This window comes from Oceanobacillus sp. FSL K6-3682 (assembly GCF_037976165.1).
Taxonomy (GTDB): Bacteria; Bacillota; Bacilli; order Bacillales; family Amphibacillaceae; genus Oceanobacillus; species Oceanobacillus sojae.
On sequence record NZ_CP150263.1, the window covers coordinates 4,265,225 to 4,322,895 of the forward strand.

Consider the following 57,671-nt stretch of genomic DNA (forward strand, 5'->3'; position numbering starts at 1 on the left):
GAGATATAATGTTCCAAACCGGACAGATGCTTCGTCCTGAATAAACAATCTCACACCATATTCAGCAAAAACGGCGACGATAATGCCGATCAGCAGCATAATAATAAAATTATAGATAACGCCGTATTTAGCAACATCCCTGACTCTGCCCCAATTCTGAGCACCGATATTTTGACCAGCCATACTCGAAATTGCGATGCTTAAAGCATGTGCAGGCAGCATCAACAAGCTGTCTAAACGCTGTGCCGCACTATACCCTGAGACAACCGCCTCTCCCTGCGCAGCTACAACCCCAATAATTGCCGCTGCTCCGGCAGAAATAACAGCCATTTGCAGGCTGGAAGGAATACCGATATGCAAAATTAATTTAATCTCTTTCCAGCTTGGCATACTCGGGATGGTAAATGGAGCTAGATCCTTCTTCACAATATAAAAGAAACCAAGCAAAAAAGAAAATCCCTGTGATACTACTGTAGCATATCCTGCACCAGTAATACCCCATCCAAACGTATCAATAAATAATGGGTCCAGTACCGCATTTAATATCACCGCTGCTGTCACAAAATAAAGCGGCGTTTTACTGTCTCCTATGGATCGCAGCACTGTGCTTATAAAGTTATAGCCGAATAATAATAGGATTCCAATAAAATTTATCCGCAAATAAATTGCTGCATCTGTCAGCATAGCCTCTGGTGTGCCCAGTAAATTCAGCAGTACCTCTGCAAAAATAAATCCTGAAACACCAAGTAATAAAGCAATACATGTCATAAGGACAACAAATGCGTTTAAATAACGCTTTAGACCTTCCTCATTCTGTTTTCCTTTTTGCTGAGACAGGATAGTTAACGCAGCATTATTTAAACCAATAATAAGCGAGAGCACAACGAATAGAATGCTCCCGGAAATAGCAACAGCACCTAAAGCATTCGCACCAAGCAGATTCCCAACCCACAGACTATCAATAAATTGATACGATGTCTGCAGCAGGTTTGCCAAAAGAATTGGACCTGAAAAATAAAATAGACTTTTTCCAATACTGCCTTTTGTAAAATCATATTTCTTAGCCATTTAACTGCACTCCTGATTCATTCTTACCTTACGCCTTTTATTATAAAGGGAAATTGATAAAAAAAGAAAGAAACGCCCATTATTATATAACATAATAAGCGCTTCTTCTGAAAAGATTTAACTAGCTGGCTTGCATTCTGTTGTTCCTGTCCATTTTATCCCTCGACATGTACTGAATCACAAACATAACAACAAATATAATAAAGCCTATCGTATCAGAATACCCTTCTGGATAGATTAATAAAAGTCCGGCAATGATTGCTATAATCCGTTCATACCATTTCACATTGCGATACCAATAACCGATCATTCCTGCGCCAATTGCAATCATTCCCAGCATGGCGGTAATTAATGACATAATTACTTCAAAAACAGTCGTATCAATCATTAGCAATGTCGGATTCAACACAAACATATATGGAATAATAAATGCTGCAATTGCGAGTCTAGTTGCATTTGCTCCTGTACGAATTGGCTCTCCCCCAGATATACCGCTTGCTGCAAAAGCGGCCAAGGCAACAGGAGGCGTAATATCAGCTACAATACCAAAGTAGAATACAAACATATGTGCAGCTAATATTGGAATAGCAACCTCCAGCTGACCATTCAGTGCCACAATAGCCGGTAAGGCAATCGTAGATGTAATAATATAGTTAGCTGTTGTAGGAGACCCCATTCCAAGAATAATCGATGTAACCATGGTAAATACGAGTGTCAGCATTAACTGAATCTCTGGTGAACTCGCAATTGAACCAGCAATAGAAACCAAACTGTTACCAAGCGTCAAGCCAAGCCCTGTTTTAGTAACTACACCTACAATGATCCCGGCACATGCAGTTGCTGCTGCTACACCAAGTGCAGTTCGGGCACCCTGCTCCAACGCCACAAGAAATTTTGTCGGTGTAATCCTTGTATCCTTTCGAAACAGGCTGACAAGAACGATTGATAAAATACCATAAACAGCCGCACGTTCGACACTCATACCTGTAAATAAGAAATAAACGATTGCTAAAATTGGTATTAATAAATGTATTTTTTTCAAAACGGCACGTTTACTCGGTATTTCCTCATCCGGCAATCCAACCAAGCCTGTTCGTTTTGCCTCAAAATGTGTCATAATCCAAATACCTGCAAAATAAAGTATCGCCGGAATAATAGCTGCTTTAGCAATATTCCAGTAGCTTTCCCCGGCAAACTCGATCATTAAAAAGGCGGCAGCCCCCATAATTGGCGGCATGATTTGTCCACCTGTTGAGGCTGCTGCCTCAACAGCACCGGCAAAGTTCTTCCGATAACCGAGCTTTTTCATCATAGGAATCGTATATGATCCAGTTGTTACTGTATTCGCAACTGAGCTTCCTGAAATTGTTCCATTTAAAGCACTGGAGAAGATAGCTACCTTTGCGGGCCCGCCGACTCTTTTTCCTGCAATAGATATGGCCAAATCATTAAAATAATTTCCAATACCTGTCTGTACTAAGAAAGCTCCAAATAAAAGGAACAAGAATATAATAGTCGAGGATACCTGTAAAGGTGTACCCAGTATTCCTTCTGTTGTAAAGAACATCGATTGAATCAATTGTTCAAGCGACAGTCCTCTGTGCGCAAAAGCCCCCGGCATATAGGGACCAAACAGTGCATAACAGAGGAACAGCAGCGCAATAATGATAATTGGAAGTCCAACTGCCCGTCTGGCTGCTTCAAGTACAAGTAAAATAGCTAAGCCGCCAATAATCATTTGCATAAGTGAAATCCCGCCAAATTGCTGCACAAGTGTATCATAAAATACCGGCCAATAGCTGCAGACAGCAATTGCTAGAACCATTAATACATAGTCATACCATGGAACTGTATCTTTCTTTGCTCCGCGGACAGCCGGAAACAATAAGAAAATAAGTACAAGCGCAAAGCCTAAATGAACAGTCCGCTGGATGTAGGCTGTAAACTGCCCGAAAATACCGGTGTACAACTGAAATATCGAAAATGCAATTAGCAGGAGAAAGACAACACTGGCAATAATTCCTTTTAAATTTCTTGTTTTTGATTCTGTATCATATTTTTCCAATAATTCCTGCTGCTCTTTTTCTGAGAGATTTTCATTATTTTTCTCACTCATGAATCCTCTCTCCTTCCCAATAATCTAATAACGTAATCCAATCTACTTTTACTTTATACCAGTCACCAGGTTCAAAGTAATCGTTAAAAGGAACTTCACAGCATGCCTCGTCATTACTGTTCTTCTCCCCCCAGGCTAAGCGGTGATTGGACACAACCTTCCCATTACGGATATTTAACGATTCAAACTGGTGCTTCATATTTCTGATATGATATTTTCCATCCTCATAGATAAATTCTTCATTCTCTCCGGCATTACTGGGCATTCCGATACCAAATTCTTCGTATATAATTTCGTATTGCTCAATTTGTAAATCATCTGTTACTTTATATTTTTCAACCACATCCGTTAAGTGAATCGAATGCGTAAAGGTAATTGAGAAAGAATCATTTTCATGTAAAGGTAAAAAAGCCGTCAATTCTCCGGATTCCCCATCATGAAAAATCAAAGCTGTCTGAATCGGATAATTCACGCCAATACTAATTCCAATAATGATAATGATTACAAGCAAAACAAGTCTTTTTTTCCTTTGCATACCAGCATCACCTAATTAACATCCAAATAAAAAATGCGGCCTTTTCTATAACAAGCCTTCTATGAATTATAATTTTTTTCTAAAAAAACCGGCAGCCTTTCCCTATCCATCAGGGTGGTGCCGGCTTATTCAGGTTAATTATCCAATTCAATTCCCTCTTCATCAAAATATTTCTGTGCACCTGGATGTAAATCAATGCCAATTCCATCTAAAGCGTTATCCAGCGTGATAAAGGAAGATTTTTCATGTGCCATTCCTTCTGCATTTTCATAAAGAGCCTTTGTTATATCATAAACAAGGTCTTCGGACAAGGAATCGCTGACTGCCAGCATCGCCAGGACCGCTACTGTTTCTACATCTTCTTCCAGTCCATAAGTTCCTGCTTCAACAGTGTCTGGAGCGTAATAAGGATACGCATCCACCAGTTCATCAATTTTATCTTGAGTAAATGGTACAATAGCAACATCTACGGTTGCGGATAATCCTTCTACAGCACCTGTCGGCGTCCCAGCTGTAATAAATGCCGCATCAATATTACCATCTTGAATACCGCCTGTAGATTCACCGAAATCCAGATTTTGTGCATCAATATCATCCATTGTTAAACCATGGACTTCTAAAATCTGCTCAGCATTAATATATGTTCCTGAACCTGGTGCGCCTACTGATACTGTTCGTCCTTCGAGATCTTCTACAGACTCGATTCCAGAATCACCAGTCGTTACAATCTGCACTGTTTCAGGGTATAGAGAACCCAGTGCTAATACATGCTCTACAGGCTCATCAAAAGCATTAATTCCTTCCACAGCATGTGCTACAACGTCAGTTTGTACAAAAGCAATATCTACATCACCATTTTCAATCGATATCACGTTTTCTGCGGAAGCATTGGAAGAAATAGCGTTTGCTGATACATCTGTATTTTTAGATATAATGTTCGCCATTTCTCCTCCCAGTGGATAGTAAGTTCCGCTTGTACCACCAGTAGCAAGCTGAAGCATGTCAGGATCAGTGCTGCTGTCTCCGCCATCACCATCTCCCTCGCTGCTATCGTTATTATCCCCGCCACAGGCTGCTAAAAATAAAAATAATGCAAAGATAAGTGCGAGCGGGCTTAACCATTTCTTTTTCATCAAAAGTCCCCCCTTTTTATTAGAAAACTTGGTTGTCACTAAACCTTTAATTGACAACCTTAGTTGCGCTTATGCAGTAAGAAAGTTTAAACTTTCTTACCTGCCAAAAAGGTATAGCTCCTGCAATAAGTTTACAATATTATTAACATAAACGTCAAATTATTCTTATAATAGAAATCGATTACATTTTAAATATAATTAATTTTCGGTATTTTAAACTCTATTTTTATTTTATGTTACAACCCCTAAGAAAATACTCTATATTCTATTATCATTACAATGCTTATCTCAAGTAATTCTTGACTATTTTTTGAATATTCCATACGATTATGATAGTCCACTTTAAAACGAGGTGATGAAGCTTGTCATTAAAACTGTTAAAACATGCAATCTATTCTATAAAGCCATTACCACCAGTAAAAATTTGTTACCTTATTAAATCTGAAGGAAATCAGATCGCTTTCAATGAAATGAAGCAGCTCCGTGCGGCCAGCATTATTAAATTGTTTATCCTTGCCGCTGCCTATTATGAAGAAGAGAGAGGGAATATTGAACTGTCAAAGCAGGTGAATCTTCCCGATTCAGATATGGCAGGCGGTGCCGGTGTCATTTCTTATTTATCAGATAAACAAACTTATACGTACCAGCAGCTGCTTGAACTGATGATTATTGTTTCTGATAATACAGCAACAAATGCACTCATTGATTTCATCGGTCTGGATTATATCCAAGCCTTTATTAAAAAGATTCATTGTAATAATACGAAATTAGAGAGAAAGCTGATGGATGAAAAGGCCATACAGCTTGGATTAGAAAATGTAACAACCTGCTATGATGTCATGCTTCTTCTCGACTTATTTACAGAACCTAATCACATTATGCCAAAGCACCGCCAGCAGCAGATTTTAACTATCTTAGAAAATCAGCAGTTTAACAGTAAACTAACTGCTTTTTCTTCCTATGATTCAGACATCAAGACTTTTCATAAAACAGGGGAACTTACTGGAGCTGAGCATGATGCCGCTATATTCCAAACAGCAGATAAGCTTCTTAAAGCTGTCGTGCTTACCGAGGGCTGGGCAAATAATGGAGAAGGGCAGCAATTCCATCAAGCTTCAGGAGCACATATATACCATTATTTAAAGGGGTGAACGGAAAAACATATTTCCTTTCCCCATTAAGAATACAGGGGTCTATACAAGGGGGAAATAAATGAATATAAAATTAGGAATTCTGGGAGAAAAAAACATCGTTCAAAGGGTACAGGAAATCACAAAACAGTTCGCGTCCATGGAGGTTCTTCCTTTTATATTCTCTGATCCATGTGATGCTGCGGCCCAGGCAGAGAGAGCTGTTATGTGTGATGCATTGCTCTTTACAGATTATTGTTCTTATCATGAAGCTGTAAAACAAAAGCATAAGCAAATGATGTTTTATATTGATTATGATGAGTATAGTATCCTATCGTCTATCTTATATACAGGAAAACTTTCTCCTAAAAAATGCTTGTCTATTGATTATCCAGATCATATAAAGCTGGTTGATTCCGCTCATGACACCATGCTGACAGAATATGAGCTATTTTCAATCGATTACCATAAGCAGGATGTCGAAAACATACAAAAATTAATTGATTTTCATAAGGAGTTATTTTCTCAGCAAAAAACAGATTTGATTCTAACCTCCAGAAAAGATGTCTATATCGGACTCTTGCAGGAAGGCTTCCCAGTTCATTTTATTCAAATTGCTGAAAAGTGTATTATCCAGGCATTAGAAAAAACAGTGCAGATATTGGAAATAGAGAGTTATTCTACAAATCTCGTCATGACAGGTATTTTATCCTTGAAAGAAAGCCTTCCTATTCATCTGCATCATCAAATACATACAGAAATCAGAAAATATTTGAGTGAATTCTGCAAAAAATATGATGCTATGCTTCTGCCAACGAAGGATAGCCACTATTTTATCATTGGTACTAGTAAGCTGATTAAGGTTATTAAGGAAAATTATCGCGCCTTTCCGCTTATGGATGATGTAGAAAAAATTGCCGGAAGCCCGATTGCGCTGGCATTCGGGCTCGGTCTGAACCCTCTTTCTTCTCAAAAACATGCTTATCTGGCCTTAGAAGCTTGTCAAAGAGACAAAGGCAGTATCAGTTATCTGATTAATGAATGCCAGGAAAAGATCGGACCAATCGGCCAACGCAGGAATATTGACACAAATAAATTATTTTATGCACTTGTCCATCAAGCCCGTTTAAACAATGAATTATCTTATCTTTTTATCCAATTTATCGTAGAACGGAATAATGAGCCTTTCTCATCAAATGATATTGCAGATTTTTACCAGGTCACCAAGCGCAGTGCCGAGCGGACTGTCAAAAAACTGCTTTCCGGCGAGATTATTAAGATATCCGGCAAAGAAAGCCCGTATACAAAAGGCAGGCCAAGGAAGCTGTTTATTTTAAAGCAATAAAATGAAAAAGAAAAAAGACGGTTGTAGGCCGTCTTTTTCTAAACTTAAAGCAAAGCTCCTTCTAAGATCTACAAGCTTAAAAGCTCTTTAATATCTTCCTCGCTTAATGAAGAAAGCATTGTCTCCCCAGGGTGAATAACCTGATCAATTAATTCTCTCTTTTTCTGCTGAAGCTCATATATTTTTTCTTCAATTGTACCTTCTGTTACTAGGCGGATGACCTGCACAACATTTTTTTGACCAAAACGATGTGCTCTCCCTGCCGCCTGATCTTCTACTGCCGGATTCCACCATAAATCATATAAAACGACGGTATCTGCGCCAGTAAGATTTAAGCCGGTGCCTCCAGCTTTCAGAGAAATAAGGAATATACTTTTGTCTCCCTGATTAAACCGTTCACTCATTTCAACACGATTTTTGGAAGGTGTTTCACCATGCAGATAAAAATATTCATAACCAGACGTCTCTAATCGCTCGCGAATAATTTCTAACATGCTGGTGAATTGGGAGAAAATCAGTAATCTCTTCCCGTTATTAATTGCCGTTTCGACAGTTTCCATCAGCTGTTCAAGCTTGCCTGATTTTCCTTCATAATTCTCCACAAATGTAGATGGATGACAGCAGATCTGTCGCAATCTGGTCAAGCCTGCCAAGATTTTCATTCTATTCTGCTGGAATACATGTTCTTTCATAGACGTAGCGGCTTCCTGCTGCAGCTTTCTCAAATAGCCAACATACAGGTCCTTTTGATCACTTGTTAATTCAGAAATATGAACGGATTCAATTTTATCCGGAAGCTCTTTTAACACATCCCGTTTCAAGCGCCTTAAAATAAATGGTTTTGTAATGGCCGATACCTTCCCTGCATCAAGCTGTTTAAATGTTTTCTGATCCGGCATCAGCCCAGGCAGGACTACTTGAAAAATAGACCACAGCTCTTCAATAGAATTTTCAATAGGGGTGCCGCTTAGCGCAAATCTCCGTGTTGCACTCAGCGTACGGATGGCTTTAGATGTTTTCGTCTGATAGTTCTTAATATACTGCGCCTCATCTAATAATAATGTTTGAAATGTGATTTCCTGATAATACGCAATGTCCTGACGCAAAGTCGCATAAGAAGTAATCCAGACATCCTTCCCCATCGAGTCGTTCATACGCTCATGTCTCTCTGCTGGCTGACCCGTCAAAATCACAGAAGTTAAATGCGGTGCAAATTTCTCCAGCTCATTTTTCCAGTTATAAACAACGGAGGATGGAACTACAATCAAATGCGGACCAACAGGTGTTCCTTCTGATTCAGAGGTAATATACGCTATTGCCTGCAGTGTTTTCCCAAGTCCCATATCATCTGCCAAAATTCCGCCAAGCTGATACTGGCTTAGTGATTTAAACCATTGATAACCGACCTTCTGATACGTACGTAAGGATGCCTGTAATTTTTCAGGAAGTTCATACACTTGTTCTTCCGGTGACTTCAAATGGCTTAATAATTCTCTGAAATTCGAGTCATACTGTTTTTTTGTATCAAGCAGCTCATCCAGCTGGGCACCACGATATACAGGCATCTGTACTTGCCCATCCTGAACAGCATTCTTATCCATTCCCAATCCATCAAAAAACCTTTGAATAGAAGTAAATTCCTCCGTATCCAGATTCATCATCTGACCGGAATCCAACCGGAAATAACGTTTCTTCTCAATCACAGCCTGGAGTACACGATTAATTTCGTTATCATCTACACCTTCAATGGAGAAACCAATTTCCAATAAATTATTTTGCCCTTCCATATGAACACTTGTGCTTGGCTGGGGATCATAATCAAAGAATAGCATTTTAAACTCACTGGATAAAAATAATTCCACATCCTTATCCAAGGACGGTAAAATCTTATATAAGAAATAATATAAATCTTCTTCATCCACAGACATATAAAGCTCTCTGCCATTATATCTGAAGTTTGCTTCTTCAATATGCTGCATAATTTGGCGTTCTTTATCAACATCTCGAATCAGCATCACATCAGAATCTTTTTTCCCCTGAAATGGATCAATCACATAGGCTCCATAATGGTATTCCAGGCGCCCGACGACCATATCTTCTTTTAATTCCAAATAGCATCTTGCTTTTAGCGGCTCTTTAACCACTTCATCAGCAATGCGTTCATCTAATTGAACTTCGCCGACAGTTTCCAGTGCCGGCATAATCTCAGAGAGGAATGTGTCCGTCTGTTCCACTGGGACATCAAAATAGATATTTTCTAAACGAAACATTTCTAATTCCTTCAAAACTGGGACTTGTTCCCTTTCAGGAAAGTAGAAAATACCATCTAAAAACAGCAAATCATAGTTCGGGAAAAACGTCATTGCACTGCCATTCTGCAGATTGAGCGAAATATGCTGATCATTTTTCATGACGTCAAATTGAAAAGGAAGCTCTCCCTCCACAATTTGCAGCTCTTTATATTCTTCTCGTTCTGTTTTAACACTGGTTTCACGTTCCATTAATTGATACAATAATTTTTTTGCAAGTACTGGCGGAATAAGTAGGTATCTTTCACTGCTTCTTCCCGAATAGTTATATGAATCATATAGTTCCGCGCTTTTGCACACTTGATACAACAGCTCAAAAATTTCCTGATCTGCTTCATTTACGACATGCTTATCTGCCTGAAATGTAAATTTCTTGGAGAAATAATTATCTCTTTTTCTAAAATAATTTTCTAAGAACTCTGCTATATTCTTCACAACATAGCGATGCTTCTCACCAATCTTCATTTCAATCTGCAAATGCTTCAGATAAGACCAGCTTAAGATGTACTCTACATTCACAGGCTGTTGGTAAGAAGAGTTTTCAGTTATATTTCTCGTACCCCGGATAGCTTCCATAAAACGATTCAGGCGATAATGATTTACTTTAGGCTGCACATCATTTTTTTCATAGCTTTGAACCGCTAATAATGTTGCCACAATGTGTTTGCAGTACCCATATACCTCAAACGCCGGACAATCGCAATGCATATCAATGGAACCCTGCTGCAAATCATTTGTATTCACTTCTACTAAGTAATCCTCTGTTCCTTGTACTGTTGCTGACCAGGTTAAATTATTATAATCATACATTAGGTCATGTACTTTATTATTTTTAAAATAAACTAGGCCGCGACGATAAAAATTATCAGGAAACGCATTTTTGATATTCATATCCTTTATTTGTTTCAAATCTGTTAACCCACCTTTACGTTGTCAGATGATTTTCCAAGGACAGTAAATACATAAATCAGTATAGAAATAACGATAGAGGCTGCTGCTGTTAAATAGATAGATGTATAGTTAAGTATTGCTGCAATTTGCCCGAATAAGATTGCTCCTATCCCTACTCCCAGATCAAAACAGGAAAAGAAAGTAGCATTTGCCATTCCTTTTCGGTCAGCAGGCGCCCGATTAACTGCCCAGGCTTGCAATGCCGGTTGAACAGCTCCAAATCCGAGACCAAACAAAGCGGCTGCTGTTAACAAAACTGTCGTATTTGGCAACCATGCCAGGAGAAGCATGGATATTAATATAAGCGATACCGCAGGAAGGAAAATCAATTTATGACCTTTTCTATCATATAGTCTGCCCGAAAACAGCCGGGAAATCATGATAAATACAGCGAAAATAAAGAAATAAAGCTGAATGCCCTCCACACCTCTTTGTATCGCATGCAGAGGCAGGAATGTAGCTATTCCTCCAAAAGCAAATGTAATAAAAAATAATAATATCGATGGCTGTAATGCACTTTTTTCCAATACATCAAAACGCGCTACTCTTGTTTGATGTGCCGGATCTACTTTTTTATAACGTATGCGCATCGCAAAAAGAAATGCAAACACACCACATAATGCACATAATAAGAAAAGCTGCTGGTAAGAAATAAGGACAACTAAGGTTAAACCCAGACTTGGGCCAAAAGACAAAGCAATGTTTCCAGATAAACCAAAATAGCCCATCCCTTCTCCTCTTCTTTTGGGCGGAATCAAATCTGTTGCAACCGTTCCTCCGGCTGTAGTCGAGAATCCCCAGCCGACACCTTGAATAATTCGAATAATAATTAAAAATAACATACTCGCCGTAAATGCAAATGCCCCCACAGAGAGGACAAAAATAGCTAACCCGATTAAGTAAACATACCCTCTCCCCTTACTTTCTAAAGCATGACCGGCATAAGGTCGTATCAGCAAAGCGGAAAAAGTAAAAATCCCCACAATCATTCCCACCATTTGATCGCTGCCGCCGAGGTCTTTCACAAATAGTGGTATCGTAGGAATAGTCATTTGAAAACCTAGGAAAATAAAAAAGTTCGCAATCCAGATATATAGAAAATCCCGCGAAAATATCTTATCGTTCTGCGAGACTGTTTGCGCTTGAGCTGACATAATAAACATCCTTCTTTCATTTTGTCATTCCTAAGCTATTATACAGGAGTTTCCTGACAAATAACATGAAAAGAATTCAGAACGAATTTTAAATATAACAAAGAATACTTTTTAAACACATTCTTATTTAGACGATATTCAAAAAATAAAAAGTGAACAGGGCAATAGATCTGCTGAATTTTATTTAATCCAGCAGAGACACTTTAAAAGAGAATATTACTGTCAAAAGGCGATGATAATGTCATAGAGCTCATTAAATAGAAATAGTACAGGAGAGCGGAATATCCTGCTCTCCTGTACTATTTCATTTGCATAATATTATCTGCTGTTGCTAGGCAACCATTGATTCTTTTGGTTTTTCTTTTCTTACACGCTGCTTCCAAGTTTCTTTAAGGTAAGGCATTACCCAACGGTCCAGACCATATCTGCCAGCATTTGCACCAGCGATAGCAATGAAGATTCCCAAAATAGCCATTTGCGGATTTGTAGATAATGTTCCGCTTAGCAGGAAAGAGAAGTTCATAACAACACCCATAAGTGCTGCAAGATTTGTGAAAATACCTAAGATTAGTCCAAGTCCGATAAATACTTCTCCCCACATAACAGCGATTGAAAATAGTCCAGAGCCTGGAATTGCTACATTTTCAAGGAACGTGGCCCACCAGCCTGGTACATCCGGATTGCCTAGAGCACCTTGCAAATAACCACCTGCGTCAAATTCTCCACCTGCTATCTTACCCCAGCCAGATGTTAACCATGTATATCCAAGATAAAGTCGAATAACTACCCAAAGCCCTGCAATATATTTGTTTGTTCTCAGAAAATTCATCATGTCAATCTCTCCCTTTATTTAATATATTATTTGTTCAATATTTCACATTTAATTATTTAGGATATCCTTTATTACACTTTTATAATAACATGTGATTTATAATTCGTAAATAGTTTTTTGTGAATTTATTCACATAGTTTGAACGAAATGTGAAGGTAATTTATGGATATTTATAGTTGTATCAAATTGTGATATAACTATAGACTTCTATATCACTTTATGATATATTTCCATTGTATCGTTTTATGATATATCTTAAAGTGATACTGGAGGTGATTGGTTGAAAAAGTCGGAGCAATTAACAGATTCCATGTTTTATATTATGGCTGCTTTAACGAAACCGAGGCATGGCTACGCTATTATGAGCCTTATTGAAGAAACAACAGGTGGCGTCATTACAATAGGTCCTGCTTCCATGTACACCATTATTAAAAAGCTGTTAACACAGGAATGGATTTATTTGCATGATGGATCAGATTCAAGACGTAAAACATACCTGCTTACCGAAAATGGCAGAAAAGTATTGGCTGAGGATTTAAAACTTAGAAAACAAATGATTCAATTAGCAGAAACAGGACTGAAGGAGGCTGAAGAATGAGACAGACAAAATATATGATGTCAGGCGGGCTGGCTTTTTCTGAGGAGAAGGATATGGAAAAATTGCGCCGATTATCTTTGAAGGGCTGGCATGTCTGTGACTTTAAATTTATGGGATATATTCTGGAAAAAGGAGAAAGCTCGGATTATATCTACTGTATTGATTATCGTTCATTAGAAGATGGAGAGGAAGAAGAATACTTTGACCTTTTTTCATCGTCTGGATGGTCGCATGTTGCTTCGGAAGGAGATATGCACTTATTTCGAGCGAATCCAGGTACAAAACCGATTTACAGTGACCTTGATACAATAGCAGAAAAATATATAAGCTCCAGTAATACCATGATAAAATTTGCGATTCCGTTATTTTTTATAACTGTACTGTTATGGGTAGGAGCATTGATGAGCTCCGGTGTCTTACAATCTATTCTTTTTACAGCAGCTGTTATTTTCAGTGTGATTTTCATTCTTATAGCCTGGACTTCTATTTCAGAGTACTCGAATAAATGGAAGACAGAAGGTAAACATCGATTGGCCTCTCTAGGGAAAATGACACTGCCCCTGCTCTTATTGATCGCTGTTATTATTATGTTCTTTGTTATTGAGACAGATTATGCTATTCAAATCTTAACATCTATGATTATTGGAGGGATTGCACTCCCAACTATTATTCGGGGTATCATATCGCTTCATCATATAATCAGCAGAAAAACAAATGAAAATAAACGTTAAACAATTCTTGCCCTTACCATACTGCCTTTTACAAAAGATAAATTACCAGGACCAATCAAACTTTTTGAAACCATATGAATAGTAGTTTCGTATAATAAAACAAGAAGAAATTTCGTTTTTAACCGGACTTTTACATCTTTAATCATTTTTTATCAGGAAATAAATATTAGTCACTTATTATTCTGTTTTATCCAAATTTTTTGGTTTATTTACGAAAAATATCCGCAGCCTCATTCTAAGAACTAAAGAGCGAACACTTTGAACGAAGTCTTATTTTATCTAGTAATAAGAAAGGAGTTATCGATTATGAATACCTTATTAACAGTTGCAAACCTTAAAAAATCTTTTAAAGATAAAGAAGCTCTAAAAGGAATCTCTTTTGAAGTATACCGCGGAGAAATCATGGCTATACTGGGCCCGAATGGCGCCGGAAAATCCACTACTATCCGCAATATTATGGGAATTATGTACCCTGACAGCGGAGAGATTCATTTCCATCAACAATCAGGGAAAGGGATTCCCAAATCAAAAATTGGTTATCTGCCTGAAGAAAGGGGTCTCTATAAGGATGTAAAGGTCATGGATATCCTCTTATACCTCGCAGATTTAAAAGATTATCCATTAGATAAAGCGAAAGAACGCATCTTCATGTATTTGAAGAAATTCGATTTGGAAGGAAAGGAAAATACTTCTGTAGAAGAGCTTTCCAAAGGGATGAGCCAAAAGGTCCAATTCATCGGTTCTATTCTTCACGAACCGGAGTTGCTTATTCTTGACGAGCCTTTTTCTGGCTTAGACCCTGTCAGTCAAGAGGTTTTTAAAGAGGAAATCGCTTCTCTTGCAGCAAATGGAACGGCAATTTTACTTTCATCCCATCAAATGAACCTGGTAGAGCAGATGTGTGACCGTCTCTTTATGATACAGCACGGAGAAAAAGTAATTTATGGAACATTAGATGATGTGAAAAAGCAATATGCTAATTTCAAGTGCGTCTTACATGGAGAGAACCCGCCCGCTCTGTTAGAAAAAATTCCTGAAGTCGACCGCATTGAATACAGCGGTAACCGCTCGATTCTTCATCTGCCAAAAGGGATAATCCCACATCAATGGTTAAAACAATTACCCAATGAATTAGATGTACAGGAACTACATATTAACCGGATTTCTCTCCATGAAATTTTTATTGATATTGCCACTGATAAGCATCTTGTTTCTCAGGAAGGAGGTTCATAGAATGCAAAATTCCTTAAAAGTAGCAAAATGGGAGCTAAAAAGAAATCTAAAAAATAAAACATTTGTGATTGGATTATTTATTACACCAGCTATATTTATCTTATTTTTCTTTTTAGGTTCTTTATTCTCAGATTCTGATGATACGGACACTGCTGAAAATATGACCGTATATATTAATGAAGATATTGGATTTTTTGATGAAATAGAATCAGTAAATAAAGAGCAGGATTTTGGATGGGACTTGCAGACTACAGATACACCCCAATCTGAAATAACAGAGGTTGATGAACCTTATACAGCTTATTTATTTATTAATGAACATTCCTTGGAGGAAAATCGGATTGCTACATACACCAGTGAAGAAGCTGATCCATTATTTCCTGGGCAATTACAGGCATTAACAGTTCCTTTACAGGTAATCAAGGCAGAAGCATCCGGTCTCAGCCAACAGGAGATAAATCAGCTGATGGAGCCTATCTCCTTTGTAGAAGGTACAAACCAAGGAGAGGGAGGATCCCCTTCCAGTATTGAAGAAAATTCCCTGTTTGATTTAGATAATCCCTGGGAAACAATGATACCCGGTGTTTTTGCTGGTATTATTATGCTTTCTATTACATTTACAGGAATGGCTATTTTTCAGAGTGCATCTCAGGAGAAAAAAGATAAGATTGCAGAAATTATTTTATCTTCTTTAACCCCTTCAGAGCTGATGCAAGGGAAAATTATTGGATACTTTATGTTAGGTCTTATTCAGGTGGCAGTCTTTATTGGTATTTTACTTCCATTTGCTATTTGGCAGACAGATATTCCAATTTTAGAGAATTTGTTTGTACCAAGAACTATTTTCTTTGTGTTGATTGCTCTCTTAAGTTATCTGATGTTTGCATCTATTTTTGTTGGTGTTGGCGCAACCATGTCTGATGTTTCCAGCGCAGGTAACCTGCAGGGCCTTGTCATGATGCTGCCATTCTTACAATTTGTTGTTATCGGGCCAGTTATCAGTAATCCAGATGGGATTGTCGCTACTGTGAGCACCTATATTCCGTTTACTGCCCCTTTAACATTACTCATCCGGCTGACCTTGTTAGACAGCTGGCCATGGATAGAGGTTATCATTTCTGTTGCAGTCATTATTTTAAGCATTTATGTTTTTATGAAACTGGCAGGAAAGATTTTCAAAGTCGGAATTCTTTTATATGGCAAGAACGCAACTCCAAAAGAAATTTGGAAATGGATTCGTATGTAGTAAAAAGTTGAAAGTGCTTATGCAGGCTGTTCTTTAGCTGAATGAGCATAATTGAATGGCAATTCTATAAAAACAGAGACTGGAGCAGTGAAAGCTCCAGTCTCTGTTTTTCATGTTCATGCATACACTGACAGAAGCATACATATCCTGTATCATATTGCTTTTTAATTAAGAACAGGGTTTAGACAGACTAATATTGATTAGTGTAAGCTGCTATCTTTATTTCCTCTAAATGCGTTTCTTTCAATATAAAAGGAGGATGTTTATGAGCATTATCGTTTTCCATGGATCTACACGCAAGAACAGCAATACAGAACTTCTTACTTATGAGGCAGTACCTAAGAATCAGGGTACACATGTCTATTTACGCGATTACACAATCCATCCAATTATCGACCAAAGGCATGACATAAGCGGATTCACACCTGTGAACGACCATCATACTAAGCTTATTGATCAGCTGTTAGAGCATGATACGGTCGTTTTTGCGACACCTATTTACTGGTACAGCATGTCAGTGCTTATGAAGCTGTTTATTGATCGCTGGTCACAAATCTTAAGAGATTCTGATTACTCTGATTTCAAAGAGAAGTTATCACAAAAAAATGTATATGTGATTATCGTCGGCGGTGATAATCCATTTATTAAAGGGCTGCCGCTTATCCAGCAATTTCAATATATATGTGACTTCTATAAAATGCATTTTGCCGGCTACATTATTGGAAAAGCCAGTAAACCTGGTGATATATTAAATGATACAAGAGCTTTTAAAGCTGCCTCCACACTAATTCCTTTTGCAGATAATTAATTTACCAACAGGAATTTCTGCTAATAGCTTCAAAATTCAAAGCAATTTCAGAAATCAGGAATGGGGTATGGATACCCTGTTAAGAATTGTATTTATTTTCTAAAAGTAACTATTTAATCCTAAAAGAACATATAAATGCTAGTCTTATTGAATTATTTTTTGCTTTTCATGTTTAAACTCCTCTGTATTTAGGCTATTCTATTAATATCCAACCATGAACTTAATCTTAATCATCCAGAGGAGGATTTAATGGAAAAGAAAACGAAAAAGCTTTATCTATTATTAACAGCAATTTTTTTTATTATTAGTTTTTCTTTGCCGGCTTTAAGCTTGGCAGATAATAATAGTTATGAGGTCAGCTCTCCTGTCTTAAATATTCGGAGTGAGCCTTCTAATAATGCTTCCGTTGTCGGACAGCTTTCCAAAGGAGATCAAATTAACGTTTTTGATGAACAACATGGTTGGGTGCAAACCTATTATGGCGGTGAACCAGTGTGGATTGCCAAACATCATCTTATTCCAACCGGTAATTCCAATCAGGAGGAAGCGTCATCTGAAGAAGCTTCTCCAAGCGCATCCGGGACAGTTACTGTTTCTGCAGAAAGTATCTATGTCCGTTCTGGTCCAAGTACATCAGACGGAATCATCTCCTATGCATATAAGGGAGAATCATATGACGTTATCTCGACTTCAGGGGATTGGATTGAAATTTCTTTATCTCAAGGAGGGACAGGATGGATTGCAGCTTGGCTGACAACTGATGGAAATGGCAGTACGGAAGAAGCAGACACCAGTACCGATTCTGCTCCAACCGTGAAAGCAGCTCAGACACAATCCAGCAGTTCCGGTTCACTATCTGGATATAACATTGTAATAGACCCTGGTCACGGCGGCAAGGATCCGGGAGCTATCGGATTAAATAATGTCTATGAAAAAGATATTGTAAGTTCAACAGCTGATTATGTTATCCAGCAGCTGGAAGAAGCCGGAGCAAATGTCACTGTGACTAGAAGCGGCGATTATTTTGTTTCGTTGGATGAAAGAGTACAAATCAGTAACAGCTCTAATACTGATGCTTTCGTCAGCTTACATTATGATACTTTTTCTGCTGTTCCAGTGAGCGGTGTAACTACTTATTACAACTCAGATTCGGATGCTGCATTGGCAAGATCGCTTGACAGCACATTAGCTTCTACTGTTTCTCTGCCTTCAAGAGGCACACAGCAGGCCGGATATAAAGTGCTTCGGGAAACAAATGCTCCTTCTGTACTGATTGAACTTGGATTTATTACAAATCCAAATGATTTAACTGTTGTACAGACGTCGGACTATCAATCTAGTGTGGCCCGCGCAATTACCAACGGACTGATTAACCACTTAAATAATTAATACTATATTTCTCAGTTGTGATAAAACGGCTTCGATAATGCTTCGAGGCCGTTTTTCGTTACGAAGCTTAAACATATATGATTAAGCTGGTAGATTCCTTTAGAAACGCTATATAGCATGTTATACTTTAATCATTCTATTAGTCAAAAGTGAGGTATAGATATGCATTCTGCTATCGAAGAAATAATTGAAAAAACTCGTGAACAATTTCAAATGAATGATTTTTACTTAGAAAGCTATGATTTACTGAAATATAATGATAACCAAATTGTTTTAAGTATGAGCTGGCTTCCAAATGGACTCAGTAAAGAGGAGGAAGATTCAAATCCTGCAGGAACTGTGGAAATATCTGTGGATATCGATACAAAACAGGTAACAGAAATTGTTTTTGTGGATGAAAAAAATTTATTGCCCGAGGAACTATTTCCACAAGTGGATAACATAGAAGATATTATTGAATGGATTGAAGAACAGACACAATTAGAATATGGCAGACAATTCAAGCTTATGAAAGAAACAAAAGAAAATATTGAATTTCACGCAGCTGTGGATAATATAAAGCTTTTCCCCGGCGGCTCCTTAGATATTCACTTTAATAAAGAAGGAAGGTTATCCAGCTTTTTTGTACGCGGTTTGTTTGCAGATGAATCACAAATTCATTGGGAGCCTTTTAATTTAATTGATGAGACAGTTAAGCCTTTAGTGAAGCAGCACTGCAAAGTTATTGAGGTCCCGGATGAAGCTACTGCTGCCTGGAAGCCTTATTATGTTATATCCAGTTTTCTTATCCCGAATCAAGCTCCCGGCTCTATTATTTATTTTAGTGAAATAGAAAATAACCTTTCTTACAAGCCGCTTGATATTATCTTAACCTGGATAGAGCCTTCCACAGAGAAGTTTGAAAAAAAAGATATAGATTTAAAAAATATATTTACAGAGGACGAAGTTTTTCAAAACCGAGAGAGTCAGGATAACGACAAACCCATTCCCGATGATGCTATCGATCAAATGGTAATAGAGATAACGAATTTGCTCCGGATGGAGTTTCCAGACGAAAGCGGTCAATGGCGCTTAACCTCTGTAAAACGTGAGCAGGGCTATCTATTGGCAAGATTAGACCCCGCAGAAGAAACGCCAAGGGTCCTTTATCCATCCTTAATGCTGTGGATTAATCCAGTTACATTAAAGGTTGATAATTATATGGATCCGACACCCTTACTGGATGCTTTTGACTTCTTTGAAAAAGCTGAAGCAGTAAGAGTAAACAAAGAGACTGCCGCCGAACGCTTATACGAGCACATTGATTTAGAACCTGTATATGTTCGCGATCAGCAAACGAATATGTACCATCTATGCGGAAAGGTCACTAGTGATTTTTATGGTCTAGATGCTGTTTCAGGAGAGTTATCCACATTCGATGAATGAACTTGTGTATAAACCATAACTTTACCGGCATATATAAGAATATGACCTGTAAAACGTATACAAGCATATATATTAAGCATTTGTTTTTTTACTCCTATAAATTATAAAAGGCAGCGCTTATGTGTGCTGCCTTTTATAATTAAAATATTTATTATCTAAGATTTTCTCCGTTACTCTCTATAACAGCTTTATACCAATAAAAGCTTTTTTTCTTCATTCGCCGGAGATCATATTCCCCTTCTTCATGCTGGTTAACATAAACAAAACCATAACGTTTCTTGTATCCATTCAACCAGCTTAAAAGATCCGTAAATGACCATACACAATAGCCCATTACTTCTACCCCGTCTGTTATAGCCTTCTGTATAGATTTCACATGCGATTCAATGTACTCTATACGATAATCATCATTTATGGAGCCGTCTTCATCTACTTCATCGTATTCCCCAAGACCATTTTCACTTATTAGCACGGGAAGTTTATAGCGATTTGTAATTCTTCTCAAACCGATACGTAAACCCTCGGGGTCAATATTCCAATCCCAGTTCGTTCTGTTTAGATGCTCATTCATAACCGTTTTGTACAAACCCGGAATACCAGTATCCTCTGACGTCCCTTTTTCTCCGGAAGTATTAAAATGTCCTTCCGATGTAATACCATCTAAAGAATTTTTTTCAAAGGTTGTTGTCTGATAATAATTGACTCCCATAAAATCAGGCTTGCCTTCTTTTAACAGCTCAAAGTCCCTTTCCTCCACTTTTGGAGCTATCCCTTTACGTTCTAAATAATTCCATGCTGCTTGAGGATATGTGCCCCAGGTATATACATCCATCCACCAGTGACTTGTAAGCTCCTCGGCATTTTCAGCAGCAAGAACGTCCTCAGGCTTTGCTGTTGCAGCATACGCTGGTGAATAAGCAAAGCTCGGACCAATTTTCCCCTTTGGTACATAGCTGCGAAATGCTTTAATTGCAGCGGCATTCGCCAGACTGGCATGATGATTCACTTGATAAAATAACTTATCATCTTTGACTCCAGGAGGATGCATGGCAGTCTGATAACCTAATCTTGTAAAAACATTTTGTTCATTTAATGAAACCCAATATCTTACCCGGTCTCCAAATGCCTGATATAATGTAATACAATAGTTTGTAAAATCTTTTATGATTTGTCTTGATTCCCAACCGCCATACTCATCCTGCAATGCCTGCGGTAAATCCCAATGATAAATAGTCAAAATCGGCTCGATGCGATGCTTTATTAACTCATTGATTAAATCATTATAAAAATCAAGTCCTTTTTGATTTATTTCTCCTTTTCCATTTGGAAAAATACGAGCCCAGGATACAGAAAAACGATATGTTTTCATTCCCATTTCAGCCATCAGCTGAACATCCTCTTTATAACGATGGTAATGATCCACAGCTAGATCACCATTTGTTCCTTTATACGTTTTCCCTGGTATACGAACAAATTTATCCCAGTTTGAAATACCCTTTCCATCCTCATCCCATGCACCTTCTACTTGATATGCTGCCGAAGCAGCTCCCCATAGAAAATCCTTGGGGAAGGCCTTTAGATTCTCATATAACATGCCACATATCTCCTTCCACAACAGCTTAATATCAAAAAGTCTCAAACTCTAGTTTCCCGCGTTTATGCTTCTTCAAAATTTTTCACTTCACCATATCTCTCTGAGTGAGGAAATGCTTCAATGCACCTAGCATACCTGCATCGTTTTTATGCTTACATGTCTCAATTGGAACTTTTATAAATTCCCATTCCTTCTGCCGTTCCAAATGATTCTTTATTCTTTGGGCAAATCCTTCACGGGCGCTTACGCCTCCACCAATTAAAATTTTTTCCGGATTCAGTGTCCCTGCAATGTTAAAAATACCGAAGCTGATTCGTTCCATCCATTCTTCAACAAGCTGATTCGTTTCCGTATCACTTTCTGCTTCCTGAAATATGTCTATCCCTTCTATGACTTTATTTTCACCTAATCCTTTTTGCTTTTTATAGCTTTTAATTAAACTGGAAGTAGCCCCATTGTCGCTCCATGTTTCACTTCCAGGCTGACTTCCCGGTGTGAGCATATAGCCGATTTCTCCAGCTTTGAACTGATGACCATGAAATATCCTGTTATTTAAAAATATACCGCCGCCCACTCCTGTTCCAATTGTGATACAAATGAAATCCTGACAGTTTACTGCATTGCCGTTAAATTTTTCAGCCAACGCTACACAATTGCTGTCATTCTCCATCTCTATAATATAGGGAAGTCTCGCTTCTAATAGTGTCTTCAAATTTTTGCCGTTCAAAATAGTGATAGCACCGGCATCTTCTGTATAGCCCGTTTTTATATTTACAAATCCCGGCATACTGATGGCGACCCCTGCTATATCAAAACGATTCTGATAAGCTTGCACAGTCAGCATGATATCCGTTAAAAATTGATCCAGATTGGACTTCCTTGTAGAGTACGCTCCCTTTTCTATAAAAGTCCCATCTTCAAGTAAAACAGCGTGTTTGACTTTTGTGCCCCCTATATCAAAAGCAATATACTTATTCATGAATATCTCTTCCTTCCTAGAAAAGTTAGTATTTACTTTGTCAATTTGACTGAATCCGCTTTAAAAATTTAAAGCATTTATTGATTGCTTAAGAAAGAGGAATGTTAAAATTATGAATGAAATATTATTTATATTTTCGTTTAAGCTCCACCATTATTTTTAAAACGAATTGATTTCGAATATCATGTGCTAACGAACCTGTAATTTCGGATCCGGACACGATATATTCTCTGCCATCCTTATAAACAATGACATAACGAACGGGCACAACACCAGCTTCTCCAAAGCTATCCTGACGAGTTTCATTACGATAGATTACTTCTATACAGCTGAAAAGTGTGAATGAAAGAGTGCCATCCTCTTTAAAGAGCCAGCCTGGCAATACAGGCTGCAAACGAAAATGTAGTAAATCATTTTCCCAGTCATACGTAAAGGGTTGTTTACCTATAAACATTAAAACCCACATATTTAGAAGCTCCACTGTCGAACCGCTTAACCGGGCAGCAAACCCCTTGCCCTGGATAGAGGTATCAGGATTTACGCTGCTCGCTATAAAGGATGAATTCTCTAAAATGCTTCTGCCGTACTTTACAGGGTCCATAAATGGTACCAGAGCAGATCGGATATCATTATAAAATGCCTTAAATAATCCCTTGCTTAACAGTTCTAACAGATATTTATATTCCATATGCATAAATACGGATTCATTTTCTAACCAGCCCGGTGTAAAAAACTTAATTCTTCCAAGTTCAACCGGTTCCTCATTAATAGACATACTCGTTTTATACATTCCGAGCTTCGCATCAAAAATATCAGATTGACGTACAGCGTTGTAAATTCTTTCCGCTTCAGCTATGGAATCACTTAATTTCAGCTTTTTAACGACCCCCTCTAAAAATGGAGTCACTGCATGCGGCTTACATTCACTTATTACCCCTGGATTTTCATCATCTTCTTCTGCTTCAAAATAAAAGTATGTTGGTATAAGATTTTGTTGTTTATACTTTTCCACGCTTTTCAATGCATCTTCTACCCGCTGATAATAGATTTCTAACAGCTTCATCGCAGCTGCCAATGACAATTCCAGATTATCTCCGTGAATACCCTTTTTTATTAAAGATCGGTAGGATTCTCTTAATAGACTTACATCATTCCAATATGACAATTGATCTTCCTTACTTTTTTGATTGGATTGACGAATTTGCGTTGCCAAACCATATATAAATTCCCGTGCCTCTTCCGGAAGAATGATCTTTTCTTCTGATGTAACAGAAATATTCTGTAATTGCTGCAGGAGCCTTTTTAATTCAAACAGCTCCGACGTACTCGCACCAAGCATGCCGGGTAAACCATTTAAGGCATCATTCCATCCTGGCTTTCCGGCTTCCATCTCGATGCCCAACCCAAACGGTGCAATCGTAGAGGTTTTGATGGCGGCAAGTAAAAACAGCTTCGAGAATAAGTTGGTTTCATAAATTTCCCCTTCTCCAAAATTACCTCGAACCCATTGTTCACTATTTTCTTCCTGCTTCCTTTGTTTTCTCTCATCAACTTGAACAGCATCGTATTGACGAAGTCTTCCTTCATTTTGTATATATTTTTTTGTTCTTGGATGTACATATGCCGGACTGTCATAAAAACGATAGGATGTATCAAAAAATACGCTTTGTACTCTATCTGGATACATTGCTAAGTAACTATCTAGAAGATCTAAGTTATATGTCCAATGATCTATCCAAAATCCCTCTCCATGCTCTGCTTCTAATGCTTCTTCACTAATTGCAAGAATTTCCGTTAAAAAATTTTCAAAAGAGATAATTAGGTGAACAGAATTATCTTGTACAAACTTCAAAACATCACCTGGCGCAAATGAATTACTTAACAGCTCGTATATTTTGTTATCCTGCACCTCCGACAGGCCATATTTACAGAAACTTATTTTTCTACTCTTCAGCTTATACCGCACTTCTTTAATAGAAAGTGGATTATACCCGTCAAGCTGAAGCAGGTTAACAAAATGCCTCAGATTATAATCTCTTAATTTCGGATTAAATATCACATCAAGGCGGCGGTTCTGATTAATATCACGATAATTCCCATTACCTTGCGAATAAAAAGTCGGACTGATGGAGAAAAAATTATAATCACGTTCTAAATCTCCGTGCTTCCGGGAATAAAGATAAAATGGATGATCCTTTTTTGCACTCTGAAAAATCATCGGAAAACCGCCGCGCAGGCCATTGTCCAAATGACTTTGCTTTACATAAGCATCAAATAATGGTTCCCCCGTTTTCGTTTCGACGACACTGGTAAGTTCATCGGTTATTGTTTTTGCTGTCTTTTTATATTCCGTTATTTTCTCATATCGAAAATTTTCACGTATAAATTTTTTTATCTTACTGCGATTTTCTCCATATCCAATCAGAGACACAATACGAAGCTTCTCCCCCGGTGCAAGCTTGTCAGCTAAGGCTGTAAATCCTCCCGATACTTTATTTACAGGAATTTGTTCCTTCTCTATAAGTGATGATATAGATTCCGAATGAAATGCATCAGGAGCTTGCAGCGTAAGATTCTTTCCAAAAACCAGCTCACGGTCATAGAGAGGTTTCACTATGTTTTCTTTCCCATTTAAAACAGCTAAACTGCTATAGAAATTCCCATCATATATTTGTGAAACGTTCGCATTATCTGCTATACTCCCACGTAAATGATAAAAATTAAACTGGTTATCGATTGTTTCCACATCAAACCAGCTTTTCAACGTATTACCTATCTCTTTATAGGAAGCATTCGGTAACCCCCCGGGTAAAATCGTTGCCAGACCGTCTATGATTTCAATATCTTTCTCTTCTTCATCATTATTCTCTAAAGACACTTCTCTGACAAGACCCGCTAATGGAGCTTTAGGAAGGGTGAAATATTCAACCGTTAAGATCAATCCGTACTTTTCATTATAATATTTAAGTATTAAATGATTTTCATTTATTTTTAACTGTTCACGCACAGTTTTATTATCACTAGTAAAGGAAAACGGTTCAAAAACAATCTGTTCTTCTTTCTTCCGCAATTTAATGAAGGTTCGGAATCCTTGAAGCGGAACCATTTGATAAGCTTTATCTGCCGGGAAAAATTCTGTCATAGCAGCATCCTTATCCCGTATACCAAATCCAGCCATTGCCTGCCCTCGATTAACATAAAATGCCCAGAGCGGTATTCCGTCTTTCCCCGCAATACCTGGCAAAAAGCTAGAAAAAGGAGATAGGCTTTGAAAATCCTCTATAATAAATTCATTGTTATCTGTTAATTGATACATTAGCACACCGCCTTATTCAAGCAATCATACGTTATATGCGTTTCTGATAGCGTTTAAGATTCCCTTATAATTAACTCAGAATCAATTAAAATAGGCGCTATCTGTTTTTCATTTGATATCAGATCATGTAAAATATTTGCGGCCAGCTTTCCAAGCCTTCCTTTATACTGTTTGACAGTGGATAATTTCGGACTGCTGTAGCGGCAGGCATTTATATCATCACAGCCGATTATTCTAATATCCCGTGGTACCTGCAGACCCTTTTCTTCGATTGCTCTCAAAGCACCAAATGCCATCAAATCAGATATAGCGAAAACAGCTTTAGGGTACGGTTTTTTATCCAAAATCTTTCTCATAGCCAAATAACCGCTTTCCTCATAATAATCTCCATACTGCATCCAATCACGTTTTATTTCCATGCCCAACTGCTCCATTGCATTTTCAAAGCCTATTTTTCTATCTCTGGCTACTGCCGACTCACGTAACCCTCCAATATATCCAACATCCCTTATACCATCCAGATACAATTGATGAACAACATTGGTGGAAAGCTGAATATTATCCGTCATAACATAGCTGACACCAGGTCCGCTTAATTCAATATCAATCCCGACACAGGGTATCCCGCTTTGGACTAATTCCTGCGTACTTTCTTCAATTTCATCCCCGGCAATAATCACGCAGCCCTCAACATGATAATACCTGCACCTGGCCAAATAGCTCCCATTATCATGTCCAAAACTTTCGTCGGAAAACATGATAATATCATATCCCATCATTCCAATAGTCTTCTTAAAAGCACTAACCACTTCACTGAAAAACGGATGGTTAAAATCGACATTAATTTTACCTGCATAGATTAAAGCAATCAGCTTAGACTTTTTCGTTGAAAGTGTTCTTGCCGTATAAGTAGGCTGATATTTATTCTCTTTAATTGCATCCATTACCCTTTTTTTGGTTTCTTCGCTGACGCCGCTATAATTATTCATTACTTTTGAGACTGTTGATGGCGAAACACCAGCTATCTCAGCTATATTTCTGATTGTAAGTTTCATGGAATCTCCTCAATATTCATAAAGTTTATCTCTGGTTATTTTAAGATTTTACAGCTCCCTCTGTGATACTCGCTATAAATAATTTGTTAAATAAGAGGAAGATGATAACCAATGGAATCGTCGCCCAAAATACACCTGACATTAACATACCATAATCGACTTTAAATGTGTTATTGAGTGAGGCTAATGCAACCTGTATCGTGTACATCTCCGGATCACGCAGAACTGTAAACTGCCATAGGAATTCTCCCCATACGGAGGTAAATACAATAATTCCTAATGTTGCAAAAGCCGGAAGAATGATTGGGAGCACTATTTTCCAGTAAATCTTAAAATTAGAGGCACCATCTAATTTTGCTGCTTCAATCAATTCATCTGAAATCGATCCGCTGATATACTGTCTCATTAAAAATATCCCTAATGGATTAAGAAAGGACAAAATCATAACCCCTTGTAAAGTATCCAGCAACCCTGCTTTTGCGATTAAGAAATACTGAGGAATCAATCCCAGCTGAGGCGGGATAATCATTGTCAACAGAATCGCAATGAAAAGGATATTCTTACCGGGGAATTTAAATTTTGCAAACGCGAAACCGGCTAAAGAGCTAATCAGCAGCACCACTATCGTAACAACTACACAAAGTATCAGTGAATTCCACATTGCTCCAAAAAAATCAATTTGCTGTAATACCTTCTGGAAATTCTCAACCAGCATATTTCCAGGCGTAAGCGTAGGAGGTATAGAATTATAAGCTGCACTTGGACGTGTCGCCATTACAAACATCCAGTAGAACGGGAAAAGAGATAAAAGAGATGCCAACGTCAGGAAGCCATACATTAAGATCTTGCTGAATGAGAATTTCTTGGAACCTACTTCTTTCATTTACCGGCACCTCTTTTCTTTTTTCTCCCTATACCTGAAGTCAGATATAAATTAATTGCCGCCAGAACTGCAATAAAGATTACTAAGATAACTGCTGTTGCAGATGCTGTTCCAAATGACTGGAGTCTGAAAGCATCACGATATAAGTACATAACAATGGTCATTGCTTCGCTTCTAGTAAAAGCACTCTGTCCAAGAAATACAGTTGGCTCGGAAAACAGCTGTAAAGCTCCAACAGTAGAGAAAAAAACAGTTAATAGAATAAAAGGTTTTAGAAGCGGCATGGTAATATATCTTAATTGTTGAAATTTACTTGCCCCGTCTATCGTTGCAGCTTCATATAAATCACGGGGAATACTTTGTAATCCTGCCAGATAAATAATCGTATTGTATCCGATCCATCTCCAGAAAACCATTAAAGAAATTGCAATTTTAGTACCCCATTCTGAAGTAGCCCAATTTATAGGATCAAGCCCAAACAACCCTAATATATAATTTGCCATGGATGAATCCTGATTACTGAATAAAACACTAAATACCAGTGCAACTGCCACCATAGATGTAATATAGGGCATAAAAATTGTTACCCTGTAAAATTGTTTAAACCGCAAAAATACCTGATTTAATAAAAACGCTAAAATAATCCCCACAATTAACTGCGGGGCAGTTCCCAATAAGCCCATAATGATTGTATTATAGACAGATTTCCAAAAAAGAGAGTCTGTCAAAACAATTTTAAAGTTATCCAGCCCTACAAATTCCATAGGCGAAAGCCCATTCCATTGCTGAAAGGCTAAATATAGACTAAACAGGATTGGAAACAAACCCACACAAAAGAAAATAATAAAAAACGGTGACACATATAGATACCCCGAAATCATATCTTTTTTCTCTTCCGACAGATACCTTTTCTTCGTTTTTTGTTTCTTTTTTAAGGAGACCATGCGTTCACCCCGTTTCTAGTAAGCACATGGATACGGCGAGACGCCGCCATATCCATGTTAAATGTTCTTTTTGAGCGTCTTTTTTAACGACTGACTAAGTCCTCAGCGCGCTGTACTGCTGCATCCCATTCTTCCTCTGGATCAGCACCTTCCTGTACATTGGTTAAAGCTGTTAAAATTTCATTGTTCACAGAAACATATTTCTCCCCTTTATAAACAGCATCCGTAATATCATTCGCTGCTTCACCAAATACCACTGAGGTTACTTGGCCGCCGAAAAATTCATCTTCATTCGTTTTAAAATCATCCATTTCATATACTGCCGGCGCTGAAGGGAACAGCCCATGGCTCTTGAAGGATTCTAATTGATTTTCAGGAGACGTTAGCCACTTTATAAAATCATAAGCTTCCTCTGCATGTTCTGTTTCTGCCGGAATTGCAAGAAATGATCCGCCCCAGTTTGCAGAAAACTCTGTTGGCAACGTTGCAACCCGGAATAATCCTGAAGCATCAGGCGCATTTCCTTCCATCCAGCCTTTTAACCAGCCTGGTCCTAACTCAGCAGCAAAATCCCCATTATTCACTGCATTTGCCCATTCAGGAGTCCACATTTCAAAATTCCCTACAAGTCCTGCTTCATTTAACTCTACTGCATAATCATATGCCTGTTTAACGGGGCTTCCTTCTTGATTAACAATTAACTCCCCTTCTGGATTCAGATGTGTTTCTGGTGCTGCATCCAGATAAGCCCGATAGGCCATTTCCATACTATCCAGAAACGGCTTATCCGTTTCTTCTTTTACCTGTATAGCTGCTTCCTTCAAAGCTTCTGGAGAATCAATCAAATTCGCCACTTCCTCAGGGTCAGTTGGCAATCCTGCATCTTCAAATACATCTGTACGATAATATAAAGCTTTTGGCCCTATATCAGTTGGCAATCCAAACATAAAATCTCCATCTATATTTTGTCCTGTATTCCAGGACCAATCCTGATACTGACCCTGCACTTCTTCCGCACCCTGATCAAATAAGTTAACAAAGCGATCCTGAGCCTGTTTAAAACGGTCTAACTGATCAACTTCTACCATAGCGATATCTGGAGCCCCAGTTCCAGCTGATATAGCTGTAAATAGAGCATCATGATGATCTGCATTCTCTGAGGTTTTGAACTTAATTTTCACATTGGGATTTTCTTTTTCATATTCTTTTAATAATTCATCATAGCCTGTTGCTCCAAATGTCCAAAAATTTAATGTAACCGTTCCATCCGAGTCCTTGCCATCTGAACCCGATGCATCGTTATTGCTATTACAAGCAGTAAGTATAGATACTAGACCTAAAATGATTAATAAAGAGAGCGCTCGTTTCATTTTTCTACCTCCACATTTATTATTTATTATCTTCATGACCAGCCCTTGCATCTGCATAGTAAATATAAAATATAGCCCCCCCTTTGCGTGTTTCATATACTTTGTGAATATAAAATATAAATATTACGGAAACCGGTTTCTAAATTATATATAGAAAGCGGTTTCATATGATGATTATATTCTCTAATCAGCAAAAATACAACTACTTTTTTATAATTGTTTCAAATTATACAGAAACCGGTTTCCAAAACAAACATCGCTTCTTATATATCCGGAGATGAATTATGACAAGTTTTTTCTCCAATTATGTCGTTCTTTACGGATTTATAGGGCATTCTTTATTTAGAACCCAATAAGTCACGAAGGCGTCCAGTTCCACTTCCATTGCCTAATTAAGCTCATGGAATACTTTAATGCTAATTGCTGTCTGCGTAAAAGCAACAGGGATAATCCCGAAAATCAGTACCAAGCCTGGTAATTTGAAAATAATAACAAAGATAATTACAGCAGATACCAGCTGAAAGATGATGCCTTTCAGAGACGAAAAACCGGCTTTTAAAACGACTAAAGATAATTCATAGATTGATAATTTATAGTGAACTATAGCTGGAAATAGATAAGCCCAGACAATCAGCAAAATAATTGCCATGAATATAACAGCAGCATACATTATTATCTGGATTTGTTCCGGATAGTAAGCGGTATAAATAAAGTTCATAATGACAATAAATGTAATGCTTGAAAAAAACCAGCCCAATATATTCGCTGTTTTAAAGTTTTCTTTATAATATTGCTTAAAAATATAAGAAAGTGACTCCACTTCTCTTTTCAACAGCCAGTGTCTGACCACTGCAAAAACCGCTGCTATGGAGGGGAAGATTCCCAGAACAATAAAACCTTTGAATATATGGATAATCCATAATATTTGCAGGCTGAATATTTCAAAGATCCAATCTGTAAGCTTAACTGTTTTTGACATAGCATCCTCTCCTCCTTTTTAATTCAACCATATTATTTTATGTAAACGGTTTCCAAAATTGATTATAATTATAAAAATTTATTTCGTCAATATTATTTACTTAACTTTCGCACCTAAGAATAAACATATAAACCTTGCTGTTCCAGGATGTACATGGTCTCAATTATCATGCTTGCTTTTAGTTAACTCATCTTTTTATTTTTTGAACAGGTTATTGTGTATAGCTTCCGCTCCGGCCAACCACTCCGCTTTCCATGGGGACGGCTTCAGCTAACTTGAAAAGAAACCCGCTTTTCAAGTGGATCTTCAGCTCGCCCTGTTCCCATAGGAGTCTACGTGGTTGGCCTGCGCTCTAATAGGATTCTACAGCGCATGGAAGAAATAATATCCTGATGAAGTTAGATGAAATCATCGTTTTTTAGCCTAAATAAACAATCATGCTGGTGTTTTAAACGGTTTTTAGCAGTTCAAATCATGACAACATGAATAAATCATATCGAGAATAGCTTTCATGCACCAAAAATAAGGATTACTGAGCATCTTTACCATAAAACACGAAAAATTTGTTCCGTCAGATCCGCCTTTTATTTGTTCAGTTATTTCAGTATAGAATACCCTGTTAGCGGAGGCGGACCGTTTTAACTCCTGAGGGATTAAGCACCATCTGAAGATCCACTTTTGCCAAGTGATCTTCTTGGCAAAAGTTAGCTGAAGAGCGTGCCCCTAGGAAAGCAAAACGGTCCGCCGTAGCGATCGCTGTACACTTTACCTTCTATATTTGTCAACAGATATATGGAGGAAATGATCAACCCCCTGTTCCTATGGATAGGAAGTTACTTTTTAAGGTGTGAAAGTTGAGTTATTTAAAATAACGCATAAGGAATTGAGCCTTAGACAATATGCTTGGTAAAGGCTGCATCTGGAATTATCAAATTTAATTTATGCATAAAAAAAGCGCAAAATGCGCTTTTTTTTAAAGGTCATCAAAACCATTTAAATCACTTGTTTTTGTATATTGACGTGATTTCTGTTCAAAGAAATCTGTCTTCGTTCCATCGACATTATCTACATAAGCACGAATCCATTTCATTGGATTCTCCACATGTTCTGGATAAAGTTCTTCTAATCCCATCATACGCAGCATTTTATTTGCCCGGTATTTGATATAGCCGTCAAGCTCATCCATATCGATTCCTTCAATACCTGCAAGTACATAATGCGACCACTCTAATTCCAGTTCAACAGAGCTTTGGAAATGATCATAAATCCACTGGATGAATTCTTTATTATTGTACTCTGGATTTTCAGCCAGTGTAGCCCGGAACAGCTCTGTAATAAAACGGCCATGCTCCAGCTCATCACGGTTAATATAGCTGATCATCGTGGATGTCCCTACCATTTTATTTTGTCTGGCCAAATGGTAAAAGAACGCAAACCCTGAATAGAAAAACATTCCTTCTAATAGAGAAGTATATACTAATGTCTTAAGGATATTTTCCAAAGTCGGATTTTCGACAAATGCATTATACTGTTCTGTAAGCAGTTCATTCCGCTTCATCAATAATTCATCTGTTCTGCCTAATTGAAACGATTCATTCTGCTCGTTCCAGGAAACAACAGAAGATAGCACATAAGAATAACTTTCATTATGCACAGCCTCCTGCTGGGCAATAACCGCCATAATAGATTGGACAGAAGGATCTGTTGCATACAGTGAGATTAACAATGCTGTCCTTGTTTGCGGCGCATCCAATGTGGATAACAGTCCAATTATCTTCAAATAAGCATCCTGCTCCTCGTTACTTAGTGAAGAGAATTGTTTTACATCACTGGACATGTTTATTTCATCCGCCTGCCAGTAGTTTCCGACAAGTCTTTTATACATTTTATGCCAATGTGGATAAGCAATATCATTCCAGTTCAAAATCCCACTTGATTTGCCTCCGAATAAGCCCGTTGATTTATTTGGAAAACGCGGTTCAAGCGTTTTAGCCCGTTCAAGCATAACTTTTTGCATTATCTAGCACTCCTTCCAGCCACTGTTCGATCTTATTCTCCTGCGAACCGCGCGGTGACTGTTCAACTTTAAGAACCGGAAAACTGCTTTCATAAAAACGAGCTAATTTATCTGCAGCCCTGCAGAATAAATCATCCCCGCCAAATTGTGTATCTCCAGTTCCGAAAATAACCATATTTCCAGGTTTATACCCTACTTCCAAAACAAAGTCCTTTACTTCATCTGGTGTGGACCCTCTATCCCAAGTGAAGGTCCCTAAAAATACAAGATCATAATAAGCGGGGTCTTTGAGGACATCGATACCGATACGATGCCACTCAACAGTTACCCCTTCTTTATTTAAAAACTCCCCAATATACGAAGCGACCTCTTCTGTATTACCGCTGTAGCTTAAATACGCGATGAGTATCCTCAACTTTGACACCACTCACACTCTTCGACATCATTGGATGTTGAACGAACATAGTAAGTTGTTTTAAGTCCTTCCTTCCATGCCTGTAAGTGTAAATCCAGTAATACAGACGCACGAATCGTATTTGGAACATAAAAATTAAATGATAAGCTCTGGTCAATATGACGCTGGCGTTTTGCGTTCTGGCTGACAGAATAACGCTGGTCGACAATATACGCAGAACGGCGGTATATATTATACGTGTTATGATCCAATGCCGGAGCAGTTACAGGTATTTTAAAGTCTTTCTTCTCTTCATGATAAAATACTTGGAAAATCGGATCAATACTTGCTGTAGACCCGGCAATCATTGCTGTTGTAGAGTTTGGTGCAACAGCCATCAGGTAACCGTTACGGATACCATTCTCTTTGACTTCTTCTTTTAACGAAGTCCATTTAGAGTCCGTGTAGCCTTTTTGGTCGAAATAAGCTCCTGTACTCCATTTACTGCCTTCATAAACCGGATAAGACCCTTTTTCCTTACTTAACTCCATACTGCTTTTAATCGTTAAATAAGCAATATTCTCATAAAGCTCATCAGCATACTGAACTGCTTCTTCTGTTTCCCAGCTGATTCCCTTTAATGCTAAAAGATGATGCCATCCAAATGTTCCGAGACCAATCGCCCGGTATTTTTGATTAGTAATTGTCGCTTGCAAAATTGGCAATGTATTAATGTCAATAACATTATCCAGCATTCTCACCTGAATAGAAATTAAACGCTCCAACACGTCATCGGAAACAGCTCTTCCCAGGTTAATAGAGCTCAGGTTACAAACCACATAGTCCCCAGATTGATATTTTCTTACAATTGTATTTTCATTTTCTAAAAACTCTTCTACAAAAGATGTCGGTGATTGATTTTGTGTGATTTCTGTACATAAGTTGGAACAATAAATAAGACCTTCATGTGAATTGGCATTTTGACGGTTTACTTCGTCACGGTAGAACATGAATGGTGTTCCTGATTCTAATTGAGAGCGCATCAGACGCTTCATTATTTCAATAGCCGGTACTTTTTCTTTTGATAAATCTTCATTGGCAACACATTCTTCATACTTCTTACGCCATGTGCCGTCACCTTTTTCTTCATCATAAAAGTCCTCTAAAGAAAAGCCCATTACCTGACGTACTTCATGTGGGTCAAATAGATACCAGTCACCACGCTGGTCAACCTTTTCCATAAAGTAATCCGGCAAGCATACTCCGGTAAAGATATCATGAGCACGCATGCGGTCATCCCCATTATTCAGCTTTAAATCCAGGAATGATTCTATATCTCGATGCCATACATCTAAATAGATTGCTATTGCACCTTTACGTGTGCCAAGCTGATCAACGCTGACTGCTGTATTATTCAATTGTTTAATCCATGGCACAACACCGCTGGACATCCCTTTAAATCCTTTAATAGAACTGCCTCTTGCACGGATTTTCCCCATGTAAACGCCGATTCCTCCACCGTTTTTGGAAAGCTTGGCAATATCAGTATTACTATCATAGATTGCCTGCAGGCTGTCATCCACCGTGTCAATAAAGCAGCTGGAGAGCTGACCATGCGTTTTTCCGGCATTCGTTAATGTAGGCGTAGCTACAGTCATATATAAATTACTCAAAGCCCAATATGCTTCTTGAATGTATTCAATCCGCTTATTTTTCGGCTCATCCTGCATTAAATGCATAGCAATAACTAACCAACGTTCCTGAGGAAGCTCAAATACACGCTTCTGATGATCTGTTGCTAAATAGCGTGTTGCAACTGTATAAATACCTAAATAGTTAAATAACATATCTCTGTCCGGCACAATAAGGCTGCCAATTTGATCTATTTCTTCTTTTGAATATTTTTCTAAAAATGAGGCTGTATAGATACCTTCATCTGTCAACATTTTGATTAAGTGATAAAAGGAACCATATTTCTCACTTTCATCATAACCGCGATTGGCAGCAGCTTCTTTATATAAATTTCCTACATAAATACGTGCAGCTGCATAAGTCCAATCTGGATTTGCTTCATCTATATTTTCAAGAGCTGTCTGAATCAGTGTATCATTCACTTTTTTACTCGAGGTAACACCTTGTGTTTGTTTTTCTGCTTTTTGAAACCAAGAAGCAGCATCTACTTTTAAGCCTTCCGATGCATTATTAATTTTTTCTTGGATAGATGACGGATTAATAATAATGGTCATGTTTAAGCCTCCTGTAATCATATATATTTCTATAAAACAATTATTTGTAAATATAAAAAAATAACTATGTATTCTTCAAATGATTCTGTTGCTTCTTCCGTACAAATAATAAACGTCTTGCCGGGCAAATCTGCTGATTTATATTTTTTATTATTAAAAGCAATCCGCTACCCATACTAGATGTAGTAGATTGCCTCATTTTTGAATACCATAAGTTGGTGGGATATCCCTGATTTGTATTAGTTTCGACATTTCAGTAATTATCCTTTCACTTTCACAATATACTATATATAGTGTTAATCAGTTTTGAGTTCGCCCACATCTTGTATTAAACACTATCATAGATTATTCAACTACGCAAGATTTTAATTCAAGATAGTCTGTTTTAACTAGACTCTATTTTTATCTTTTTTTCTTCGTAAAGGCAGGTAATTTCTGCTTTCTTTAGAAGCTTAAAAACAAATAAAAATTATATTGTTTTTATCTTTCAATAAAATCTCTACCAAAGATACTATTTACTATTTCACTTTTTATTAAACTCAAGTTCTCATTATAGCTTAAATTAATAGAAAGAAAAGTATTTAGAAGTGATTTTTAATGGTAATTTTTTATCCACATCTCCCCCTGTGGATAAGGTGTGGATATTAAAAAGTTATTCAAGACATTTCCACAGTATTATCCCCAAATATATTTAAAATGTGAATACTTATTAAATAACTCAACTTTCACACCTGAGAGTAAGTATCTATACCTTACCATTCCAGGATGAACATGTTCTTTATTATCTTGCTTGCATTTTGTTAAATCATCCTTCTATATGAAATGAAAATTGTGTATAGCGCCGCTCCGACCAACCACTACGCTTTCCATGGGGACGGCTTCAGCCAGTATAGAACATCCTGCTAGCGGAGGCAGACCGTTTTGACTCCTGAGGGAATAGCATCATCTGAAGATCCACTTTTGCCAAGTGCTCTTCTTGGTAAAAGTTAGCTGAAGAGCATGCCCCTAGGCAGGCTAAGGTCGCAACGTCCTGGGGTTGCGATTACTCACCCCATCGAAAAGAGTTGTTGCAACGCCTGCATTAGTACGTCCTGTACGTCGAAAGCAAAACGGTCCGCCGTAGCGGTGGCCTTACACGTTATCTTCTTTCTAAATATCGTTTATACTTTGTCAAGAGATAGATGGAAGGAACGGTCAACACCTGTCTCTAGGATAAGCAAGTTATTTTTTAAGTCTGAAAGTTGAGTTAAATAATAAATAAGAGCAGCTCCTGCTCATATGTCAGGAACTGCTCTTATTTGCTATTTATTCATACTTGAAAAGAAATCACTTAATGGGTCAAGTTCTTCCTCGTCTTCATCATCTTCTGCAGAATCATGAATGTTTAGTTCATCTGCATTTAAATCATCCATATTCCAATTATCTTGAGTGACTTCCTGCTCTTGGTTTGAGACATAGCTTTTCGATTCTTCTATGCCTTTAAATATATTATCTGTGCTGTTATTCATGGAAGTTAAAAGGGCAGTTGCACGCATTGGATCGGTTAGCAATTGATATAAAATCGTTCCAATCAAAGCTTCAGAGTGTTCATGCTTCAACCAGCTCTTTTGCTCTTTTGTCAATGATCTGGGCAGAGGGATTGTAACAGTTTCCCTTTCTTTTACACTCATATCATTTACACCTTTTAAGACGAAACTTGCAATTTTACTTGAAAAGTTTCTCCGTTCGGTTTCCTTCAATTGCTGCAGCTGTCTCAGTAAGTATTCAGGAGTATCTGAAGGAATTCGAAATGTGATTGTTTGTCCTCTTTCGATATTCTTTCCCATAGGATCACCTTACTTTGCTTTCGTAGTCTTCTCTTCCTTCTTCTCAGCTTTTTCATTTTTCTGTACAAAATCAGTAATCAATTTATAGTATGCGTTAGCCATCATCCAGATACTTTCACTCTCATCTTCAAAGAATTCGATGTTGTAGCCATCCAGTTTATTGTTTAGAGCTTTGATATAATCCTTAAGAACTGCTGATCCTCCTCCGACAAAATAGCAAATCTCTGTCTGTGAGTTCCTGCTCCATACATTGCGCAGATAGCGATATTCTTTCTTGGCAAGCTCCAATAAAATATGATCTGTTATATCATGTACATTGGTACGGCTTCCTTTTACCATAATGTGATTGCGGTCATTTTTTCTTGTGATAATATCAACGACATCTCTTCTGCTATCCAGCTCTACACCATGCTTTGATCTTATTTCTTCACGGATTTGTTCCAGAGATTCAGAAACACCTATATTAAATCCTTGTGCTTTATCGTCATCCACATTTCTATTGCGAATAACCGCGATATCTGTGGATAACCCGCCGATATCCTGAATTAAAATTTGTTTGTCAATTAATTCCTTGTTGATAACTTTTAAGTCATTATCCATAATTAAATTGACGTAAGCGGCAAATCCTTCCGGGTATACTTTTACTTCATCAAATTTAATATTTACTTTCTTGCCCTGGTGTTTAGGAGTAACTAGAAATTCTATTTGATGCACTGACCCTAGCAGGCGAGAGCGGTACCCGACGTCTTTTCCTTCTTTTACTTCTCTGAGAGGCAACCCTGTTCCTAATGTATAAAGAGCGTCATAAACATCATTCTTCTCTTTAAACGCGTCGCTTGATACAGCATCCAATGCTAAAGCAGCAAATAACATAACTAATGTCTGATCTTCTTCTGATTTACTGCTTCCTGGATCCAGCTCCTGAGAGTTTGTTGTTTTTGTAGCCAGATTTCCCACTCTATATATAATGTTGTTTTCAGATAGGGCAGGGGAGTGGATACGAATATGAATATTATCCAATACTTCCTTATTATCCAGTTCTTCAATTCCAATTACAGGTCTATCCTCTAAATCTGGCGCTACCACATTAGGTATGTAATATTCATTCTCTAATTTACCAAAATTACCTTTTAAGGCATCGTTCCCAACATCAATTGCTGCAATTCTAGATTTTGTCATTTTCATTCTCCTTCCAAAAATAAGATTTTATAATGTACCTTACTTTTTTAAATAAGATACAAATATATGGACATTCTAGCAAACTATCTCTAATCGAATGTACATAACATAATTAAAAATCTATGTTTCTAGAATAAACGTATTCATTTATTTTCTCAAGTCTTTCGACAAATTGTTTACATGTTTGTTTTTTTGTATACTTTATATATCCTTATTAAATCAAGTTTTACACGATTTTGTACACAAGTAAACATTTTTGTTTATAATTGTACACAAAACTTGTTTACTTGTGTACAATTATAAAGATATTATTTTCGACATATTATAACCAGTTTTTCTATTTCAAAAAATAAGAAGAAAGACTTGTTAAATATCCCAATTTTCTATAAAATATGATTTGATAAATAAACATTAGTAACTTATAAAATGTTTATTTCTGTATATTTTACCCCTAAATAAAATCTTGTAAATATATTTCCTTCTACCAATCAAAAGGCGGTCAGCTATGTTTGCATATCATATAATTAGGTCTAAAAACCCGAGCCTTTTTCACTTGATTTATATAATATTTTGGCTATTATTTCATGAAATGGAGAGGTTTTTATTATGATCCGATTATATCTGCGATTTGTAATTATATCGATCTTTATTGCCGCTGCCGCATTATCCATTAAATATGGCACACTAATTGTTGATGTAAATACCTACTTTACATTATTTACATTGTACTTAGTCTTTTCTGTTCTGTTTGTACACTTAAGAACTCTCGTTAAAACCGGGACAATGAATGTTGACTACAGTATTTCTTACAGCTTCTCTTTTGTCCTATTAACTGGACCTTTAGGCTTATTTCTATTTGAATTAGTTAATCGTTTTTATGTATACTTCCATAGGAAAATTACAGGAACTGCTGACGAAGATGAACTGTTACATACTTTTTATAATATAGGCGGTCCGGTCCTTTTCCATTCTTTTGGATTTTATTGCTTTCAGCTTATATACCCTATGATTTCATCACTTCCTTTTGCATTCTGGTTATTTGTTTTCTTTCTCACTATTATAATGGACATTATTTCTTCCTGCTTCATATTAATACTTATGTTTATTACTAAAAATGTGCAATCTAAACAAGAAGCAATTGAATTTATTACGGGAAGAAGTATGCTTGACCTGCTTAAAACCGCATTGACTAATGCCCTTCTTTTCACCTTCATTACTTTAGGACAATGGGAAGCTGTTATTGCGATTTTCTTGTTAAGCTATATTGTAGGACGCGCTGGAATATTTCACACAAAACTTTTGCTGCAAAAACAGGAGAATGAGCGTTTCAAGAAAATGGCATATACTGATTTTTTAACGAATATCCATAATCGTGCATACATGAATAAGGTAATGAAGGAATTAAACGGTAATGAAGAGGATCTTGCAGTGGTTATTGCTGATATTGATTCATTTAAATCGATCAATGATACTTTTAATCATATTATTGGTGACGGCGTAATTCAGCACTTCGCCAAGCTTTTGCAAAAGCATACAGCCTCATGCGACTATGTATTCCGTACTGGCGGAGAAGAGTTCACCCTTATTCTAAGAAATAAAACATATGAAGAATGCCTGATTTTCCTGGGGCAATTACGAGATACTATTTTGGATACACCTGTAGAAACTGAATTCCGCTCCAAGACAGTCAATATTCCCTATACTGCTTCATTTGGGATGTATTATATACAAAAGGGTAATCGTATGGAGCTAAAAAAAGCATATATGAAGGCTGATGAATTGCTGCTGGAAGCTAAACATAATGGTAAAAACAAAATCATCTCACAAAACAGCAGCTTAAATAAGCTTAAATAACAGTGGATTTGGCGAATAGTATTTATATGAACATAAAAAGCTGTGAATTCGATAAATTATAAACGAATTTACAGCTTTTCTTAAAACAGAATTATATTGTTTTTCATAGCTCTTTGATGTACCAGAGGTCCATTGCAGTGTGCTCGCTTCCTTCCAATGGTTTCTCTAATAACCGAAAGCCATATTTTTCATATAAGCGTCCCGCTGTTTCCAGCTCATGTCTTGTTTCTAAATAGCATTGCTTAAAATGCATAGAAGCATAGCTCAGGGCTGTTTTCATTAATTCCCTGGATAAACCCCTGCCCTGTGCTTTTTGAGCTAAATAAAGCTTCTGCAGCTCACAAATAGAGCGTTTCGCATCATAAACACCTATACCGATTCCCCCGGCTACCTCTCCATCCACCTCGATAACCCAATATTTATCCTTTGGACGTTCATTATAGTATGTACTTAGGTGCGCGAGCTGCGGATCTGTGTAAGCTGTGCCCTCATGATCTAAATGATGCTTCTCTAAAGAACGTTTAATGATGGCTTCTATGACCTTGTCATCCTTCGCTTCAATTTCTCTGATTACAACAGATTTATTCAACAAATACACCCCACTTATATAAAGAAAGAAGCCAACTCATCCCTGAGTAAGCCCCTTTTACTTCCTAGATTAAACTGCTTTTTCCTTTTTGATCTGCTTACTTCGTAATTGTCCGCAGGCTGCATCAATGTCTGCACCATTTTCCCAGCGGACACCACATTGGATACCTTCTGCTTTTAAGGTTTCATAAAAGGCTTGAATATTCTCTGAGCTGCTGCGTTGATATGCAATATGCTCATCAACCGTATTATAAGGGATCAGATTAACATAAGCAAGATGACGGTGGCCGCTGATTAATTTAGCCAGTTCACGTGCTTCCTTCTTATGATCATTAACATCATGAAGCATGATGTACTCGTACGTAATACGGCGATTCTTCTTCTCTAAATAGTAATCTACAGCCTTCATCAGTTTTTCAATTGGGAAGGCACGATTAATCTTCATGATTTTCGTACGTAATTCGTTATTCGGTGCATGTAAAGAAATAGCCAGATTCACCTGGATTGGTTCATCAGCAAATTCATACATTTTATGTGCCAATCCACTTGTTGAAACTGTAATATGACGCGCACCAATATTTAATCCGCCGTCATCATTAACGATGTATAAGAAATCCATTAAGTTCTTATAGTTATCCAAAGGCTCTCCGATTCCCATAACAACAATATGGCTGACACGGTCTTCTTCTCCACGCTCATCCAGATGTTTTTGTACATTCATAATTTGCTCAACAATTTCTCCGCTGGTCAAATCGCGGTTTTTGCGCAATAATCCACTTGCACAAAAAGAACAGCCGATATTACACCCTACCTGTGTTGTCACACAAACAGACAGTCCATAATTAAAGCGCATCAGTACTGTTTCAATAACATTGCCATCCGCCAGTTTAAATAGAAATTTAATTGTGCCGTCTTTTGACTCTTGACGAATTTCTTCCCCCATTGTATGCAGGACAAAATTTTCCTTCAAAAGGTCAATTGTTGACTGATTAACATTATTCATATCTTCAAAGCGGCTGATCCGCTTTTTATATAACCAATTCCACACTTGATCAGCGCGGAACCGTTTTTCACCATGTTCCATTAACCACAACTTCAATTGTTCATATGTTAATCCGTAGATAGATGAATTACTCATCAATATACCCTCATTTCCATTTTTTCTACTTTCCCTATATTACTTGATTAAGACAAGCTTAGCAAATAGTTTTCACCTTCTTTTTAAGGTATAAGTTCAAACATTGGACGGTATAACAAGAAACCTTTATTATTTTTATTAAGTAAGGAGGGATTTAATGGATACTCAATCATATAAAACATTTCAAAATATACCTTTATCTGTTCTTGATCTTGCCCCAATTATTGAAGGCGGGGACGCAACACAGGCATTTCAGGAAAGCGTCCGTCTGGCGCAGCATGTCGAAAGATTAGGATTTCACCGCTATTGGTTTGCAGAACACCATAACATGAAAGGAATTTCAAGCTCGGCTACCTCTTTATTAATAGGTCACATCGCCGGCCATACCAATTCCATTCGTGTAGGTTCAGGCGGCATCATGCTGCCAAATCACGCAAGCCTGGTTATTGCAGAACAATTTGGCACACTTGAATCCCTTTATCCAGGTCGTATTGACTTAGGATTAGGCCGCGCACCCGGAAGTGATCAGGCAACTGCCTTTGCTTTACGCCGTACACTGCATGCCGGTCCGGAGGAATTTCCGATGCAGGTTAATGAATTACAGGACTATTTTTCAACTAATCCTGTATCACGAGTGAAAGCAATACCCGGGCAAGGACTGGATATCCCGATCTGGCTGCTTGGCTCGAGTGATTTCAGTGCGAGATTAGCTGCTGAAAAAGGCCTGCCATTTTCATTTGCCAGCCATTTTGCACCTGCATATACCGTTCCGGCACTGAAGCTCTATCGCGACCGTTTCCAGCCGTCTGAAGCACTTGATAAGCCGTATGCAATGGTAGCAGTAAATGTTATTGCAGCTGATACAGATGAAGAAGCAGCGCGCTTAGCCACCTCTCACCAGATGCAATTTTTAAATCTGCGAAAAGGGAAAGAATCCAAGCTGCAGCCGCCTGTTGAAAGCATGGATGCAATCTGGTCACCAGCGGAAAAGGCTGCTGTTCAAGAGTCTTTGAGTCCAAAAACAACGATTATCGGCAGCAAAGAAAATGTCCGTAAAGGATTGGAAGCATTCCGAAAAGAAACAGATGCCGATGAGATTATTATCACATCTCAAATCTACGACATTAAAGCAAGACTCGACTCCTATTCTATTGTAGGCGAGTTAATGGATGAATAAATTAATGATGGTCTTCCTTAAGAGAAACTCACTCTCACAAGGGAGACCATATTTGTTTTCAAAGCTTTCATCCTTCCGGCTTCTTTAATTGTCTTCCAAAAACCCTTCATGATAAAACTCCAGACGAATACCATTCTTCGGTCTTGCTGGAATTTCCGTACCCCGGCAGGTGAACTCTTGATTCGGTACAATCCAGTCTGTCTGCAGCAGATACGATAAGCTCACTTTCATTAACTGCATTATTACACTCTCTTTCACAAAACCAGGTGCAGTATCACTGACTAAAAATCGATCAGGCTGAAATAATTCTGGCTGACTCCACTTCCCAGGATGATGGTTTGTACCATGTATATCAAATAAGACAAGCTGATTCTTTTCAAAGAACATATCCTTCCAGAAGAATTGCTCCTGTGTCTTTGCTGCTGAAAAAGGTACCATAGAAAAATAACGGATAACCTCATGAATAAAGCAGCCGACATATTTCTTATCAATTCGCAGCCGTTCTTTTAACTGCGGATTCTCAATCAGCGCTAACTGGCTGAAGACAACCCATCGGCTGGAAACAACAAAAGTCCGAATAAGTAATAGTAACTCCTCAACCACTGTTTTAATCGGTAAAATCCGACCAGATTCATCCTCATACCAAGATAATTTATAAAGGAATTTATCTTCATCGACATGGACTCCTCCTGCTCTTAGCTGACGGACTAAAAATACGAGCCACTTTTCAATTCGATTCTTCGCCTGATTCCTTTTCCAACGATTTAATCCATACTTTGAAAACAGTTGGACAAATTCCTGAATATCCGTTGTACGCTGCTTCAGATTATTTGCACGAATCGGAATTCCTAACCAGTTACAAACAGCAATGACCCACATCTCTTCCATTTCGGTCACAAAATTAATGGACGGATTGGTCTTCCATGCCTCTATTCTTTCTTGCCAACGCTGCCGAATAATCGCCTCCAGCTCTTCCCGATTTTCTGCAGTGAAGGCTTCTTGAAACCACGCTTTCTCCTGGTGGTAATCAATATCCGCCAAATAAAATACGCCATTTTCTTCCGTCAGCAAACTAGTAGACAGTTCAGAGATACTTCTCTCGGCTTTAAACTTACTCGTATCCCTTACTAAATCTGCTGCCTCATCTGCACGCAGCATCACCAGCTTTCTCCCGAATATACGCGACCCGATAACATCTTCCTGATATTCATTCATTCGTTTAGAAAAATAAAAATAACCATCTCTTAAAAAATCTATCGTATGATCCATTCCTTTATCCTGCACGATTGGTTTTACCATGTTCTAACCCCCTAGTACTTCTCTATCCTACTTCCCTCTTCACCACTCTTAAAACCTGTCCCTATCTTAAAAGTATGCACCGTTTTCTTAGGATTATAAACAAAGAGCACTCTACCTAGAATGCTCTTTGTCTGCTACTTTCTCATCCTCTATGATTACTTCACCAGTTTCACTACGCTCTTTTTCCGCTTCTTCTCTGACTTGATCCATCACATCTTTCAGCTCATCCTCAACTGTTGTATCTGCCATTTTCACATTCGCCCGGTAAGCAGCCCGGGTAATAACATGTCCGGCAACTGGAGCAGTCAAAAACACAAAGGCAATTCCCAGCAGCAGACGAACACTGTAAAAACCTTGATTGGAAGCAAAATAAATAAATGCTCCAACCAGAGTTAACAGAACCGCAAGCGTAGAGCTTTTAGTACCTGCGTGGGATCGTGTAAAGACATCTGGCAGACGAATGATTCCTATCGCGCTGATTAACGCCATAATCGATCCGGCAAGCATAAATAAAGCAGCAATAAACTCAATCGTCCCGTCTATATTCAAGAATGACCCCCCTCTCAATATATTTCGAGAAGGCAATGGTACTGATAAAAGCCAGAATAGCTAAAATCAATATAACCTCTAAAAATGCTGTTGTTGTCAGCATGACAGATACAATCGCTATGGAAGACACAAGCATCACACCAATCATATCTAAGGCTACAATACGGTCAGGCAGGCTCGGACCGATAATAATCCGAAAAACACTGATACAAATCGATATTCCATAAAATGTTAAGGCAACTGTCAACATTCCTTGAACCATCAGCGCGTCACCCCCATAATCGCTTTTTCAAAGTTATCAATTGACTTTAATAATATATCTTTCGACTCTTCCACATCCATTGCATGTATATAAAAGGCATCCCCATCTTCTGTCACCTCTATGACAACAGAACCAGGAGTTAATGTTAATAATAGAGCCAATGCCGTAATTTCCCAATCGCCCTGCAGAACTGTTTCGTATTTAAACAGCCCCGGCTTAATTGAAAGCTTTGGTTTTAAAATTTGTCCAAGAACCATTTTTGAAGAAGAAATAAGCTCTCTTGTAAAGATAAATATAAGCTTTATTAATGCAAAAAAGCGTGATAAATAAAAGCGTTCTCCGAAAAATCGATGCATTAAAAATACGATACCGATCCCAACGATGTAACCTGCTACAAATGTTGTAAAACGAAGTTCTGATTCATCACTGATCAGCGTCCATAATACAGCGATAAAAACATTTAATAAAAACTGTGCCGGCATTCTGCATTCACCACCTTGTTTTTTAAAAACTGACCGGAGAATATCAACCTGATCTCAGAAAGGCTGACCAGATAATTCGAGCTTAAAATATTACATTCCAGCCGATTAATTACCTCCAAGTACTGCGTCAATATAGATTTGCGGGTTTAATAAAGTTTCCGCTGCATCCTGGACATACACAGACATAGGCTCTGCGCCTAATCCCAAAGCAATCGTCCCTAATGCTAAAATACAAGTAGAAACAATCCAGCCTTTCTTAGCTGGTACTTCCTCATCCTTACTTATTATCGTTTCCCCCCAAAAGCTGGTAAGAAAAATACGCATAAGAGAGTATAGAACAAAGATACTTGAAATAAACGCAAGAGCTAATAAAACATACGATCCTGCTGCTACAGCCCCTTCACCAATCAGCACCTTGCCGATAAAGCCGCTCAGCGGCGGAATTCCAGACAAGGACAAGGTTGTCAGGAAGAACAGCCACCCAAGTAGCGGATGGTTCTTAATAAGTCCGCTTATCTCGTCTATTCTAGTTTGCCCAGTTACTGCAATCATTGTACCTACCAGTAAAAATAGTAGTGCTTTTATAATAATATCGTGAATCAAGTAGTAAATGGATCCTTCTATAGCAGATGGCGTTGCCACAGCCAAGCCCACCAGAATAAAACCAACCGCAATGATTACATTGTAAGAAGCTACTAACCGGATATCCTTATAAGCAACTGCTCCAATACTTCCACCGATTAAAGTTAATGCCGCCAAAATTCCAATCAGCGTATGCGTAATTTGCTGTTCCTGGTAAAACAGCAGCGTAAATACGCGGAACATCGCATAAATTCCGACCTTTGTCAGCAACGCTCCGAACAAAGCCGCAATTGGGGTAATTGGAACGGAATAAGATCCCGGGAGCCAGAAATATAGAAATAACCCTGCTTTTAATGCAAATACAGTTAAAAACACGACGCTGATAACAGTCACCATAGGTGTTTGCCCTACTTCTGCAATACGTTCTGATATATGTGCCATATTAAGTGTTCCAACTACTCCATATAAATAAGCAATGGCTACGAGGAAAATCCAGGAAGAGACAACATTAATAATTACATACTTTATTGACTCGCGAAGCTGTCTTTTCTTTCCTCCAAATGCAATCAGCACATAAGATGACAGAAGCATAATTTCAAAACAGACAAACAGGTTAAAAATATCTCCTGTCAGAAAGGAACCATTTACCCCTGCTATCAGAAATAGAACAAAGGAGTAGAAAAAGTTCTTTTCAAAGGATGGTTTGACCGAAGAAAAGGAATAAATTAAACACGCTGCAGCAACCACACTTGATGACAACACAAGCAGCATGGCAAAGCTGTCAGCAACAAACAAGATTCCAAAAGGAGGCTGCCAGCCGCCAAAATCAAGTCGCATAACACCATTTTGCTGAATTAGCTGCAGTACATAGACACTAATACCGATATTCGCAAGAAATACCAATAATGAGATTGTCCGCTGCGTTTTTACATATGGTCTTAAGAATAAAAGGATAATCCCGACCAGGACCGGGAGCATCATCGGCATAACAATTATATTATTCATCTGGATTCCCCCGTAACTTATCTAGTTTATCTGTCCCAATCTCCTGGTATGTTCGATAAGCAAGAACAAGAGAAACCGCAGTTACCGCAAAACCGATAACTATTGACGTTAAAATCAATGCCTGTGGAAGTGGATCTACTGGATCTCCCTCACCGACAATCGGCACAGTCCCAGTCTTTAAGCCGGCAACTACCATAATAATAAGATGCGCTGCATGGGTTAAAATCGCAGTTCCGATAATGACACGAATTAAACTCTTTGACAGTAAGAGGTAAGTTGCTACTGTTACTAATACACCTGCCAGGATGGTTACTAACGTTTCCATATTTACTCATCCTCACTAATACTTAATAAGATTGTTACAACAACACCTACAACGACCAAGGCAACGCCGCCTTCAAAAATCGTAACAGTTGTCAGTTCTATTTCACCGAAAAAAGGTACATTAAAATAATCGAAGGCTTGTGTTAAAAAGTTGTCTCCAAATATCAATGCTCCAAATCCCGTACCTACGGATAAAAAGGCTCCAAAGGCAGCTACCAGTTTAAAGTCAATTGGCAAACCTTTTTGGATAGTTTCAATATCAAACACAATAAATAATAATACCAGCGCGGAAGCAAGAACCAGCCCGCCGCTGAATCCTCCGCCTGGACTGTTATGACCTGCAAAGAATAAATATACCGCAAGCGTCAGAATAATAAAGAAAACAAGTTTAGCCACTGTACGGAGAATGACATTATTTATCTTCAATCTGATCACTCTCCTTCTTGGCTTTCACCCGGATCATTGTATATACACCAATACCTGCAATTAAAAGCACGACGACCTCCATCATCGTATCAAATGCCCGGAAATCACCTAAAATGGCATTTACCATGTTTTTTCCGCCCGCAAGCTCATAGGAATTTTCAAAGAAGGTTGAAATAGTATCAAACGCTTTGTTTCCCTGAACCCCTAACGCTACAGCAGTAAATACCACTCCTACACCGATAGATATAAACAGGTTAATACTTTTCGTTTTCTTCGTTGTATCTTCCTTATCCAGTTCAGGCAGAAAATAATAAGCAACAAGAAATAAAACCGTTGTTACTGCTTCAATAATCGTTTGTGTCAAAGCCAGATCCGGTGCACGGAACAGTACAAAAAGAATCGAAATACCAAAGCCTAAAATACTATTTAAAACAATTGCTGTCAGCCGTGATTTCGCAAATAAAACGGTAATTCCTGCTATCATCATAGCCAGTATGACAAGCCACTCAAAATTAGAAATGGGTGCATTCTCAGGAAGCGTAAAATAATACGCTTCAGTAAAAATAAAAATACCACCAATTGCTAAAATAAAGAAGGCAAAGATATACACCATATAATCACGCAAATAACGCGTCATGTACTTATTTGTAATAACAGTGGATTTATCCTCAATCTGATCTAATACAAAGCCGTAAAACACATTTATAGAGCGTTTTTCAGGGAACAGATTGTATACGCCGTACCAATATTTCCTTGTTATGAACAGCAGCACTCCGAAAAGAACAACTCCAATTGTCATAAATAATTCGGGCTTAAATCCATGCCAGGCATGGATATGTGTTCCAAGCTCGGCACCTTCTGCAGCGAATGTCGGGAAAATCCCGTTCATAGCAGGAGTAATCAAATTCTCTCCAATAATATTCGGCATGAAGAAAAATACAATAACAAGCAGTCCAAGTATAATTGGAGAAATGAGCATACCCGGTTTCGGTTCATGAGCCGGATGCTCTAATTTTTCTTCTTTATAAGGTCCCAGGAATGTTTTTACAACAAATACGGTTGAATAAACAAATGTAAAAACACTCGCTATCCAAGCAATAATTGGAATGGCTATACCCCATGTCCCCAGACCAAAGAATCCTGCTTCTGTAATTTCCAGAGTGGATACAAAAAACATCTCTTTACTCAGGAAACCATTAAATGGGGGTAATCCAGCCATAGACATACTTCCGACAGTTGCGATTGTGAAGGTAACCGGCATTAATGTTATTAATCCCCCTAACCGCCTGATATCCCGTGTGCCTACACTGTGGTCCACAACACCTACAACCATAAATAAAGCACCTTTGAACGTAGAATGATTTACTAAGTGGAATAACGCTGCAAATGTTGCTCCTGTATATACTACTGATTCTGTTGAATAGCCTAAATAAAGAGTAGCGGATCCCATACCAAACATACTCATAATCATTCCGAGCTGACTAATTGTAGAATAAGCCAGCAATGCTTTTAAATCTGTTTGGCGAACGGCATTAAAGGAGCCCCAGAAGAGTGTGAATATCCCGACTCCTGTAACCGCCCAGAACCAGACTGCTTCTCCGCCAAAAACTGGCGTGAACCGGGCAACAAGATAGATACCTGCCTTTACCATTGTTGCGGAGTGCAAATAAGCACTGACTGGGGTAGGTGCTTCCATGGCATCCGGAAGCCAGATGTGGAACGGAAACTGAGCCGACTTGGTAAAAGCGCCAAGCAGGACAAGCAGCATCGCCGGTATAAATAAAGCATGGTCGCTAATCGCTCCTACATTTGCAATTACTTCGCGGATACTCCATGTATTTGACATGGAACCGACCATAATAAAACCAACCAGCATGGAGATACCGCCAGAAACGGTAATAATTAATGACTTCTTGGCACCTTCTCTGGAACGTTTTCGCTGGTACCAGAATGCGATTAACAAGAAGGAAGAAATACTTGTTAATTCCCAAAAGACATACAATACAAGCATATTGTCTGACATAACGACACCTAACATAGCCCCCATAAACAGCATGAGGTATGTATAGAACGTGCCTATTGGCTCTTTAGAAGAAAGGTAATAGATGGAATAAAGAATAACAAGAGCTCCAACTCCGGAAATTAATAATGCCAATGTAAGACTGAGTCCATCCAGATAAGCCGTTATATCTATTCCATAGCTTGGAATCCAATTTATTGTCTGTACAATAACTTCACCGCTTGAAATGGCTGGGATAAGTGAAGCAAGATAAATGAATAAACCTGTCGGTACCAGAATAGCAAACCAGCCGACATGAATGTTTTTCAAATATTTATATAAGAAGGGTATAATTGCAGCAGCTAAAAATGGTATAAAAATAGCCAGTACTAAAGTCGACAAACGAGAACCTCCTATCATTTTATTGATTTTCTTTTTCGTGATTATGCTTCGAAAATTTCAAGTATCGTTTGCCCTTGACTTGCGTTCCCACACATAATCCGGGGAACTCAGGCAATAATCCCTTACCTTTACATCCTTCGTTTTCCTTATACTCTTTGTTGACGTATAAAAAGTACACACACATTTTATTTTAGAAAGTATGTTATTTACTAACTACCCATTGTGATGAATGAAAAAACGAATATCACAAACATAATGGTTATTTTGTCCGTAAAATGCTAATCTAATGATAGAAAAACATATTATTCTGGAAAACATTTATAACAGACTGTCTATGCTCCTCGTCACAATAAGGTTATGTTAGAAGAACGCCTTCAGGATTACAGTGCAAGTGAATTGAATAAAAGGCGGTTAAGTGGTTAAATCAATACTTTATGATTGCTTCTTTAAGCAATTTCAATCGTATTGAAAGGGATATTACTCACTTTGATTAAACGAAACTTGATTTAGCGGGACACTTTGCCCTAACATATTTAAAATGTTTTTCATGCCCAAACAGAGGAAAATTACGGACACTCATGCTGTGAAAAATCGTGGTAAAAAATAATAAGCCTTTCTTGCAGTAGAATATAAAGGCATTATGAGGTGTTAAAATGGTTGTTCGAACAATCTGATAAAAATAACACGAAGTTGCAGCATCAATCATGAGGTCATATTTTTACAGGCCTCAGCAGAACACACACTAAAACAATAAGTCTTCACAATCACACATAAATATTATACAAGAATTTATCTGTACTTGCATGCATGACGTTGTGATACGCTTATAAAATCTTTTTGTGTCACTTTAACTGAATTAAAAGGATATAATTAAATTTACTTGCAACTTGGAAGAAATACTTGTATAAAGGACTTTATGATAATCATAATTAGTAGGAATAAAGACTTTTTTATATGTCAATTACTTCTTCAAATTTTTTCTTCCCTGGTACTATACGAAAATCGAAATACATGTTAAAATGATACGGTTTAAAGGTAAAGAAACTGTCACGAGGAGGTTTATACCTTCTCTTTCCAGGTTAAATTAAGAATAAAACAATTCAGTTCCTTTTCGGATAAATATTGATTTTTTAAATATAAATAGCAAATGACTATGAAAGAAAGGTGCGGTAGATACGATGAAAAAAATCAGAGGTCGCATGGATGAAAGTATTTTAGTATGTGTTTATTATGGTCCCAACGGAGAACGCCTTATCCGCCGGGGCCATAAGCTGGCACAAATCATGGATTGCCCATTATACGTTTTAACAGTAGATGCCCTTCCTTACGATGAATTTGATGCAGATAAATCAGGTTTTGTCGAACATTGGAAGGAGCTGTGTGAGGAACTAGATGTAGAGGAATTTATTATACGTGATAATGAGAAACGTTCCGTAAGAGCAATTAAAGAAGTAGCGCACACGCACAATATCACACAAATTATTATTGGGCAAAGCGCACAAAACCGTTGGGAAGAGATTACGAAAGGTTCTTTTGTCAACGTGCTTCTCCGGGAAATTTCTTTCATCGACCTTCACATTGTTTCCGTGGACCGTACATTAAAAAGTACAGATGATACTATTTACGAAAAAGGCGTACGTGCATTTATCCAGGAAGACAGTGAAGCACCCGGACAATATCGTTTGAAATTCACCCGTTCCAAGCATAATTTATACGAAGGAATTTTCTATAAAGAGATTGGAACAGATTTCAATAATGGGGTATTCAAATTCATTAACAACAAAGGGAAGACCTCCCAGGTTCATATTACAGAAAATGTATGCACCGGCGAATTAAAAGAACCGCCAAATATCAATAACCATTCTATTCATTAAAAAAGACTCCATGCGACAGTGATTACTCCCGAAAATCAGATTTTACATTCTGGTTTTCGGGGACTGCACTGACATTGGAGTCTTTTATATTGCTTTTATTTCCAGCCTTGATACATTTCAGGCACCCTGCTTTTAAATACGGGAACTTCGCTGCGTATACGTTCCACATTTGAAATAGCAATTGTCTCAATCAGTGTTTCTACTCGTTCTTCCGATCCCTCTTTAACAGTCGTCCCCCATGGGTCTACAACTAATGAGGTTCCGCAGAAATCAACCCCATTATAAGAACCTACCCGGTTACTTGAAATAATATAGCATTGATTTTCAATGGCCCGTGCCATTTGAAGTGCCTTCCAATGATCCTTACGTGCTGATGGCCATTCTGCTGTTATATAAATCACCTCAGCTCCTGCTATCGCCAATTCTCGGGCTAACTCTGGAAAACGAAGATCATAACAAATAAGCAGTCCCATCTTTACTCCGTCTAACTCAAACAGACGTACCTGTTTTTTCCCACCTGTTAAGTAGTCTGGTTCATCTAACATAGGGACAAGATGTATTTTGTCGTATGTATAGACCTCCTCTCCCTCATTATTGATAACAAGTGCTGTATTATAGATTGCACCATCCACTTTATTAGCAAATGATCCGCCAATAATATGCACATGATGCTTTTTAGCCAATTCTTTCAAAAAACCCCTTGTAGGTTCTCCATCCAAATCAGCAATTTTCTCTAATTGTGCTAATGTGTATGCAGTCGTCCACATTTCCGGAAGAACAATAATATCAGGTTTCTCTGTTCCTACCTGTTTTTCCAGCCATTCCTTGATGTGTTTACGATTACCTTCCGGGTCTCCAGGGATAATATCCATTTGATAGATAGCATGCTTCATCTCGCACCCGCCTTTCTCATTTCAATTCTTATTCTAGCAGAAATTGTTATCTTTATATTAACATGTTGTCTAAAAAGGATAAATTTCAACTCGTATACATATTATAGATTCTAAACGCTATACATGACAGCAGCCTGAAAGCATACTAGAATGGAAATAGAACTTAGTAAGAAATTTAGGGAGGATACGGCATGCAGATAGAAAATATTCTGAACGAATTAAAAGATCGTACTCCTGCATTAATGGGACATCAGCACTTTAAACGATCTTCTGTTTTGATTCCTTTGATTGAAGTGAATGGAGAAACTCATATTCTCTTTGAAGTCCGCTCGATGAACTTAAGAAGCCAGCCGGGAGATATCTGTTTTCCAGGAGGACGCATGGACCCGGAAGATAAGAGCCCTGATTATACTGCTATCCGGGAAACAATTGAAGAACTGGGTATAACAAAACAAGATATATCCGAACCAATTCCGCTCGATTATATTGTAAATGATTTAGGAAGAATCATTTATCCTTTTATCGGAAAGCTGAAAAACCTAAAAAATATCCAACCAAATCCTGATGAAGTGGATCATATTTTTACTGTGCCGCTCTCCTTCTTCTTAGAGAATACACCCGAAAAATATAAAGTGCATCTGGAAATACAGCCAGAGGACAACTTCCCTTACCATCTTATTGTCGGCGGTGAGGACTATGAATGGCGTATCAGGGCTCTGGAAGAACTCTTCTACCGATATGATGATAAAACTATTTGGGGGCTTACTGCTAAAATCCTTACACATTTTATCGACTTGATTAATGAACAAAAAGACCCTTGATACGTCTAAACGTATCAAGGGTCTTTTTGTTCAAACTGTTGTTTAATCTAAAAAACTTCTGTCCGGCGAACAGAGCGTTTTAGATTTAAGCCTGTTTCCAAATATGCACAACTCCTTTATCGTGCTCCGTACGGATTAAACGGCCTATACCTTGTTTTAAACGAAGCTGCATATAAGGTAAATCGATTTCTTCATATGGATTCCCTGCATGCTTGCGTTTTGCTTTAAATACAGGATCATCCGGCGGATATGGCAAGGAAGCAATAATAACCTGTGTTAATGATTCCCCTGGTACATCCAGCCCTTCCCATAAATGATACGCACAAAGCGTGGAAGAAGCGTTTAATTGAAACGTACGAACCAATTCACTGATTTCCTTGTCACCCTCAAATAATAAGTCAAATGACCATTCCTTTTCTTGCGCCCATTCCCGGAACACCTGCATCTCCTCTTCGGAACGGAATAAAATAAGGCTGTGGCCTTCATTATCCTGAAGCTGCTGCGCAATTCCTTCAAACTTTTCTGTATCATCCGTATAGCTATGATCTTTTATCGCACGTACTTTCTCATACTCAAATGGGGATTCGACAGAAAATGACTCATATGAATCAACACCCAGACTTCTTGCAGTATACGAGAAGTCACCATCCTGAGAAAGCGTTGCGGAAGAGAAAATAAATGGAATATTTTTTTGGAATACTTCTTCCCGCAAAACATCCTCTACGAGCCTCGGCATAATAACCAGACTACTCTCATCTCCATCCTCTTCCAGCCAGTAAACACCCTCATCATCCTTTAGGAAAATCGATAACCCGTACGTGAAAAATTCCAGATATTCTTCAATAATCTTTGTATGATACGCATCCATAGTAAACAATTCTGCATCAAAAACTAGCTGTTCTAATAACTCTTGAACCATTTTTTCTAATCGCTCAGCCATCTCAATCATTTTTGGATTTCTTGGGATTTCCAGCCGATTAGATCCTTCTACACGTACTGCAATTTCTGTAATAAGATCAAACCAATCATCATGAAGCGTCATAATGTCCTCTGCTAATTGCAGCGATTCTTCCCGAACATCCTGCCCCTGGTATCCTGTCAGGACATTTGTGATATTCTGATAGTTAAAACGATAGGTTAACCCTTTTTGTGCTGAGAATTCCAGCAGATGCCCTTCATCAAACACAACCGCACCTGCTTCTGGAAGTAACGGAAGCTGGCCTTCTCTTATCCGTGATTCTTTCGTCCAGACATGCTCCATGTAAAAATCATGTGAGCAGATAATAATATCCTGGGCATGGCGGTAATAATCACGATGCAATGTCTGCGCACTGCGATGTCTAAAGTCACATGTTGCACACTGCTTCAAAGGATCCCAGCCGATCTGCTCCCATTGCTTATCAGAAAGCCATGGGTAATCTTTCCGGTCCCCATAAGGATAAAATGACTGCATCGAGACACCCTGATCAAAAACAAAGTCTGGAACAGAATCATGTACATCCAGAATTTCTTCATCCTCAGTGTATTCGGACAAAGGGTCCAGTTTTTTCATGCAAAGATAATTTTCACGTGCTTTAGCCAAACGGACATCTACTTCCAAGCCAAGTGCTTTTTCAAGCTTATCAATATCTCCGCCTTCTTTGACCAGCTGTTCAATCAATGTTTCATCAGCACAGGAAATAATAACCGGCTTTCTCATATAACGGGCATAACAAATTGCATACAATAGATAGACAATCGTTTTCCCTGTTCCGACACCTGCTTCTGCAAAGATTGTCTTTTTATGCTTAAAAGCCTGCTCGAGCTGAAATGCCATATAAATTTGTTCATCGCGCAGCTCAAAGCCTTGTTCAGGTAAAATATCATAAAAAACATCGCCGATATAATCTCCTAAGCGATCAAAAAATTGCTCATTTTTTGCTACAGTAAACGGGATTGATTTCATTCCTGCCATAGGCAACTCCTTTTTCTTCTATTATCTATAAAATGTTTTAACTTATTAATCAAAAAGCACTCTTAATCGTACCATTATTTCTAAAACTCTAGCAAGCTATTCCCTTTTTTAATATTTCCCCATAAAAAAAGTGACATATCTCATAAATATAAAGAGATACTGCCACTTTTTCTTTCGTCTAAACAAAAAATATTATTCTGATTTTAATTCTTTACAACTTCTTGTCCGCGCACATTCCAAGTTAATGCAAAGACAAACATTGCCAAGACACAGGAAACAATTAATAATATAAAGCTCCCTCCCCAGCCAAAGTGATCAATAACATAACCCATAATGATATTGGCTGTTACTGCACCGCCAAGGTAACCAAATAAGCCTGTTAATCCTGCTGCAGTCCCAGCTGCTTTCTTAGGTACTAAGTCCAACGCTTGTAAACCGATCAACATAACCGGTCCATAGATTAAGAAGCCAATAGCAATTAATGCTGCATTATCAATCATCGGATTTCCAGCCGGATTCAGCCAGTAAACAAGAACAGCAAGCAGTACTCCGAACATAAAGACCACGCCGGCAGGCCCGCGACGGCCTTTAAAGAATTTATCGGAAATCCAACCACATAGCAGTGTACCTGGAATTCCAGCCCATTCGTATAAGAAATAAGCGAAACTGGATTCACTCATTTCAAATCCTTTTGATTCATTCAAGTAGGTGGGAGCCCAGTCCAGCACTCCATAACGCACAAAATAAACGAATATATTGGCGAATGCAATTGCCCATACCCATTTATTATTTAAAACATATTTGAAAAGAATTTCTTTCGTTGTTAATTCTGTTTCTAATGTTTTTTTATTGTTTGTCGGATAGTCGTTACGATATTCCTCAATTGGCGGCAATCCTTCTGATTGGGGAGTATCACGAATTAGCATATATGCAACAACAGCAAGCAGCAGAGCAACAATCCCTGGGAGGATAAATACACCTTCATAGCCTACGAAATAGCTTCCAGCAAAGATAGTCATTCCTAATGTTGCAATTGGAGCCATTAATCCTCCGCCAACATTATGGGCAACATTCCAAATTGAAGTCTTTGTACCGCGTTCACTTACACTATACCAGTGAACGAGGGTACGTCCTGATGGAGGCCATCCCATACCTTGAAACCATCCTAGTAAAAACATCATAACAAACATAATAGCAATAGAAGATGTAAAGAATGGAACAAACCCCATTAATAAACTGACAACAGCAGATAATACG

Annotated in this window: 46 protein-coding genes (2 of these 46 running past the window's edge); 13 read left to right on the plus strand and 33 right to left on the minus strand. The window is 38.0% G+C overall.

Going from position 1 to position 57,671, the window contains the following annotated elements; all coding sequences use genetic code 11:
* The 4 genes from MHH51_RS20730 to MHH51_RS20745 all read right to left on the minus strand — a co-directional run.
* Positions 1–1,068, minus strand: partial view of an MATE family efflux transporter gene (locus MHH51_RS20730; protein WP_147212727.1) — the 5' portion only. 273 nt of this gene lie to the left of the window's left edge; only the first 1,068 of its 1,341 coding nucleotides appear in the window; it begins with the start codon at positions 1,066–1,068; its stop codon lies off the left edge, out of view.
* 121 nt (positions 1,069–1,189) lie between these two features.
* Complete coding sequence (locus MHH51_RS20735; protein ID WP_339283379.1) at positions 1,190–3,184, minus strand: TRAP transporter permease; 1,995 nt, start codon at positions 3,182–3,184, stop codon at positions 1,190–1,192.
* A complete protein-coding gene (locus MHH51_RS20740; protein ID WP_156985191.1) occupies positions 3,177–3,719 on the minus strand; it encodes a DUF1850 domain-containing protein in 543 nt (180 codons plus the stop codon). The genes MHH51_RS20735 and MHH51_RS20740 overlap by 8 nt, the downstream gene beginning before the upstream one ends.
* A gap of 134 nt (positions 3,720–3,853) precedes the next feature.
* Positions 3,854–4,852 carry a TAXI family TRAP transporter solute-binding subunit gene (locus tag MHH51_RS20745; protein ID WP_156985192.1) on the minus strand — a complete coding sequence of 333 codons (999 nt, stop codon included), beginning with the start codon at positions 4,850–4,852 and terminating at the stop codon, positions 3,854–3,856.
* Positions 4,853–5,214: 362 nt separating this feature from the next.
* Between MHH51_RS20745 and MHH51_RS20750 the strand changes: the two genes are divergently transcribed.
* Together MHH51_RS20750 and MHH51_RS20755 are read left to right on the plus strand one after the other, a co-directional pair.
* A complete protein-coding gene (locus MHH51_RS20750) occupies positions 5,215–6,003 on the plus strand; it encodes a serine hydrolase (protein ID WP_147212723.1) in 789 nt (262 codons plus the stop codon).
* Between the two features lie 61 nt (positions 6,004–6,064).
* Complete coding sequence (locus MHH51_RS20755) at positions 6,065–7,327, plus strand: hypothetical protein (protein WP_339283381.1); 1,263 nt, start codon at positions 6,065–6,067, stop codon at positions 7,325–7,327.
* Between the two features lie 68 nt (positions 7,328–7,395).
* Here MHH51_RS20755 and MHH51_RS20760 read toward each other — a convergent pair whose 3' ends face one another.
* The 3 genes from MHH51_RS20760 to MHH51_RS20770 form a co-directional block, all read right to left on the minus strand.
* Positions 7,396–10,545, minus strand: a complete 3,150-nt coding sequence (locus tag MHH51_RS20760) for a DEAD/DEAH box helicase (protein WP_339283382.1) — start codon at positions 10,543–10,545, stop codon at positions 7,396–7,398.
* Between the two features lie 5 nt (positions 10,546–10,550).
* Positions 10,551–11,741 (minus strand): MFS transporter, encoded by a 1,191-nt coding sequence (locus MHH51_RS20765; RefSeq protein ID WP_147212720.1) that lies wholly within the window; start codon positions 11,739–11,741, stop codon positions 10,551–10,553.
* A gap of 331 nt (positions 11,742–12,072) precedes the next feature.
* Positions 12,073–12,573 carry a DoxX family protein gene (locus tag MHH51_RS20770; RefSeq protein ID WP_339283385.1) on the minus strand — a complete coding sequence of 167 codons (501 nt, stop codon included), beginning with the start codon at positions 12,571–12,573 and terminating at the stop codon, positions 12,073–12,075.
* Between the two features lie 280 nt (positions 12,574–12,853).
* Between MHH51_RS20770 and MHH51_RS20775 the strand changes: the two genes are divergently transcribed.
* The 7 genes from MHH51_RS20775 (at position 12,854) to MHH51_RS20805 (ending at position 20,003) form a co-directional block, all read left to right on the plus strand.
* Positions 12,854–13,171: a helix-turn-helix transcriptional regulator gene (locus tag MHH51_RS20775; protein ID WP_339283386.1), complete on the plus strand. Its 318-nt coding sequence runs from the start codon at positions 12,854–12,856 to the stop codon at positions 13,169–13,171.
* Positions 13,168–13,902: a DUF2812 domain-containing protein gene (locus MHH51_RS20780; protein ID WP_339283387.1), complete on the plus strand. Its 735-nt coding sequence runs from the start codon at positions 13,168–13,170 to the stop codon at positions 13,900–13,902. The genes MHH51_RS20775 and MHH51_RS20780 overlap by 4 nt, the downstream gene beginning before the upstream one ends.
* 306 nt (positions 13,903–14,208) lie before the next feature.
* Complete coding sequence (locus tag MHH51_RS20785) at positions 14,209–15,135, plus strand: ATP-binding cassette domain-containing protein (RefSeq protein WP_147212716.1); 927 nt, start codon at positions 14,209–14,211, stop codon at positions 15,133–15,135.
* A gap of 1 nt (position 15,136) precedes the next feature.
* Complete coding sequence (locus MHH51_RS20790) at positions 15,137–16,381, plus strand: ABC transporter permease (RefSeq protein ID WP_339283390.1); 1,245 nt, start codon at positions 15,137–15,139, stop codon at positions 16,379–16,381.
* Positions 16,382–16,646: 265 nt separating this feature from the next.
* Positions 16,647–17,189 (plus strand): flavodoxin family protein, encoded by a 543-nt coding sequence (locus MHH51_RS20795; RefSeq protein WP_147212714.1) that lies wholly within the window; start codon positions 16,647–16,649, stop codon positions 17,187–17,189.
* 249 nt (positions 17,190–17,438) lie between these two features.
* The gene (locus tag MHH51_RS20800) at positions 17,439–18,578 is read left to right on the plus strand and encodes an N-acetylmuramoyl-L-alanine amidase (protein WP_339283392.1); all 1,140 of its coding nucleotides are present in this window, start codon (positions 17,439–17,441) and stop codon (positions 18,576–18,578) included.
* A gap of 162 nt (positions 18,579–18,740) precedes the next feature.
* Positions 18,741–20,003: a hypothetical protein gene (locus MHH51_RS20805; RefSeq protein WP_339283393.1), complete on the plus strand. Its 1,263-nt coding sequence runs from the start codon at positions 18,741–18,743 to the stop codon at positions 20,001–20,003.
* Positions 20,004–20,154: 151 nt separating this feature from the next.
* Here the strand turns inward: MHH51_RS20805 and MHH51_RS20810 are convergent, their stop codons facing one another.
* The 13 genes from MHH51_RS20810 to MHH51_RS20870 all read right to left on the minus strand — a co-directional run bounded on the left by MHH51_RS20810 (position 20,155) and on the right by MHH51_RS20870 (position 38,785).
* The gene (locus MHH51_RS20810; protein WP_156985197.1) at positions 20,155–21,597 is read right to left on the minus strand and encodes a glycoside hydrolase family 1 protein; all 1,443 of its coding nucleotides are present in this window, start codon (positions 21,595–21,597) and stop codon (positions 20,155–20,157) included.
* 82 nt (positions 21,598–21,679) lie between these two features.
* The gene (locus MHH51_RS20815; protein ID WP_147212710.1) at positions 21,680–22,576 is read right to left on the minus strand and encodes an ROK family protein; all 897 of its coding nucleotides are present in this window, start codon (positions 22,574–22,576) and stop codon (positions 21,680–21,682) included.
* A 124-nt stretch (positions 22,577–22,700) separates the two neighbouring features.
* On the minus strand, positions 22,701–25,892 hold the full coding sequence (locus MHH51_RS20820) for a hypothetical protein (protein ID WP_339283396.1): 3,192 nt from the start codon (positions 25,890–25,892) through the stop codon (positions 22,701–22,703).
* A 53-nt stretch (positions 25,893–25,945) separates the two neighbouring features.
* Positions 25,946–26,947, minus strand: coding sequence for a LacI family DNA-binding transcriptional regulator (locus tag MHH51_RS20825; protein ID WP_339283398.1), 1,002 nt, complete (start codon positions 26,945–26,947; stop codon positions 25,946–25,948).
* Positions 26,948–26,987: 40 nt separating this feature from the next.
* Positions 26,988–27,830 (minus strand): carbohydrate ABC transporter permease, encoded by an 843-nt coding sequence (locus MHH51_RS20830; protein WP_077602376.1) that lies wholly within the window; start codon positions 27,828–27,830, stop codon positions 26,988–26,990.
* A complete protein-coding gene (locus tag MHH51_RS20835) occupies positions 27,827–28,774 on the minus strand; it encodes a sugar ABC transporter permease (RefSeq protein WP_077602377.1) in 948 nt (315 codons plus the stop codon). Before MHH51_RS20835 ends, MHH51_RS20830 begins: the two co-directional genes overlap by 4 nt.
* An 83-nt stretch (positions 28,775–28,857) precedes the next feature.
* Complete coding sequence (locus MHH51_RS20840) at positions 28,858–30,144, minus strand: ABC transporter substrate-binding protein (RefSeq protein ID WP_339283401.1); 1,287 nt, start codon at positions 30,142–30,144, stop codon at positions 28,858–28,860.
* 388 nt (positions 30,145–30,532) lie between these two features.
* Complete coding sequence (locus MHH51_RS20845; RefSeq protein WP_339283402.1) at positions 30,533–31,123, minus strand: DUF624 domain-containing protein; 591 nt, start codon at positions 31,121–31,123, stop codon at positions 30,533–30,535.
* A gap of 973 nt (positions 31,124–32,096) precedes the next feature.
* A complete protein-coding gene (locus MHH51_RS20850; RefSeq protein ID WP_147211809.1) occupies positions 32,097–33,140 on the minus strand; it encodes a ribonucleotide-diphosphate reductase subunit beta in 1,044 nt (347 codons plus the stop codon).
* Positions 33,121–33,567 carry a flavodoxin gene (locus MHH51_RS20855; protein WP_147211808.1) on the minus strand — a complete coding sequence of 149 codons (447 nt, stop codon included), beginning with the start codon at positions 33,565–33,567 and terminating at the stop codon, positions 33,121–33,123. Before MHH51_RS20855 ends, MHH51_RS20850 begins: the two co-directional genes overlap by 20 nt.
* Positions 33,552–35,780 carry a ribonucleoside-diphosphate reductase subunit alpha gene (locus MHH51_RS20860; RefSeq protein ID WP_339283405.1) on the minus strand — a complete coding sequence of 743 codons (2,229 nt, stop codon included), beginning with the start codon at positions 35,778–35,780 and terminating at the stop codon, positions 33,552–33,554. Before MHH51_RS20860 ends, MHH51_RS20855 begins: the two co-directional genes overlap by 16 nt.
* Before the next feature lie 1,301 nt (positions 35,781–37,081).
* The gene (locus tag MHH51_RS20865) at positions 37,082–37,606 is read right to left on the minus strand and encodes a hypothetical protein (RefSeq protein ID WP_339283407.1); all 525 of its coding nucleotides are present in this window, start codon (positions 37,604–37,606) and stop codon (positions 37,082–37,084) included.
* 9 nt (positions 37,607–37,615) lie between these two features.
* Positions 37,616–38,785, minus strand: a complete 1,170-nt coding sequence (locus MHH51_RS20870; protein WP_147211805.1) for a ParM/StbA family protein — start codon at positions 38,783–38,785, stop codon at positions 37,616–37,618.
* A 606-nt stretch (positions 38,786–39,391) separates the two neighbouring features.
* Here MHH51_RS20870 and MHH51_RS20875 point away from each other — a divergent pair.
* Entirely contained in the window at positions 39,392–40,639 is a 1,248-nt protein-coding gene (locus MHH51_RS20875; protein WP_339283409.1) for a GGDEF domain-containing protein, read from the plus strand.
* Between the two features lie 103 nt (positions 40,640–40,742).
* On the opposite strand, the gene MHH51_RS20880 is transcribed toward MHH51_RS20875, so the two are convergent.
* Positions 40,743–41,228, minus strand: coding sequence for a GNAT family N-acetyltransferase (locus MHH51_RS20880; RefSeq protein ID WP_147211803.1), 486 nt, complete (start codon positions 41,226–41,228; stop codon positions 40,743–40,745).
* Between the two features lie 69 nt (positions 41,229–41,297).
* A complete protein-coding gene (gene rlmN, locus MHH51_RS20885) occupies positions 41,298–42,365 on the minus strand; it encodes a 23S rRNA (adenine(2503)-C(2))-methyltransferase RlmN (RefSeq protein WP_147211802.1) in 1,068 nt (355 codons plus the stop codon).
* A gap of 157 nt (positions 42,366–42,522) precedes the next feature.
* Here rlmN and MHH51_RS20890 point away from each other — a divergent pair, with 157 nt between their 5' ends.
* Positions 42,523–43,542 carry an LLM class flavin-dependent oxidoreductase gene (locus tag MHH51_RS20890; protein ID WP_147211801.1) on the plus strand — a complete coding sequence of 340 codons (1,020 nt, stop codon included), beginning with the start codon at positions 42,523–42,525 and terminating at the stop codon, positions 43,540–43,542.
* An 84-nt stretch (positions 43,543–43,626) separates the two neighbouring features.
* On the opposite strand, the gene MHH51_RS20895 is transcribed toward MHH51_RS20890, so the two are convergent.
* The 8 genes from MHH51_RS20895 to MHH51_RS20930 all read right to left on the minus strand — a co-directional run bounded on the left by MHH51_RS20895 (position 43,627) and on the right by MHH51_RS20930 (position 50,872).
* Complete coding sequence (locus MHH51_RS20895; protein ID WP_339283412.1) at positions 43,627–44,841, minus strand: cytochrome P450; 1,215 nt, start codon at positions 44,839–44,841, stop codon at positions 43,627–43,629.
* 111 nt (positions 44,842–44,952) lie between these two features.
* Entirely contained in the window at positions 44,953–45,390 is a 438-nt protein-coding gene (locus MHH51_RS20900; RefSeq protein WP_147211799.1) for a Na+/H+ antiporter subunit G, read from the minus strand.
* Positions 45,368–45,652, minus strand: coding sequence for a Na(+)/H(+) antiporter subunit F1 (locus MHH51_RS20905; protein ID WP_147211798.1), 285 nt, complete (start codon positions 45,650–45,652; stop codon positions 45,368–45,370). The genes MHH51_RS20900 and MHH51_RS20905 overlap by 23 nt, the downstream gene beginning before the upstream one ends.
* The gene (locus MHH51_RS20910; protein ID WP_147211797.1) at positions 45,652–46,134 is read right to left on the minus strand and encodes a Na+/H+ antiporter subunit E; all 483 of its coding nucleotides are present in this window, start codon (positions 46,132–46,134) and stop codon (positions 45,652–45,654) included. Before MHH51_RS20910 ends, MHH51_RS20905 begins: the two co-directional genes overlap by 1 nt.
* 105 nt (positions 46,135–46,239) lie before the next feature.
* Entirely contained in the window at positions 46,240–47,721 is a 1,482-nt protein-coding gene (locus MHH51_RS20915) for a Na+/H+ antiporter subunit D (RefSeq protein ID WP_156985205.1), read from the minus strand.
* Positions 47,714–48,046 carry a Na(+)/H(+) antiporter subunit C gene (locus tag MHH51_RS20920; protein ID WP_147211795.1) on the minus strand — a complete coding sequence of 111 codons (333 nt, stop codon included), beginning with the start codon at positions 48,044–48,046 and terminating at the stop codon, positions 47,714–47,716. Before MHH51_RS20920 ends, MHH51_RS20915 begins: the two co-directional genes overlap by 8 nt.
* A gap of 2 nt (positions 48,047–48,048) precedes the next feature.
* Positions 48,049–48,471 (minus strand): Na(+)/H(+) antiporter subunit B, encoded by a 423-nt coding sequence (locus MHH51_RS20925; protein WP_147211794.1) that lies wholly within the window; start codon positions 48,469–48,471, stop codon positions 48,049–48,051.
* Entirely contained in the window at positions 48,458–50,872 is a 2,415-nt protein-coding gene (locus MHH51_RS20930) for a Na+/H+ antiporter subunit A (protein WP_339283413.1), read from the minus strand. The genes MHH51_RS20925 and MHH51_RS20930 overlap by 14 nt, the downstream gene beginning before the upstream one ends.
* Positions 50,873–52,050: 1,178 nt before the next feature.
* Here MHH51_RS20930 and MHH51_RS20935 point away from each other — a divergent pair.
* On the plus strand, positions 52,051–52,746 hold the full coding sequence (locus tag MHH51_RS20935; RefSeq protein ID WP_147211792.1) for a histidine kinase: 696 nt from the start codon (positions 52,051–52,053) through the stop codon (positions 52,744–52,746).
* A gap of 95 nt (positions 52,747–52,841) precedes the next feature.
* On the opposite strand, the gene MHH51_RS20940 is transcribed toward MHH51_RS20935, so the two are convergent.
* Positions 52,842–53,639 (minus strand): carbon-nitrogen family hydrolase, encoded by a 798-nt coding sequence (locus MHH51_RS20940; RefSeq protein WP_147211791.1) that lies wholly within the window; start codon positions 53,637–53,639, stop codon positions 52,842–52,844.
* 191 nt (positions 53,640–53,830) lie between these two features.
* Here MHH51_RS20940 and MHH51_RS20945 point away from each other — a divergent pair, with 191 nt between their 5' ends.
* Positions 53,831–54,460 carry a CoA pyrophosphatase gene (locus tag MHH51_RS20945; RefSeq protein WP_339283416.1) on the plus strand — a complete coding sequence of 210 codons (630 nt, stop codon included), beginning with the start codon at positions 53,831–53,833 and terminating at the stop codon, positions 54,458–54,460.
* 85 nt (positions 54,461–54,545) lie between these two features.
* Here the strand turns inward: MHH51_RS20945 and MHH51_RS20950 are convergent, their stop codons facing one another.
* Both MHH51_RS20950 and glpT read right to left on the minus strand, forming a co-directional pair.
* A complete protein-coding gene (locus MHH51_RS20950; protein ID WP_339283418.1) occupies positions 54,546–56,414 on the minus strand; it encodes an ATP-dependent DNA helicase in 1,869 nt (622 codons plus the stop codon).
* A 203-nt stretch (positions 56,415–56,617) separates the two neighbouring features.
* Positions 56,618–57,671, minus strand: the 3' portion of a protein-coding gene (glpT, locus tag MHH51_RS20955) for a glycerol-3-phosphate transporter (protein ID WP_339283420.1). Its footprint extends 299 nt past the window's final position; 1,054 of the gene's 1,353 nt are visible here — the last part of the coding sequence; the start codon falls outside the window, past its right edge — the gene reads right to left on this strand; its stop codon occupies positions 56,618–56,620.

Excerpts from the sequence above, each read along its gene's own strand:
- MHH51_RS20735 (WP_339283379.1), bottom strand. The coding sequence starts at position 3,184 with ATGAGTGAGAAAAATAATGAAAATCTCTCAGAAAAAGAGCAGCAGGAA.
- MHH51_RS20740 (WP_156985191.1), bottom strand. The coding sequence starts at position 3,719 with ATGCAAAGGAAAAAAAGACTTGTTTTGCTTGTAATCATTATCATTATT.
- MHH51_RS20745 (WP_156985192.1), bottom strand. The coding sequence starts at position 4,852 with ATGAAAAAGAAATGGTTAAGCCCGCTCGCACTTATCTTTGCATTATTT.
- MHH51_RS20755 (WP_339283381.1), top strand. The coding sequence starts at position 6,065 with ATGAATATAAAATTAGGAATTCTGGGAGAAAAAAACATCGTTCAAAGG.
- MHH51_RS20765 (WP_147212720.1), bottom strand. The coding sequence starts at position 11,741 with ATGTCAGCTCAAGCGCAAACAGTCTCGCAGAACGATAAGATATTTTCG.
- MHH51_RS20770 (WP_339283385.1), bottom strand. The coding sequence starts at position 12,573 with ATGATGAATTTTCTGAGAACAAACAAATATATTGCAGGGCTTTGGGTA.
- MHH51_RS20780 (WP_339283387.1), top strand. The coding sequence starts at position 13,168 with ATGAGACAGACAAAATATATGATGTCAGGCGGGCTGGCTTTTTCTGAG.
- MHH51_RS20785 (WP_147212716.1), top strand. The coding sequence starts at position 14,209 with ATGAATACCTTATTAACAGTTGCAAACCTTAAAAAATCTTTTAAAGAT.
- MHH51_RS20790 (WP_339283390.1), top strand. The coding sequence starts at position 15,137 with ATGCAAAATTCCTTAAAAGTAGCAAAATGGGAGCTAAAAAGAAATCTA.
- MHH51_RS20795 (WP_147212714.1), top strand. The coding sequence starts at position 16,647 with ATGAGCATTATCGTTTTCCATGGATCTACACGCAAGAACAGCAATACA.
- MHH51_RS20800 (WP_339283392.1), top strand. The coding sequence starts at position 17,439 with ATGGAAAAGAAAACGAAAAAGCTTTATCTATTATTAACAGCAATTTTT.
- MHH51_RS20805 (WP_339283393.1), top strand. The coding sequence starts at position 18,741 with ATGCATTCTGCTATCGAAGAAATAATTGAAAAAACTCGTGAACAATTT.
- MHH51_RS20810 (WP_156985197.1), bottom strand. The coding sequence starts at position 21,597 with ATGTTATATGAGAATCTAAAGGCCTTCCCCAAGGATTTTCTATGGGGA.
- MHH51_RS20815 (WP_147212710.1), bottom strand. The coding sequence starts at position 22,576 with ATGAATAAGTATATTGCTTTTGATATAGGGGGCACAAAAGTCAAACAC.
- MHH51_RS20820 (WP_339283396.1), bottom strand. The coding sequence starts at position 25,892 with ATGTATCAATTAACAGATAACAATGAATTTATTATAGAGGATTTTCAA.
- MHH51_RS20825 (WP_339283398.1), bottom strand. The coding sequence starts at position 26,947 with ATGAAACTTACAATCAGAAATATAGCTGAGATAGCTGGTGTTTCGCCA.
- MHH51_RS20830 (WP_077602376.1), bottom strand. The coding sequence starts at position 27,830 with ATGAAAGAAGTAGGTTCCAAGAAATTCTCATTCAGCAAGATCTTAATG.
- MHH51_RS20835 (WP_077602377.1), bottom strand. The coding sequence starts at position 28,774 with ATGGTCTCCTTAAAAAAGAAACAAAAAACGAAGAAAAGGTATCTGTCG.
- MHH51_RS20840 (WP_339283401.1), bottom strand. The coding sequence starts at position 30,144 with ATGAAACGAGCGCTCTCTTTATTAATCATTTTAGGTCTAGTATCTATA.
- MHH51_RS20845 (WP_339283402.1), bottom strand. The coding sequence starts at position 31,123 with ATGTCAAAAACAGTTAAGCTTACAGATTGGATCTTTGAAATATTCAGC.
- MHH51_RS20850 (WP_147211809.1), bottom strand. The coding sequence starts at position 33,140 with ATGCAAAAAGTTATGCTTGAACGGGCTAAAACGCTTGAACCGCGTTTT.
- MHH51_RS20860 (WP_339283405.1), bottom strand. The coding sequence starts at position 35,780 with ATGACCATTATTATTAATCCGTCATCTATCCAAGAAAAAATTAATAAT.
- MHH51_RS20865 (WP_339283407.1), bottom strand. The coding sequence starts at position 37,606 with ATGGGAAAGAATATCGAAAGAGGACAAACAATCACATTTCGAATTCCT.
- MHH51_RS20870 (WP_147211805.1), bottom strand. The coding sequence starts at position 38,785 with ATGACAAAATCTAGAATTGCAGCAATTGATGTTGGGAACGATGCCTTA.
- MHH51_RS20875 (WP_339283409.1), top strand. The coding sequence starts at position 39,392 with ATGATCCGATTATATCTGCGATTTGTAATTATATCGATCTTTATTGCC.
- rlmN (WP_147211802.1), bottom strand. The coding sequence starts at position 42,365 with ATGAGTAATTCATCTATCTACGGATTAACATATGAACAATTGAAGTTG.
- MHH51_RS20890 (WP_147211801.1), top strand. The coding sequence starts at position 42,523 with ATGGATACTCAATCATATAAAACATTTCAAAATATACCTTTATCTGTT.
- MHH51_RS20895 (WP_339283412.1), bottom strand. The coding sequence starts at position 44,841 with ATGGTAAAACCAATCGTGCAGGATAAAGGAATGGATCATACGATAGAT.
- MHH51_RS20905 (WP_147211798.1), bottom strand. The coding sequence starts at position 45,652 with ATGGTTCAAGGAATGTTGACAGTTGCCTTAACATTTTATGGAATATCG.
- MHH51_RS20910 (WP_147211797.1), bottom strand. The coding sequence starts at position 46,134 with ATGCCGGCACAGTTTTTATTAAATGTTTTTATCGCTGTATTATGGACG.
- MHH51_RS20915 (WP_156985205.1), bottom strand. The coding sequence starts at position 47,721 with ATGAATAATATAATTGTTATGCCGATGATGCTCCCGGTCCTGGTCGGG.
- MHH51_RS20920 (WP_147211795.1), bottom strand. The coding sequence starts at position 48,046 with ATGGAAACGTTAGTAACCATCCTGGCAGGTGTATTAGTAACAGTAGCA.
- MHH51_RS20935 (WP_147211792.1), top strand. The coding sequence starts at position 52,051 with ATGAAAAAAATCAGAGGTCGCATGGATGAAAGTATTTTAGTATGTGTT.
- MHH51_RS20940 (WP_147211791.1), bottom strand. The coding sequence starts at position 53,639 with ATGAAGCATGCTATCTATCAAATGGATATTATCCCTGGAGACCCGGAA.
- MHH51_RS20945 (WP_339283416.1), top strand. The coding sequence starts at position 53,831 with ATGCAGATAGAAAATATTCTGAACGAATTAAAAGATCGTACTCCTGCA.
- MHH51_RS20950 (WP_339283418.1), bottom strand. The coding sequence starts at position 56,414 with ATGGCAGGAATGAAATCAATCCCGTTTACTGTAGCAAAAAATGAGCAA.